Raw genomic sequence first — 43,778 nt, 5'->3', positions numbered from 1 at the left:
AGGATTTTCCTGATGGCCGTAGTGCTGTGGTCCCACCTGACTCCATACCGAACTCAGAAGTGAAACGCAGTAACGCCGATGGTAGTGTGGTGATTCGCCATGTGAGAGTAGGGCACCATCAGGGTATTATATAGAGAGAACCGCAAGTTAGAGATAGCTTGCGGTTTTTTGCATTTACAGGTAAATACTAGGTAATGGAGTATAACTACTATACATAATGACAGATAAAAATATTAACATTTTTGTAATAAATTATGATTAGCTATCTAGAACGCTTTACTTTCCCGTTTTAAATGCTAAATTAATCTCTTTTTTGTAAGGTTAATGGAATGAGAGAACTTTTTTTAGAACAGATTGATTTAACAGATCGTTCTTTTATTTCATTATCAGAAACTATTCGGCGTATTGATCAGCTTGATCAATTTCGAATCAAAAGGGCATTGAATAATTCAAATGATGCTTTTCAGCGTGTATTTACGTTTGTACCGCTTTTACTGCACTATAATCACCCTTCGCTTGCATCTTATACAGAAAATGCTCCTTGTGGCATTTATCAATTTGAACCAAATGAGACTCAATCGGCTTATTTAGCAGACATTCAACTATATAGTATTGAACACTTTGATTTTGATGGTTTATATGCAATGGGGAGCTTAGGCTCAATTACTCAAACAACCTTATCTGATTTAGATTTCTGGCTCTGCTATTCAAAACAATTTTCAGAAGATGAGCGTTATTATTTAGAAAAAAAATTACATAAAATCGAGCTATGGGCAAAAGAACAGGGCGTTGATGTCAATTTCTACCTAATGAACCCAGAAGAGTTCCGTTCACATAAATATGATAGTGAAGTAACTGCAGAGCACTGTGGTTCAGCACAGCATTACTTTTTATTAGATGAATTTTATCGTTCTGCGATTCGCTTAGGCGGGAAACGTGTCTTGTGGTTACATTTATCTGATGAATGTGAAGACTATCAAACGGTAGTAACTAATGCAGTTAGTAATAATTTAATTTGTTTAGATGAATGGCTTGATTTTGGTGATTTTTCTGAGTTACCTCTAGGGGAATATTTTGGAGCGAGTTTATGGCAACTTTATAAAGGTATTGATTATCCTTATAAATCAGCAATCAAAATTCTGTTGCTTGAGAGCTATTCTGAAACTTACCCTGAAACTTTTCTGATCTCTAAAAAATTTAAAGCGTTATTACATTCAAATAAAGCGTTGAATTACCATTTCGACCCTTATATCGCAATGCTTGAGCAAGTTACAGATTATTTAACTAAACGTCAAGAATTTACACGTTTAGAGTGTTTACGTTACTGTTTTTATATTAAATCAAGTGAAGGGCAGCTTGATGGTTGGAAAAAACAAGAACTCAATGCTTTAGCTACAACGTGGGGGTGGAGTGAGACAGAATTTCATCTGCTAGAAATGAAATCGCATTGGAAAGTGAAGCAAGCAATGCGTCACCAACAGATGCTAGTCGAACAATTTTTACAGAGCTATCGACATTTAATCAATTTCGCTCGTAAATTTCAGATCGATCCAAGCATAATGCCACAAGATACTGATTTGTTAATGCGTAAGCTCTATTCTGTATTTGAAGTACTACCTGGTAAAATTACCCTTATTAATGAAAAGATTGCAAGCAATCTATCTGAAAATGAGGTCACTTTTGTTGAAGTGACAGAACATTGTTCTGCGAAAACAGGCTGGTATATGATCAATCACGCCCCTCTTAGTGCTTATGATTCAACTAAGCGTTATGTGCAATATCATAAGAGCCTAAATAAACTTGTAGCTTGGGCATATTTTAATGGTATTGTAACCGTCAATACCCAGCTACATTTAGTTAGTCAAACTATTAGCCTAACTAAATTACGTCAATTTATTGCAGATTTACGTCTTTCTTTCCCAGCGAAATCCCCGATTGTTAAAGAGAGTGATCTTTATCACCCAAATGAAATTCGTAATTTAATTGTTGCCGTCAATCTTACTAAAGATCCAACTCGTGAAATGAGTAATCGTCCCGATCTTTCTCAACTTAGTCTATTTAATCTAGGTTCATCAGAAGAAGGAATTATCGGTAGTATCAGTATTATTTATCGTAATATGTGGAATGAAATCATCACACAGCATATTGAAGGGCACGATTCTATCTTAAAAGCACTTAAACTAATTTCAAATAAAATTTACCGTAGTTCGGCTCCGCCACAATCAGTAAATGTATTTTGTTACAGTGTCCAACTGCGTAATGAATTACAGAAATTTGTGATGGGGCTGGTAAATCGTTGTATTACGGTGCAGACAGGGGGAATTTCGAGTAAGCAGGCAGATACATTTAATCTAGCAGGTAAAAAATGGCAATTAGTTTTTGGCAAACAGATTGAATTAAAAGAGCTGATTACAGAAAATGAACAATCTCTTACAGTTGAAGCACCAAAAGCGTTCACCGTACCGAAAGAGATTTATAGTTTTGCAAGTGAAGGTTTTTTACAGTTCTTCTTTGAAGATTTGCCAACAGGGGAATTTAATGTGTATGTGCTGGATAAAAAGAATAAAGTAGAAATTTACCCTGAATGTATAGGGGAAAAAGAAGCCAAAATCAGACAAATTAGCCGTTTATATGCAGAAGATGAATCTTTACAAAATAGTCATTGTTTAGAGAGCTTTAATTATCCTCAGTTCTATCAATTACTTGAGCAAGCAGAGGGCTTGATTATTGTTCCTTTCCAAAGTAAACAACATCGGGATTATCTCGAAAAATTGAAATTTACTAAGAATTAGTTTAGATCAAACAGCACGATAATCTCACTTTTTTTGTCCACCACAAGCGGTTAGAATAAACCGATTTTTTGTAAATTTATGGATAAATTATGATCCCTGAATTGGGTTATTTTTGTTTAATTTTATTAGTGGGAATATCAGCAACACAAGTCGTATTTTCAGTTTTTGGGGAAATTCGTCAGCAGCCAAAATGGTTTGCTTATAATGCTTTTCTAACCCTCACTCAATTGCTACTTGGCTGTATCTGTTTTTCTACGTTAGCTTATGCTTTTATTATTGATGATTTTAGTGTGAGCTATATTGCTAGCCATTCTAATAGCCAATTACCGACTTTTTTTAAATTTTCAGCCAGTTGGGGTGGACACGAAGGTTCAATGTTATTTTGGCTGACAGCCCTTTGTTTGTGGAGTGGGATTTTTTACATTTTTTCACGTAAAATTGACCGCTTATTTGTAAATCGAACGCTTGCTGTTTTAGCCTTGATTATCTTTGGCTTTGCTCTGTTTATCTTATTGGTTTCAAACCCTTTTGAGCGTAGTTTTCCTCCCCCACCAGAAGGGCGAGATCTCAATCCTATGTTACAAGATATCGGATTGGTTTTTCACCCACCTTTACTTTACTTAGGTTATGTTGGTTTTGCGGTTTCTTTTGCAATGACAGTCGCAATGTTACTTGGTGGCGTGTTTGATTTTGCTATCGCTCGTTGGATCCGTCCTTGGACAATCATTGCTTGGGGATTTTTAACCGCAGGTATCGTACTAGGTGCTTGGTGGGCATACTACGAATTGGGCTGGGGTGGCTGGTGGTTTTGGGATCCTGTCGAAAATGCTTCACTAATGCCTTGGTTGCTTGGAACGGCGTTAATTCATAGCTTAATTGTCAGTGAACAACGCGGCATTTTTAGCTACTGGACTATTCTACTGGCGATTTTTGCTTTTGCCTTGAGCTTATTAGGCACTTTTATTGTCCGCTCAGGCGTGCTGACTTCCGTTCACGCCTTTGCTGTTGATGCTGATCGTGGTATTGCTATTTTAAGTCTATTTTTCAGTTTGAGTTTTATTGCATTGGCACTTTTTGCCTTCAAGGTCAATTTATGGCAAGGTAATGTAAGGTTCAAATGGTTATCAAAAGAAACTGCATTACTTATCTTAAATAGCCTGTTTGTATTAGCGACTTGTGTGGTGATATTAGGCACCTTTTATCCAATGATCTTTAGTGCAATGGGCTGGGGGGCTATCTCGGTCGGATCTCCCTATTTTAATAGTATTTTTACTCCATTAGCCTTATGTCTGCTTGTTATAATGGTATTTGCAACGATTTTACGTTGGAAACAATGTTCGGCTAAGCAGATTATCACCCAGCTGTCACTCATTCCTATTACGATAGCACTTGCTTTAGGACTAATTTATAGTGTATTAGCTCGCCACAACATTTTCCAAATTGATTGGCTTCCCCTTATTTTTATCAGTTTAGCGATCTGGGTTATCCTAACCCATTTACCTTATCGGCAATTTATGTGGCAAATCCGACCGCTTGCAATGCGGCTTGCGCATATTGGGTTTGCAATTTGTGTGATTGGGGCAATGATGAATAGCCACTATGGTGATGAAATCGGTGTTCGAATGAAGCCTACAGAACGAACAGAATTGGCTGGCTTTTGGTTTGAATATGCTCAACATTCCAATGAACTTGGACAAAATTATACAGCAGAGCAATCAATATTTCGTGTATATGATGGAGAGAAATATCTTGCTACGACAATAGCAGAACGCCGTTATTATGATATTCGCACAATGACAATGGCTGAAGTAGGGCTTATTCATTATGGATTAGATGATATTTACATTGTAATGGGCGATAAGTTTGGCAACAAAGAGTACGCCTTTCGCTTACACTATAAGCCTTATGTTCGTGCCTTATGGTTAGGAGGTGTATTGATGGTTATTGCTTCACTATTAGCTGTATTTGGATTAAGAGAGAAAAAGATAAAATGAAAAAAATACTACTTTTCTTACCGCTTGTCTTATTGTTGGTTGTTGTACTTTTCCTCGTTATGCAATTAAAGAGTAGCGATAATATTCCGCCCAGTGAAAATTGGCAAGGTAAACCATTTCCTGAATTTACGGCGAGAAGTCTGCTTGATGCGAATGCAACTTTACATAAAGAGAGTTTACCGAAAGAACCTTTTATTTTGAATGTTTGGGCAAGTTGGTGTACTTGGTGTATTAAAGAGTTTCCAGTACTGCTTTCAATGCAACAGCAAGGAGTAAAAATTGTCGGCTTAACTTATGTTGATCGCCCTGATGATGCTAAACAAGCCTTACAACGTTGGGGAAACCCATTTTTGTTTGTTATTGATGATTTTCAGCATAATGTGCTGAATCAAACCTTAAATATTTCATCAGCACCAACAAGCTATCTCATTGATAAAAATGGAGTTATTCGTTATCAACAAAAAGGTTATAACCCGAATTTTGAACAAGATTTTATACCACGTTTAAATCAATTAAAGGCGGAACAATAGTGAAACAGTATTTCATCATTTTTTTGATTATCTTTAGTTGGAATACTCCATCTTGGGCGGAAATGATCGATACCTTTCAGTTTCAATCAGAACAACAACGTGTAAGAGCGATTGCTTTAGCAAAATCACTCCGTTGCCCACAATGCCAAAATCAAAACCTACTTGAATCCAATGCAACACAAGCCTACAAATTGCGAATTGAAGTTTATGAAATGGTAAACCAAGGGAAAAGCGATCAAGAAATTATCCATATTATGACTAATCGTTTTGGCGATTTTGTCAATTACAATCCCCCAATAAAGCCACAAACTTGGTTATTGTGGGCAACGCCTTTTGCGATTTTATTTGTAATGGCAGTAGGGATTATTTGGCGAGTAAAGAGAAAAAACGATGACAAAGCGTGAACAACTCAATGCAGATTATTATCAACAAGCGGTAAGATTTGCTGAACATTTTGCAACAGAAAAAGATAGAGAAGATTATTTACAAGAAATTGCTGATCGCAAAGCGTTTGAGCAGAATGCTCTTGCTCAATCTTGCTTGCAAAGAAATAGCTCAAAGTTACCGCTTACTTGGCAAAAAATTGTGCTGTTAGGAATATGGGGAATAATCGCAGGAGGATTTTATGGACAAACTGGGCGTTATCAGCAGGTAGTTGAAGGCGAGCAAGCATTTACCCAGTTTCAGCAACAAAAATCTGATGAAGATAGCCAACAACGTAATCATCACTATATTGTGAATTTGCAAAATCAACTGCGTGAGAACAGAAATAATGGGGATTTATGGTTTGAACTAGGGCAAGCCTATTCATTAAATAACGATTTTGAAGCTGCATTAGTCTGTTTTCATAATGCGTCTGGTATTCTAGGAAAGAAAGCCAGCCTGCTAGGGGCAATGGCAACAGCAGATTATTATTTACATAAACAAAAGATTACCGAACAAGCACAAGAGTGGATTGAGCAAGCACTCGCAATTGACGCACAAGAGAGTGCCAGCTTGTTATTATTGGCTTCAGATGCTTTTTTACATAATAATCCCCAACAAGCAATTACTTATTGGGAAAGAGCCTTAGATAGTGAAAATCAATCGCTTGATCGCCGAGAAATTATTAAAAGCATTAAATTGGCAGAGCAGATGAGCAAATTTGGTAAATAATTTTTGAAATCTCACCGCTTATTGATCTTGTTGGTATCTATTATTGTGCCATCTGCTCTACAACTTTCATAAAGCCATCTGCAGAAGCATAAACTTCTTCTTTGCCCTGCGCGTTTAAAATCATATCAGAAAGTTCTCGAAAGGCTGAATGCCCCCCTTTACGCGTTAAAACAAGATCGGCTTGTTGCTTGATATAATCAAAGGCATCACCAACAGCCACAGCCAATCCGCAAACTTCAAAAGCTGGAAGATCTAATGTATCATCGCCTAAAAATGCAGTTTCTTCTGCACAAACCCCCGCTTGCTGCATTAGTTCCAAGCAGGCTTGTTTTTTAGACATCTTACCTAATTGAAAAAGTGGAATACCTAGATCCTTAATTCTTCTACGCAAAATGGGCGTATCACCACCTGAAAGTACCGCAACTTGAATACCACAAGCAAGTAACATTTTAATCCCTAAACCATCTTTGACATTAAAATATTTGAGAGCCTCGCCATTTTCACTGTAATACAAACTACCGTCAGTTAATACGCCATCAACATCAGTAATGACCAATTTTATTTTTGTAAGCTGTTCCATAAGGTTTCCTTGATTTTAAACAGGGGGAGTTTTATTATTCCACATTATAGCTTTTTGGAGGTACGAATGTCGATTTCTCAAAATTTAGCGACAATTTCTAAGCAAATTCAACAATTTACTCAACAAGCACAACGCCCAGAAAATAGCGTGAAATTACTTGCAGTGAGTAAAACTAAGCCAATTTCTGCCATTGAACAAGCGATTAGTGCAGGGCAGCGAGCATTTGGTGAAAACTATGTTCAAGAAGGGGTTGAAAAGGTGCAGTATTTTGCTAATCAATCGGATTTGGAGTGGCATTTCATCGGTGCATTGCAGTCGAATAAAACGCGTCTAGTAGCAGAGCATTTTGATTGGGTACAGACGATAGATCGCCTAAAAATAGCTCAACGTTTAAGTGAGCAACGCCCAGTCGGTAAACCAGCTCTAAATGTATTACTACAAATTAACATTAGCGATGAAGATTCCAAATCAGGTATTGCTCCCACAGAAATGCTTGCATTAGCGACCGAGATTAGCCAATTACCGAATTTAAAACTGCGTGGCTTAATGGCAATACCAAAACCGGAATCAGAGCCAGAACAACAGCGTGTTGCGTTAGTACAAATGCAAACGTTATTTGAACAGCTAAAATGTCATTTTAAGGATATTGATACCTTATCAATGGGAATGTCAGATGATATGCAAACAGCGATTGAATGTGGCTCTACAATGGTGCGTATTGGTACTGCGATTTTTGGTGCGAGAAATTATTAAATTTGTTTATATAAGCGGTAACAAAAGCGGGATTTTTTGCAAATTCCGCTTTTTTATTAGGTAAAGAAAGGGGTAGAATTTCGCTTATGTGTTGGAGTTGGGAATGTTCAATGACTTTCTTGATAAACTGCAATATACTTATACAAAATTATTTTAAAAACGATCTGAGGAAATATTATGCAACCTAAAGCTAAATTTAGAAAAGATTATCGCCAACCAGATTTTACTATCACCGATATTTATCTTGATTTTCAACTTGACCCTGAAGAAACATTAGTTACATCACGTTTAAGCGTACAACGTAAAAATCCAGAAGTAACGAGTTTACGTTTAGATGGGCACAGTTTTCAGTTAGTTTCCGTTAAACTAAATGGCGAAATATTTTCAAACTACCAGCAAGATAATGAATCTTTAACCTTAGCTTTAGAGAATTTCCCATCAGATCAGTTTGAATTAGAAATTAAAACATTATTACAACCGTCTAAAAATACGTCTTTACAAGGGCTGTATCAATCAGGTGATGGTATTTGTACCCAGTGTGAAGCGGAAGGTTTCCGTCAAATTACCTATATGTTAGATCGTCCAGATGTACTTGCAAAATATCGTACGAAACTAACCGCTTGTAAGAGCAAATATCCATACTTGCTTTCAAACGGTAATCGTATTGCACAGGGTGATTTAGATGATGGTCGTCATTGGGTTGAATGGGAAGATCCATTCTTAAAACCAAGCTATTTATTTGCGGTGGTTGCAGGTGATTTTGATCTGTTACAAGATAAATTTACCACAATGAGCGGGCGTGAAGTTGATTTAGAAATTTACGTTGATCGTGGCAATTTAGATCGTGCAAGTTGGGCAATGGCAAGTTTAAAACGCTCGATGAAATGGGACGAAGAACGTTTTGGCTTAGAGTACGATTTAGATATTTATATGATCGTAGCGGTGGACTTCTTCAATATGGGCGCGATGGAAAACAAAGGTTTAAACATTTTTAACTCTAAGTTTGTTTTAGCTAACCCACAAACAGCAACCGATGAAGATTATATGAATGTGGAGAGCGTGATTGCTCACGAATATTTCCACAACTGGACGGGTAACCGCATTACTTGTCGTGATTGGTTTCAACTAAGCTTAAAAGAAGGTTTAACCGTATTCCGCGATCAAGAATTTACATCGGACTTATGGTCTCGCTCTGCAAAGCGTATTGAAGATGTCCGTTTCTTGCGTGCTTTCCAGTTTGCCGAAGATGCAAGCCCGATGGCTCACCCAATTCGCCCTGAAAAAGTGATTGAAATGAATAACTTCTATACAGTAACCGTCTATGAAAAAGGGGCGGAAGTCATTCGCATGATTCACACTTTACTAGGCGAAGAGAAATTCCAAAAAGGAATGAAACTTTATGTGGCAGAAAACGATGGTAAAGCCGCAACCTGCGAAGATTTTGTTTCAGCAATGGAGCGTGCATCTGGCATTGATTTACAGCAGTTCCGCCGTTGGTACAGCCAATCAGGTACGCCAGAACTGACAGTCGCAGATGAATATGACGAGAAACGCCAAACCTATCGTTTACACGTTGCACAAATGACACCTGCCACAGCAGATCAAGTAGAAAAAGTGAATTTGCATATTCCATTGAAAATTGCACTCTACGGACAAAATGGCGAAAAACTGAAATTACAGCACGAGCTATTAACAGTAAGTGATGTGTTAGATGTGATTCACGATAATCAAACTTTTGAGTTTCATAATGTACCGCAACGCCCAGTACCTGCATTACTCTGTGATTTCTCTGCCCCTGTGCGTATTGATTATAACTACACCACAGAGCAACTTAGCACACTGTTAAAATATGCTGAGAATGATTTTGTTCGTTGGGACGCGGCTCAAACACTGTTTATCAATGAATTAAAAGCGAACTTAACTCGCCATCAACAAGGTCTAGCGATGAGTTTCTCGCCTGAATTATTAGATGGCTTAACTTTAGTACTCGAAAATGCAAATCAAGATCCTGAATTAGCCGCACTTACGCTAACATTACCTAAAGAAACCGAATTTGCAGAATCCTTTAAAGTGATTGACCCTGCGGGTATTGCGGTTGTACGCGATTTTATGCAACGCCAAATTGCAGAAGCGTTAAAAGATCGCTTCTTAGTAACTTATAACCAAAATAAATTAACAGGTTATCGTGTTGAAGCGGAAGATATGGCAAAACGTGCATTACGCAATGTATGCTTATCTTATCTAGCCTTTACTGATGTTGGAAATACGTTGGTGCATAAACATTATCACCAAGCGGACAATATGACCGACACACTAGCGGCACTTTCGGCTGCGACAAAAGCACAGTTGCCTTGTCGTGATCAGCTATTGGCTGATTTTGAAGAGAAATGGTATCACGATGGATTAGTAATGGATAAATGGTTTGCATTACAGGCTACTCGTCCTGATGACAATGTATTAGAGCTAGTACAAGAGCTATTAAGCCACCGTAGCTTTAACTTAAAGAACCCTAACCGCCTGCGTGCTTTAATTGGTAGCTTTGCTTCGCAAAACCCAAGAGCTTTCCACGCCATTGATGGTTCTGGCTACCGCTTCTTAGTGGATATGTTAATTAAACTGAATGAAACAAATCCGCAAGTTGCCGCTCGCTTAATTGAGCCATTGATTAAACTCTCACGTTATGATGCACAACGTCAAACCTTAATGCGTCGTGGCTTAGAACGCTTGAAAGGTTTAGATAATTTGGCTCGTGATCTCTTTGAGAAAATTGAAAAGGCATTGCAGTAATGCGTTGGTACACTGCGTTATTTTCATTCCAAGGTCGTCTTAACCGTAAAGGATTTTGGATCGGCTTTGGAATTAACTTCGCCTTTTTGTTTATATTTGCAAATTTTATCTTAAATCCAACCGCTTTTAGTTGGATTAGCATACTGCCATTGCTCTTATCCGCATATAGTTTGGCGGCAGTAATCACCAAACGCTTACACGACAGAAATCGTTCTGGAAAAGCGTTATTGATGGTTCTCGTCCCTATCTTATGCTACTTCTGTTCATTGGGAACAGATGGCACAATGGCGTGGTTACTCGGTATTTTTATGCCCGTATTCATTGGCACAATGTTGTTATTAGAATGGGGGGTATTTGCGGGTAATTCTGAAGCAAATCAATACGGTGACAAAGGCTTGTCTGTTCGTTTTAAATAAAGGAACAGACTAATTTTATAGAAAAACAATGACAGACATTAAACTTAACTATCATAAAACCCATTTTTTAACTTCAGCACCTGACATTCGTCACTTACCTGAAGATAACGGCGTAGAAATTGCTTTCGCAGGGCGTTCTAATGCAGGAAAATCAACTGCATTAAATGCACTCACTAACCAAAAAAGCCTTGCAAGAACATCAAAAACACCAGGGCGAACTCAGCTTATCAACCTATTTCAAGTTGAACCAAACTGTAAGCTCGTTGATTTACCTGGTTATGGATATGCGGCAGTGCCAGAGCAGATGAAACGCCAGTGGCAAAATGCACTGGGCGAGTATTTACAAAAGCGTGATTGTTTGCGTGGTGTGGTAATTTTGATGGATATTCGCCACCCACTCAAAGATCTCGATCAGCAGATGATTGAATGGGCGGTGGCATCTGATCTTCCCGTTTTATTGCTTTTAACCAAAGCGGATAAATTAAGCCAAAGTGCGAGAAGTAAACAAGTCAAAATGGTTCGAGAAGCGATTTTACCTTTCCAAGGCGATATTCAAGTAGAAGCCTATTCTGCCCTAAACCGTATTGGAATTGATAAATTAGCCAATAAACTCGACACTTGGTTTGCAGAAGTATTTGCAACAACAGAGAAGGAATAAACAATGTACGATTTAACCGAATTACGCCAAACCACCGATGAAATTATCGAAAACTTACTCGCTGATGGCTCAGACCCCGAAGCCCTTTATATTATTGAACATCACGTTGCCCACCACGATTTTGATAAATTAGAAAAATTAGTGGTTGATGCCTACAAACTCGGCTACGAAATTTCTGAAGCGGAAGAAATTGAAGAAGAAAACGGTAAAATCATCTTCGTGTGCGATATTGTCAGCGAAATTGAATTAAACGCCGACTTGATCACCGCACAGCAAAAAGAGCTACTACCACTGATTGAAAAAGCAGGGGCAGAGTACGAAGGTTGGGGAACTTATTTTGAAGATCCAAACAGCGATGAAGATGAATATGGTGAAGACGGTGAATTCTTCGATGACGAAGATGACGACTTTGACGATGAACGCCGTTAATTAACAAGCGGTCGGATTGGCAAAAAATTTTGCAGATCCGACCGCTTAAATCGAGCTCAATTTCTCATTGATAATCAAAAACCCCGATAATTTTTATAATTATCACAACCTTTTTGATCGCCTAATTGACAGGCTTTTTCATAGAGCTGTCTGACGCTAAAAAGGGATTGGGAGTCAATGTAAATAGAGCCAACAGGATAACCATTTGCTTTAAGCACACCTAAATTATTTAATGCCCCAGCGTGTTCTTGTTTAGCAGCTTTGCTGTACCATTCAATAGCGTTGGCGTGATTTTGTGCTACGCCATTACCGTTGGCATAACGTAATCCTAAATCAAATTGAGCATCTTTATCGCCAGCATTAGCCGCTTTTTCTAACCATTTAAGTCCTTCGTCCTGTTTTTTCTTGCCAAGTTTGCCATCGAAATAAAGATCAGCAAGGTTTCTCATTGCTCGCATATTGCCTTGTTCGGCAGATTTTTCATACCATTTAGCCGCTTGCTGATAATCTTGCTTAACCCCTTGCCCAGTTTCGTACATAAAGCCCAAATTAACTTGTCCTGTTGCATTGCCTTTATTCGCAGCTTTTTGGTAGAGATCAACGGCTTTTGCTTTATCTTGTTTTACGCCTTCTCCCACTTCATACATTAAGCCTAATTCAACCTGCCCTCTATCATCACTTTGATCTGCTGCTTTTTGATACCATCTCACCGCTTCTTCTGCATCTTTGCTTGTGCCAATTCCCCCACGATACATATTACCCACTATTAATTGAGCATCAATGTCTCCTTGCTCTGCTGCCTGTGTATACCAATAAAGGGCTTCTTTTTCATTTTTAACCAAAGTACTTCCAATTCGATAAAGATTAGCAAGGTTAAATTGTGCTGCACTCTCGCCATTTTTTGCGGATTTTAAATACCATTTAACCGCTTTTTGTTCATCTTTTTTAACACCCTTTCCTTCGTGATAAGCATAAGCTACCCAAAAATAGGCTCTTTCATCACCCTCTTCAGCGGCTTTTTCATACCATCTAATTGCCTGAGTAAGATTTTTCTCTGTTCCCTGTCCGTTATAATAAAGCTTCGCTAAGTAGTAACTTGCTTCTTTTGGTGGGGATTTTGAATTAGCTGCTTTTTCTAACCACTTAAAAGCTTCTTTATAATCAAAACGGTCATAAGCCTCTTTGCCTAACGCATATTGTGCCTCCTCGCTTCCTAACTCAGCGGCTTTAAGACGATATTGCTTGCCTTTAATTTCATCTTTTTTAACGCCATTGCCAGTTAAATAAAGTTGTGATAATTTCCAGTAAGAGTGGTCGTGATCTAATTTGGCAGCCTTTTCCCAATAATCGATAGCTTTGCGTTTGTTAACCTCAGTGCCTTCTCCGTTAAAATACATATCAGCAGAAGAAGATAGTGCATATAGTGCAGCTGCATGATCTTTTTTAGCTACTCTTTCGTACCAATAAAGTGCTTGTTTTTCATCTTTTTCAAAAGCAGAAATTCCAAAATCTTTAAGACCCAATTGGTACTCAATCCCGAGCATTACTTCAGCTTCAGTAAAACCTTGCTCTGCAGATTTTTTTAGCCAATAAACCGCCAAATCTAAATCTTTTCCAGTCCCTTGCCCTAAGCTATACATAGAATATAGTTGAAATTGTGCTTCCGCATTGCCCTGCTCAGCTAAGGATCTATAAGCTTTAAAAGCTCCAGTATAATTTTCAGCGTTATATTCATTTTTCGCTTCTAATAAAGCTAATTCAATTTGGTCATTTTTTTGTTTTTGGTCTTGATAGTAATAATAACCGCCGCCTGCTGTGCTTAAGCCTAAAATAAGTGCGGTAATAATGAGTGTTTTCTTATTCATTGGTAATTCCCTAATTAATGAAAATTCTTAATGTGTTCTGTTTATCAACTAAAATAGGATTATGTTGAATAAAGTCAAATACAACAGGTGCGTGGGGGTGATGATAACTCGCATCAGGATCAGCACAAAAAATACTGATATAAGGCTTTAACTGGTTTGCTAAACCTTTTTGCCAATTATATTTAGAACCGTGATGAGCAACTTGAAAACAAGCTATTCGGTCAATCCGTTTTTTTCCTAAAACAGAAAAAAGATCATTTAATTGATATTTAGCGTCTAAAAAAGCATCGCCACTATATAATAGTGCATCTTGATACATTTGATTGCCTACAGTGCCATTCCAAATACTATTAGCAAATAGAAATTTACTTTGGTTTAAATCTTGATAAATAATTTTCCTATCCTTTTTCTCATCCAAAAATGAGACATAAAGGAATAGTGAAATAAGATTTCTTGGGCGAGATTTGTTTTTTGCACTTGTGGTAAAATATTGATCGTAAAGTTGTTTTATTTTATTAATATTGAATGTTTGATTATTTATAAGGTTTGTAACCATTTGTTGGAATTGCTGTTTATTTTTAGGTCTAATCTTTAATTTATGAAATGGAATGTTATAAGGTACAAATTCAACCTGATCAAAAATCAACCTTGTTTTGGGGTCTAACCATTTTACTTTTTTTGAATAAGGGCGGTTCTTAAATTCATTATTTTGTGGGTCAATAGTATTAAAAATTAGCTCTTTACTATTGGGATCAATAGGTTCTTCAGGAATATATTGATCGTTGCTCGGTAATAATAAAATAGTTTCTATTTGATGAAATTGATCATCAATAAATTTTACGGGATTAATAAAAAAGTTGAAATTCGGGCTATCACTAGTAACACCTAGATATTTTGCAATAATTAATCTTTGCCATAATGGATAGTAAGGTAACAAGATATATTTAACTTTTTGATATTTAGAAAGTAATTTACTGATACCATTAATATGATCTTGATCGAAATGTGAAACCGCTAGCAAATCCAGTTCGTTATATTGATTTTGCATTTGCTGTATAGCTAAATCTAATTCTTTTGTTTGTTTCGTTTTCTTATCTGGGGTTGAACCACAATCATAAACCCAGCTAAAAGCGGTGTTACCACCGCTTAAAACTTTACCACTGGAAAATAAGCCTTGCCCAACAGCCCAAAATTCGCACTGTAATGCAATACTCATCTTATTTCCCCTCATTTAATTCACGATACCAATCACAACCTTTTTGTGAGCCATTATCACAAGCTCGACCCAACCACATTTTAGCTTTTGTCCTATCTTGTGGAATGCCCTGCCCCAAAGCATAGATACCTCCAAGAATAGTTTGAGCTTTTGCATTCCCTTGTTCAGCGGCTTTTTGATACCATTTCACCGCTTGATGGTAATCTTGTTTTACTCCCTGTCCGTTGTAATACATCCTCCCTAAATTAAATTGAGCAGCTACCTCCCCTTGTTCTGCGGCTTGTTGATACCATTTCGCCGCTTGATGATAATCTTGTTTTACGCCTTGTCCTTCGTCATACATCAACCCTAAATTATATTGAGTAGCTGCATTCCCTTGTTCTGCTAAGGGTTGCCAGAGTCGAAAAGCGGTTTGATAATCTTGTTTTTTTGCAGCCTCAAGCCCTTGTTGAAACTGTTGTTCAGGGGTGTTGGCGTAGCTAATAGTAGCGAATGCCAAAAGGGTGGCGGTGAGTAATGTTTTACTGAATTTCATCTTATTTTACCTCATTTAATGTACGATAAAAATCACAAGCTTCTTGCAAGCCATTATCACAAGCTAGACCGATCCACATTTTGGCTTTTGATATATCTTCCTGAACTCCCCACCCGAAAAGATATAACCCTCCAAGCATTACTTGAGCCTTTGCATCCCCTTGTTCTGCTAAGGGTTGCCAGAGTCGAAAAGCGGTTTGATAATCTTGTTTTTCATAAGCGACAAACCCTTGTTGGAACTGTTGTTCAGGAGTATTGGCGTAGCTAATAGTAGAGAATGCCAAAAGGGTGGCGGTAAGTAATGTTTTGACGTTTTTCATTGGAATTTTTCCTTTTTATTGAGATAAATTAAATTGAACAAAATCTAATTATATATTGTTTTTTTTTTGTGCAATTTGCTATGCTTTAGTAAACTCAAGATTAGGAAAATTTGTAGGGGGAGTTTTATCCTATTATATTAAAATCAATAGGTTATGGCGTGATGAGCTAAAGTTTATCCTACGAAAAATAGGCTTGTTCATAGTTGGATTATGCTGTTTGGTGGTGAGGATATGGGGGGCTGAAATTTACAGGCTAAACCCTGTACAATGTGGTGTTCAGCCCTTAGAATAATGCTTTAGCTTTCAGTAGAGTGCCTACAACCCTTTTTTAATCCAGTACTGATAAGGCACAGATGCAGTTTGGCTTTGTAGCAGTTGATGATCCATAAATTGACAAAAACTCGGAATATCGCGAGTGGTGGCAGGATCGTCAGCAACGATAAATAGCACTTCCCCATCAGCCATATTACGAATCGTTTTACGGGTAAGCATTACAGGCTCAGGGCAACGTAGCCCGATAGTATCTAAAGTTTGATGAATAGTTATTTCGTTCATTATTTTTGATCACTTAACATAAGGAAATAAGATGAAAACATTATTTTCGCAACATATTGTACGATTACAGCAGATTGTCCAAAAAGCGTTAGAATTAGCTCGCTTAGATGGCTTGTGGATTTATGCAGGGGCAATGAAATATCATTTTTTAGATGACCAAACAGCACCCTTTAAAATCAATCCACATTTTAATTATTTCTTTCCAGACCCAACTGCCGAACAAAGCTGGATTTTTGTTGATGGAAAAAATAAACCGAAAGTTTATTTTTATGCTCCACAAGATTACTGGCACGTTGTGCCTAATCCGCCCGTTTCCGCATTTTTTGCCGATGAATTTGACTGGCAAATGCTAACTGAGCCGAGCCAAATTAAGCAATATATTACGCAACCGCAACATTGTGCTTTTATCGGAGATGATGTTGCATTGGCAGAAAGTTTAGGCTTTGAGCATATCAATCCGAAAAAGGTGCTAAATGTACTGCATTTTGAACGTTCGATCAAAACAGAATTTGAAATTGAATGTATTGCTCAAGCACAATTTAGTGCAATTAAGGGGCATTTAGCGGCGAAAGATGCCTTTTTTGCAGGGAAAAGTGAGTTTGAAATCAATCTCGCTTATCTGCAAGCCACAGAGCAGTCGGATAATAATGTGCCTTATGGCAACATTGTCGCGATTAACCAAAACAGTGCAGTGTTGCATTACACTCGTTTAGATACTCAACTACCAAAAGCTCGCCACAGTTTCTTGCTTGATGCAGGTGCAACTTGTTGTGGCTATGCGTCAGATATTACCCGTAGCTATGCCAACGATCCACAAAGTGAATTTGCTCAATTAGTGGCAGAAATGGAAAAATTCAAATTGGCGATTATTGATGAGTTGCAAGTGGGAATTAACTATTTAAGCTATCACACCCAAATGCACCAGTGGATTTCGCAGATGTTGCGTGAATTTGATTTTGTCAAATTGCCTACTGATCAGATTTTTGAAGAAGGGATTAGCCGTATTTTCTTCCCCCACGGCTTAGGGCATCAGCTTGGCTTGCAAGTTCACGATGTGGCGGGTTTTCAACAAAATCAGCGTGGAACGCATAAAGCTCCACCAGATATTTATCCAAGTTTGCGTTGTACTCGTGATCTTGCCGAAGGAATGGTACTCACAATTGAGCCTGGGTTCTATTTTATTGAGATGTTGCTAAATCCTTGGCGAAACGCACCGCTTGCAAGGTTCTTTAATTGGGAGAAAATTGATTACTTTAAGCAATTTGGTGGTATTCGTACTGAAGATAATGTTGTTATTCGCACAAATGGAGCGGTAAACTTAACGGCACTTGCAGAAAAACAATTATAAAATAATTATTGAATTTAATTGCATATTTATGCAATAATCGGCACTATTATGAAGCGGTGCGATCCGCTTTTTTATTTACAAAAGGAAGAAATGAGTATGGCACTTTGGGGTGGGCGTTTTACACAAGCCGCAGATCAACAATTCAAATATTTTAACGATTCATTACGTTTCGATTATCGCCTTGCTTTGCAAGATATTGATGGTTCAATGGGGTGGGCAAAAGCTATTCACTCTGTCGGTATTATCAATGCAGAAGAATTAACACAATTATTAGCAGCACTAAAACAGTTGCGTGCCGAAGTTGCACCGAATTTAGCAATTGTGCTACAAGAAGATGCGGAAGATATTCATAGCTGGGTTGAATTGCAACTGATTAAAAAAGTTGGTGATCTTGGTAAAAAATTACATACGGGGCGAAGTCGTAATGACCAAGTTGCTGTGGATATGAAACTGTGGTGTAAAGCACAAGTCCTTTCTTTGCAGGAGTCTGTTCGTGCTTTACAAGAAAAATTAGTTGAAACTGCAGATGCAAATCAGCTTTCTGTAATGCCTGGTTATACCCATTTACAACGTGCCCAGCCTATTACGTTTGCTCACTGGTGTATGGCATATTATGAAATGTTAGAACGTGATTATAGCCGTTTAACTGATGCCTATAAGCGAATGAATACTTGCCCGTTGGGATCTGGGGCTTTAGCTGGAACTGCCTATGGAATCGATCGTGATCAACTAGCACAAGATCTCGGTTTTGAAACGGCAACACGCAATAGTTTAGATAGTGTCTCAGATCGTGATCACGTTCTTGAATTATTGGCAGCGGCTTCGATTAGTATGATGCACCTTTCACGTTTTGCAGAAGATCTGATTATTTTTAACAGCGGAGAGTGTCATTTTGTTGAGCTTTCTGATCGTGTTACATCGGGTTCATCATTGATGCCACAAAAGAAAAACCCAGATGCTTGTGAGCTTGTTCGTGGCAAAACTGGACGAGTATTCGGGGCATTAACAGGTTTATTAACCACCTTAAAAGGCTTACCGCTTGCTTACAATAAAGATATGCAAGAAGACAAAGAGGGGATTTTTGATGCCCTTGAAACGTGGCAGGCTTGTATCAACATTTCAGCGTTAGTCCTTGAAGATATTAAAGTCGATACTGAAAGCACCAAAGAAGCTGCACGTCAAGGCTATTCAAATGCCACAGAATTAGCTGACTACTTAGTTGCAAAAGGTATTCCATTCCGCGAGGCACATCATATTGTGGGCGAAGCGGTGGTATATGCCATTGCACAAAGTAAAGCGTTGGAAGAATTAAGTCTTACAGAATTTAATCAGTTCCATTCTTCAATTGCCGAAGATGTTTATCCTATTCTCTCCCTTGATTCTTGTTTGGCAAAACGTTGCGCTAAAGGTGGTGTTAATTTAGATCGTGTTGCTGAAGCAATCCAAGCGGCAAAAATTAATTTAGGATTGTAACAATTTATTGTTTTTACAAACGAATATTTGAAGAGTGTCTCTTCCTAAAAAAGTTTCCTCTCTTTAGTAAAGAGAGGATTAGGGGAGATTTGAAAAATATTTTTGCAAAAAAAGAGCAATATCTCACCGCTTAAGGAGAAAACAATGAGCCAATCATTTCCGCCTGAAATCAATGTTGTAACCTATAATCAAATTCCCGTTGTTGAAGTAAATCACCCTAAATGTCGAGCGAAAATTTCGCTACAAGGGGCACAGCTATTTAGCTGGCAGCCCGAACATTGTAAACAAGATGTATTATGGCTCAGTGATATTGAACCTTTTGTGGAAGGTAATGCAATTCGTGGTGGTATTCCGATTTGTTACCCTTGGTTTGGTGGAGTGAAACAACCTGCTCACGGTACGGCACGTTTGCGTCTTTGGGAATTGAGCCAATATCAAATCACAGATGATGGTGTTGAGTTACTTTTCAAGTTAGATAATGATGCTGAAATTAAGATGCTATTAAATGAAACTTGTACTCTAACTTTTACCCATTTCAGTAATGAACCAGCTCAACTTGCACTACATAGTTATTTTAATGTGGCAGATATTGAGCAGGTGGCGGTGTTTAATTTGCCTGCTGATTGCTTTAATTCTTTGACACAGCAACAACAAGCGGTCAGTTCGCCACGAAAAATTACTGAAAATGTTGATGAAATCTATTCAGCCGAAAAATCCCCGAGTGTCATTGCAGATCAAGATAATCATCGTGAAATCAGTGTTGAGCATATCAACGCTTCACAAATTGTTGTATGGAATCCTTGGCATAAAGCAACTAGTTCAATGAGTGAACAAGGTTATCGAACAATGTTATGTGTTGAAACAGCCCGAATTAGTTCACTTTTAGCCAAAAACGAGCAAGTTAGCGTGAAGATCAGCGTAAAACCAAACTAATTTATGCTATTATCTGCCCCATTTGCCAAATGGGGCATTTAATTTTTGAGAGAAAGCTATGACAGAATTAAAAAATGATCGTTATTTAAGAGCATTATTGCGTGAACCCGTAGATATGACACCCGTCTGGATGATGCGTCAAGCTGGGCGTTATCTTCCAGAATATAAAGCAACTCGTGCCCAAGCTGGGGATTTTATGTCGCTCTGCCGTAATGCTGATTTAGCTTGCGAAGTGACGCTACAACCTTTACGCCGATATGATCTTGATGCGGCTATTCTGTTTTCTGATATTTTAACCATTCCTGATGCAATGGGCTTAGGGCTAAGTTTTGGTGCGGGTGAAGGGCCGAAATTTGCTCGCCCTATCCAAACTAAAGCTGATGTAGATAACCTGCCAATTCCTGATCCTGAAGGTGAATTACAATATGTAATGAACGCAGTACGAACCATTCGCCGAGAGTTAAAAGGTGAAGTACCATTGATTGGTTTTTCAGGTAGCCCTTGGACACTGGCAACTTATATGGTTGAAGGTGGATCGTCAAAGGCCTTCACTAAAATTAAAAAAATGCTATATAGCGAACCAAAGGTTTTACACGCTTTACTAAATAAATTAGCCGATAGCGTAACGCTTTACCTGAATGCTCAAATTAAGGCAGGGGCTCAATCTGTAATGATTTTTGATACTTGGGGAGGCGTATTGGCTCATCGTGAGTATCCACAATTCTCATTGCAATATATGCACAAAATTGTCGATGGGTTAATTCGTGAGAATGAAGGACGAAAAGTACCTGTTACTCTCTTTACTAAAGGTGGTGGACTATGGTTAGAAGTGATTGCGGATACTGGTTGTGATGCTGTTGGTTTAGATTGGACGGTTGATATTGCTGATGCTAGAGCAAGAGTAGGACATAAAGTTGCTTTACAAGGTAATATGGATCCGAGTGTGCTATATGCCCCAGCAGAGCGTATTGAACAAGAAGTTAGTGATATTTTAGCAGGTTTTGGTAATGGTTCAGGACATATCTTTAATCTTGGACACGGTATCCACCAAGATGTACCAGAAGAAAGCCCGAAAATATTTGTTGATGCGATCCACCGTTTATCTCAGCCTTATCACCAACAAGGTAATGAGTAAGCCCAACAACTAGCAAATAATTTAAGGAATATAACGATGCGAAATCCTATTCATAAACGTATGGAACGCTTTGAAACTTGGCAACACTTAACTTTTATGGCGTGTCTATGTGAGCGAATGTTGCCGAATTTTGAGCTTTTTTGTGATGTTAGCAAGCGGTCAGATCAGGCTAAAATTTTCCAAAATATTCTTAATTTAGTTTGGGAACACCTTACTGTTAAAGGGGCGAAGATTAACTTTGAAAATCAATTAGAGAAACTTGAAGAGATTATTCCTGATGTTAATCAATTTGATTTTTATGGTGTGTTGCCCGCAGAAGATGCTTGCGAAGGTTTATCCGAGTTGCTACACGCTATCATCGCAGGGGAAACATTAGAACAAGCGATTAAATTGAGCCAGCTCTCATTATCTACTGTTGCGACTTATGTAGAAATGCAACAAGAGCGAGAATTAAATGAGCAAGAGCTAAAAAATACCCCTGAAATCCAAGAAGAATTAGACGTACAGTGGCAAATTTATCGTTTGTTAAATGAATGTGAAGAACGAGATGTTGAGCTAATTTTAGCCCTTAAAAATGAGATACGAACGAGCGGAATTAGCAATATTGGGTTAAAATTTAATCAATAAATGTGATAAAGCTAACAATTTGAAGATTATTTGCTTTGAGAATAATTAACTTTAGATTAAGCTATTACCGCATTCACGCAATTTTATTAAACGAAATCTTTTAGAGGATAATCATTATGAACAAAACTGAGTTAATCGATGCAATCGCAGCAGGTGCAGAGTTAAGCAAGAAAGATGCAAAAGCAGCACTAGAAGCAACACTAAATGCGATTTCTGACAGCCTTAAAAAAGGTGATGCAGTACAACTTATCGGTTTCGGTACTTTCAAAGTAAATCACCGTAAAGCTCGTACAGGTCGTAACCCAAAAACTAACGAAGCGATTGAAATCCCAGCAGCTAATGTACCAGCGTTCGTTGCAGGTAAAGGATTAAAAGATTTAGTAAAATAATTTCACTGAATTAAATTTGAGAATAAGCCTAGAGAATATCTAGGCTTTTTGCGTTTATTAGACTTGATTTTTCCGCTACAATATCGCCAATTTTTACCATTCAACGAAATAAGACAAAAATAAGACAATGAAACCATCTATTATCAGTAAATTAGAAAGCCTTAGCGAACGCCACGAAGAGTTACAAGCCTTGTTAGGTGACCCTTCTGTTATCAATGATCAAGAAAAATTTCGAGCTTATTCTAAAGAGTATTCACAACTAGAAGAAGTTGTTGGCACATTTAATCGTTGGAACAAATTACACAGCGATATTGAAGAAGCCCAAATTCTACTTGATGATCCAGATATGAAAGAGATGGCTCAAGAAGAGATTGCAGAAAACAAGGCTGAAATTGAACAACTAGAACAGCAATTACAAATTTTACTTCTACCAAAAGATCCGAATGATGAATATAACGCATTCCTTGAAATTCGTGCAGGAACAGGCGGTGATGAAGCGGGGATTTTTGCAGGTGATTTATATCGTATGTACAGCCGTTATTGTGAAGGCAAACGTTGGCGTATTGAAGAACTTTCTGCTAACGAAAGCGAACAAGGGGGCTATAAAGAGATTATCGTCAAAATTAGCGGTGAAGGCGTTTATGGACAGCTTAAATTTGAATCGGGTGGACATCGAGTTCAACGTGTACCAAAGACAGAATCACAAGGGCGTATTCATACTTCAGCCTGTACGGTTGCAGTAATGCCAGAATTGCCAGAATCGGAGCTACCCGAAATCAACCCAGCAGATTTGCGTATAGATACTTATCGCTCATCGGGTGCAGGTGGTCAGCACGTTAATACAACCGATTCAGCGGTGCGAATTACCCATATTCCAACTGGGATTGTCGTAGAATGTCAAGACGAGCGTTCTCAACATAAAAATAAAGCAAAAGCTTTAGCAGTATTAGCTTCTCGTATTGTACAGGTTGAAAAAGAGAAACAAGCACAGGAGCAAGCGGATACTCGCCGTAACTTGCTTGGCTCAGGCGACCGTTCGGATAAAATCCGTACCTATAACTATCCGCAAGGACGTGTAACGGATCACCGTATCAACTTGACGGTGTACCGTTTAGATGAAGTGATGAACGGTAAAATTGATGAGTTAATTCAGCCAATTATTACTGAATACCAAGCAGATCAGTTAGCAGCATTGTCGGAGCAGCCTTAATAACTAAAATGAATTACCAACAATGGCTCAAATTCGCTGAACAAACCCTACTTGAAAATGCGGATCAAGATCCCTTTCTCAATGCAAAGGTTGATGCAAATTTACTGTTACAAGCGGTAACAAAACGTTCTAAATCTGCAATTTTTGCGTTTTCGGAAACCATTTTAACTGATACAGAATTAAAACAATTAGCAGAATTGTTAGCTCGCCGAGCTAAAGGTGAGCCAATGGCATATATTTTAGGCGAAAAAGAGTTTTGGTCATTACCGCTAAAAGTATCAACAGCGACTTTAATTCCCCGCCCAGATACCGAGCGATTGGTTGAAATTGCGTTAGAGCAGGCTCACAAGCGGGCAGATTTACATAAAAATCTGCAAATTTTGGATTTAGGCACAGGCACAGGAGCAATTGCTTTAGCACTAGCCAATGAGCTGCCGAATGCGAACGTGATTGGGGTGGATAAAGAGTCTGAAGCCGTTGCATTAGCGGAAAAAAATCGCCAACAGTTAGCTTTATCTAACGCTACCTTTTTAGAGAGCGATTGGTTTGAAGCCTTGCAAAATCAGAAATTCGATCTTATTGTGAGTAATCCCCCTTATATTGACGCTAACGATGAAAATTTAATGAAAGGGGACGTGCGGTTTGAACCGTTATCCGCATTAGTAGCAGAGCAAAATGGTTTAGCGGATTTGCAAAAAATTATCGAAAACGCACCGCTTTATTTGCACAAAAATGGGGTGCTAGTACTAGAACACGGTTGGCAACAAGCTAGTGCAGTACAAGCACTATTTAAACAATATCAATGGGATAATCCACAAACCGCGCAAGATTATGGCGGTAATGATAGAGTAACTTGGGCAGTATGGACGAAATAATTAACACTTCAACTTTTACCAAAAAGCAACGTACTGAATTACAACGTTTTTTATATCGTGAGCTAATTCGATTAAGTACGCTGGTAGATGATAATCTGACTGAACCACAAATTTATGGTTTGATGTCTGCATTAGTCAAAAAAGCAAAATATCAAGTCAATGCAGAAGGTGATCTTCCACGCATTCAGCAATTACTTGATTTTATGTATGGCGAGCAAGGTTTTCATTGCCATCATCAAGAATATTTCTATACCGATAATTTACAGATAGACAAAGTGCTACGCCGTAAACGTGGAATGCCAGTATCATTAGGGGCTGTATTATTGCACCTAGCATCTGTATTGGATTTACCACTCTATCCTGTTAATTTCCCAACACAATTAGTTGTACGAGCAGAAATTACTACTGAAACAGGGCGTAAAGAAACTCATTTTATTAACCCTTGGGACGGCTCTTTTTTAACTCGAGAAAAAATGGAAAAATGGTTAGAAGGAGAAATGGGATTTGGCACAGAACTAAGCCGAGATTTTTTACGCATTGCAGAGCCTGATGAAATGTTAGAGCGGTTAGAAACGGTCTTTAAAATGGCACTAAGCCGAGAAGGTCGCTATGAAGATACTTTGCGTATTATTGAGTACCGCTTAATGTTTCAACCTGAAGATCCTTATGAAATTCGGGATCGTGGAATGGTCTTGGCGAGTATGGATTGTTATCAAGCAGCTTATGATGATCTTAGCTATTTTATCGATCAATGCCCCGATGATCCTTCAGCGATGATGTTAAAACTAGAAATTGCAGGGCTAGAAAAACAGAGTAAAGCCAGTATGGTGCATTAAATAAATTTTTATAAGGATAATAGGAAATGAATAAAACAATCTCTCTTGGCAATGTACAGATTGCAAATGATAAACCCTTTGTACTTTTTGGGGGAATGAACGTATTAGAAAGTCGTGATATGGCGATGCAAGTTTGCGAAAAATACGTTGAAGTTACCCAGAAATTAGGTGTGCCTTATGTATTTAAAGCCTCTTTTGATAAGGCAAATCGCTCATCTATTCACTCTTATCGTGGTCCAGGAATGGAACAAGGCTTAAAGATTTTCCAAGAGTTGAAAGAAACATTTGGCGTAAAAATTATTACAGACGTACACGAAATTTATCAATGTCAGCCCGTTGCTGAAGTTGTTGATATTATTCAGCTCCCTGCATTTCTGGCTCGTCAAACTGACTTAGTTGAAGCAATGGCTCGCACTGGTGCGGTTATCAATGTGAAAAAACCACAATTTTTAAGCCCAGGGCAGATGGGAAATATTGTTGAGAAAATTGAAGAGTGTGGCAATGATAAAGTCATTTTATGTGATCGCGGGACAAATTTTGGCTACGATAATTTAGTCGTTGATATGCTCGGTTTTAGTATTATGAAAAAAGTATCAAAAGGTTGCCCTGTGATCTTTGATGTAACGCACTCTTTGCAATGTCGAGATCCTTTTGGTGCAGCATCGGGCGGTCGCCGTTCACAAGTTACTGAGCTTGCTCGTTCAGGATTAGCGGTGGGATTAGCAGGATTATTCTTAGAAGCACACCCAAACCCAAATCAAGCAAAATGTGATGGCCCATCAGCACTACCACTTTCAGCTTTAGAAGGTTTTGTTAGTCAAATGAAAGCGGTAGATGATTTAGTGAAATCTTTCCCTGAATTAGATACATCAAATTAAATGATAGAGGGAGGGTAGCGAATAGCAGAGGTTATATTCCCTCCGTTTACTTTTGTAGCACCGTTGCAGTTACAATTACTGCAATAAAAATTGCCAACCAAATAAGATGTATTTTGACGCTTTGGCGATTGATCTCTTGGTTTTCTAGGCGGCATTGTTCAAGTTTTTGCTTATAAATTTCTAAATCTGCTTCTTTGAACGAGAAACCACAATGAATACAATGTTCCACACTATCACTAATCTTTTTATGACATTCAGGGCAACGACGTAAAGCCATATTATTTCCTTTCGATAAAAGCTAATAAATTTTTCACAAAGAGAGCTGGGGACTGCTGATGTGCATTATGTCCTGCATTTGAAATCAGTTGATAAGGTAAATGATGTTCTTCGACCATTTGCCGAAATTTTTGATCTCTTTCTCCAATAAAAAAGGTCAGTTCATTTCTCATTTGGCAATCAAAAAAAGGCTGTTTGGCAAGGCTAGTCGCTTCAAGCATTTGTGCAATTTTCTGCCCGTTATTATTTTGCCTTTTTTGGATAAAATCCGCCCGCTTTTGAGTATCTAAATCTGCAAAAACAGCTTGTTGATACCAATCTTCTAGCACATTGCGAAGTGGCTCGGTACGAAATCGTTTAGCCCAATGTTGATCATTTTGCCAACGAATTTGGCGTTCTTGTTCACTTTGTAGCCCTATGTTAGTACCTTCTAACACCACACCCAGCAAGTTAGCCTGCTCTTGATGATGTAGATAATCTAATGCAATACGTCCACCTAATGAGTAACCAACTAAGTAAAATGGCTCTTGGATAAGCATATTTAATGTGGAATGAAGTTGCTGACGAATATCGCTGAAATTGTGGCAATCAATATGTTGGCTCTGATTATGGCAGGGAAGATCAAGCGTAAGCGGGCGAATTTGTGGATTTTTTTGCAACAGCCAAATAACTTGTTGCCAATCTTGTTGAGAGCCGAGCAATCCGTGTAGGAAAACCACAGGAATGCCCGAATGACGATGCCATTGATACGCTAACATTAGTCGATAGAGGCTCGTGAGATTTGCTCAAGTAGGGACTTATATAATGAGCTACCTTCTTGATCATTTACTTTGATTTCAACAATCGTTACACCTTTGCGGGCGTATGCTTGTTTGAGTTTTGTTGCGAGATCTGCCCAAGTGTAAGGACGTAGATATTCTAAGCCGAACATTGTTGCAATTTGTGAGAATTCTAAATTATGCGATAAACGGTAGTATTTCTCTTTCGCTTGAGCATCAACAGGCAACATATCAAAAATTGCTCCACCGTTATTGTTAATTATAAATAATAGTGTTGGTTGCGTAATGTTGCGTAGCAGTGCGATAGAGTTTAGATCGTGTAGGCAAGAAATATCGCCAATAACCCCAACAGTTGGAGCATTGCTACCTTTCGCAATACCTGCAATGGTCGCAATTAAGCCATCAATGCCACTTGCTCCACGATTAGTGTAAACAGGATAGCCTTCAGGCAATTTACACAGTGCATCAACTAATCGCACAAATAAACTATTTCCTAAGAATAGGTTGCCATTTGGTGGCATTACTCGTTCAATATGATGTGCTAATGAAGCTTCATTTAAATTACCGCCCACTTGTTGCTCAATAAAACCAGCACAGAATTGCGACAATGCCAACGGCTCAAGTAACCAAGGTTTTTGGCGAAGTGGTGGATGCACTCGGGTAAAATGATGAGCTTTTGCAACAAAACGGGTTTGTTGATGTGCATAAGGATTTAGATAATCTTGGGAGTTTTCAACTAACCAAAATTCGCCCTTGAATGTACTGAGAAATTGGTTTACTCGTTTACTTACAATTTGCGAACCAAATTGGATCACAATATCGGCTTGTAATAAACGCTGTTCGACAGTTTTATTTGATAGCCAAATATCGGCAAATGGCAGGCTTGCTTCAATACCTGATTGCACATCGCTGATTAAACACCAGCCTAGTGTTTCTGCCCAAAGTTTCAAGCCCATTCCTTGCTCTAAAGGTAATTTACCTACGACAACTACACCACGTTTGGTTCGCCAATAATCCCAATTTTCGTGCATTAACACATCTTGTTGAGTGGCTTGTTGATCGATCCATTTCGCCTGTGGTTGATTTAACCAGCGTTGAATAGGAGCTAACCAAGGATCTTGTCCTATCGCATTTTCATCTGCATCATATAAAGGCTCTGCAAAAGGTGCATTGATATGCACAACGCCACCTTTTTCTGCTTGTTGGGTACAAGCCTGCTCAATCGTTGCAATCAACCAGTTTGGGCTAAAATGAGAAGAAGGCTTTGGCAAATTCACACTTGCCACAGGGTATTGCCCGAAAATATGTTGCTGTTGAATTGCTTGATTTACGCCACAGCCAATCAATTCAGGCGGACGATCTGCTGATAACACAATCAATTTATGATGTGTCAAAGAAGCTTCAATCACTGCAGGGTAAAGGTTTGCCACAGCAGTACCAGAAGTTACAATAATCGCCACAGGTGCTTGGGTTGCTTTTGCCACACCCAATGCAAAAAAGCCTAAACCACGCTCATCAAAATGAGTATGGCATTCTGCTGTATTTTGTTGCTGTAATCTTACCGCTTCAAGTGTCAGCGGAGTAGAGCGAGAGCCGGGGGCAATACAAAAATGTTTTACGCCATAACGCAGTAGAGCATTAAGCACCACTCTAGCCCAAGAGCGATTAAAAGTACTGATGTTGATCGTCATTCTTCTTCTCTTTAATGATAAATAAGCGGTCGGATTGTAGCAAAATTTTGCAAGGTTATGTAGTGGCTCGTGAAAATGTAAGAATTATCTTTTCTAGCGGTAGGAAATTGTTATTTGGAATAAAAAGAACAGGGAGATTTTGCAAAAAACACTCAAGATCTCCCCGCTTGTATTGTTATTTCATCTCCGCAAAGGCTTGATCCGCCATTGCTAATGTGTGGGCGATGTCTTCATCGCTATGAGCAAGGGACATAAAGCCAGCTTCAAAAGCACTCGGGGCGAGATAAACGCCTTTTTCTAACATTTTGTGGAAGAAAGTATTGAAGGCTTTGACATCGCATTTCATCACGTCTTGATAGCTTTCGATAGCTTGTTGCTCCGTAAAGAACAAGCCGAACATTCCGCCGACATACTGGACTGTAAGTGGAATATTGTGCTTATCTGCAAGCGTTTTGAAACCTTCTGCAAGCGTTTTGGTTTTTTCGGCCAATTGGGCTTCATTGCCTGCTTTTGATAGCTCGGTTAAACAGGCTAAACCTGCTGACATTGCTATCGGGTTGCCTGAAAGCGTTCCTGCTTGGTACACAGGGCCTGTTGGGGCGATGTATTCCATAATTTCTTTTTTGCCACCAAATGCACCGACAGGCATACCGCCACCGATAATTTTACCTAAAGTTGTTAAGTCTGGCGTTACGCCATAGTGTGCTTGAGCACCACCTAGTGCCACACGAAACCCTGTCATTACTTCATCAATAATAAAAACAGTACCGTATTCAGTGCATAGCTCACGCAAACCTTGTAAAAAACCATCTTTTGGTGGAATGCAGTTCATATTACCAGCCACAGGCTCAATAATTAAACAGGCTATCTCATTTGGATATTGTTCAAAGGCTTGTTTGACGGAGTTTAAATTGTTGTATTCGCAAGTAATGGTATGTTTAGCGAAATCTTCAGGAACACCGGGAGAGCTTGGCTGACCAAGTGTTAATGCTCCAGAGCCAGCTTTTACTAATAGTGAGTCAGAATGACCGTGATAACAGCCTTCAAATTTAATAATTTTATCGCGTTTGGTATAACCACGAGCAAGGCGAATGGCAGACATTGTGGCTTCTGTACCAGAGCTAACCATTCTAACCATTTCAATAGATGGAACAAGTTTACATACTAATTCGGCTAATTCAATTTCAATGGCTGTTGGTGCACCAAAACTTAGCCCATTTGGAACGGCTTCGAGTACCGCCTTGATGATTGCTGGGTGATTGTGTCCTAGCACCATTGGACCCCAAGATCCCACATAATCAATGTAACGCTTACCTTCGCTATCGGTAATGTAAGCACCTTGTGCTTTTTCGATAAAAACAGGTGTGCCACCTACGCCTTTAAAGGCTCGAACAGGTGAGTTTACCCCACCAGGGATTACTTTTTGGGCTTTTTCAAAGAGAGAAAGAGATGAGGTCATTCGTGTTTCCTTTGTTATCGACTAAATATAGTGGGCATTGTACTGTAAAAAAGAGCGAAATCAGCGATTATTTAATGAAAAAAATTGAGAGTTTTAGCGATTATGCTATGCTGACGAGCAGTTTTATCAATAACTCTTAAGGTAAATTCGTCTATGTGGCAGACGTTTCTTGCGGTATTTTTCGTATCTTTCTTATCGTTGATTGTAATGCGACCTGTGGCAGAGAAAATAGGCTTGGTGGATAAACCAAACTTTCGTAAACGCCACCAAGGTGTTATCCCGTTAATTGGCGGTATTGCGTTATTTCTAGGGAATTTAACATTCTATTTGTTGGAATGGCAACAGATGAAATTCCCCGAGCTTTATTTAACCGCAGTAACTATTTTATTGATTATCGGTGTACTAGATGATCGCTTTGATATTAGCCCTTTTTTGCGAGCCGGTATTCAAGCTTGTTTAGCTGGGGCTATGATTTATAGTGGATTATCCATTGCAAGCCTAGGGCAGTTGATTGCTCCTTTTAGCTTAGAGCTTGGTGCTGTTGGGGTTGTATTAACGGTATTTATCACTATTGCGATTATCAATGCGTTTAATATGATTGATGGTATTGATGGACTATTAGCGGGGCTTTCTTCGGTAAGTTTTGCAGGTATTGGTATTCTTATGTGGCTTGATGAGCAATATACGTTAGCTTATTGGTGTTTTGGCTTGTTGTTAGTCCTTCTGCCTTATGCGATGTTTAACTTGAGTGTTTTTGGGGCGAAATGGAAAGTCTTTATGGGAGATTCAGGGAGTACCTTAATCGGCTTTACAATGATTTGGATTTTGCTCTTGAGTACACAAGGGCAAGGACACGCCATTAGCCCAATTACAGGCTTATGGTTAATTGCCGTACCGTTAATTGATATGGTTGCCATTATTTTCCGCCGTTTGCGTAAAGGTAAAAGTCCATTCCGTCCAGACCGCTTACATATTCACCATTTAATGATGCGAGCAGGGCTAACATCTCGTCAAGCCTTGGCGGTAATTACATTCGGTGCAGCACTTTGTACAACCTTTGGTGTATTAGGCGAGATTTACTACTGGAACCAGTGGGTAATGTTTATCTGCTTTATTGCCTTATTTTTCTTATATTCTTACTCTATTGTACACGCGTGGCGAATTACCCGTTTTGTTCGCCGTCATAAACGCCGACTGCGTAGAAAACAGAGTAACTAAAATTTATATCGGAGCAAAAACAAAATGGAACTCGAATTAGAAACAAAAAGACAGCCCACCCGATTTAATCGGCTAGGGCTACTTTCCCAAAGTCTATTTATCTTAATTTTATTGACGTTAATTGGGAGTGCTATTGGTTGGAAGTCGTCTGAATTTCAATCTGAACAATGGCAGGCAGAAGTTAAATTAGAAGAACCCGTAGTGCAAGATTTGGGAAATTATTACGCCCTCGCAACCACCTATGATTTTTTACAAGGCAAGAGTGAGAGACGCTTAACACATAGTGTCTATCAAGAATTTTTGCTTAATTTATCTTCTCAAAATGTATTAACGACTTTTTTAGCACAGCACGATATTGTTAAAAAATACGCTTCTGATCATAAACAGCTTGTTGAAGCAGTATTGCCACATTTTATTGAAGGATTTACATCTATCTTTTCAAAATATAGTGATAGAAGTAACGTTACTTTTACTTGGGAAAATGCAGAGCAGGCTAAGGTTTTATTGAATGATTATATTCAATTTGCAGGTGCAAAAGCACGAGAGAGCTTAAATGGCGAGTTGATTACCAAATGGAAAATTTTATTCCAACAGGTAAAATTTTCAGCAGAAAATCAACTTGGAGCAGTATTACAAGGTGAGCAAATTGCTCAACAAGATTGGAATGGAAAACTAAATCTAATGCGAGCTGTTCAGCCGTTAGATGATAAACTTGTCCCTTACCGAATTACCCAAAGTGTAACGGTTAAAAAGGCTCAAGCACAAAACCAAATATATTGGGCATTGTGTGGTGGTGTGATTGGCTTGTTGTTAGCACTATTTTTTATCGGTTTTTCTCGTGTAGGACGCCAGTCTGCATAATGTTAAAACGTCATATTTTGGTTGTAATAGGCACACGACCAGAAGCCATTAAAATGGCACCACTTGTTAAATTATTACAGCAAGACGGTGCTTTTTTCACGCAGGTTTGTGTTACAGGACAACACCGTCAAATGCTTGATTCTGTCTTGCGTTTATTTGACATAGTGCCTGATTTTGACCTTGATATAATGAAATCAGGGCAAGACTTAACGGATACTACCGTTGAAATTCTGACAGCACTAAAAGCCATTTTTAGCCAAGTTCAGCCTGATTTAGTGCTGGTTCACGGCGATACAACCACTACCTTTGCGGCATCATTAGCCTGTTATTATCAGCAAATTCCAGTAGGGCATATTGAAGCAGGCTTACGCACGAACAATCTCTTTTCTCCTTATCCTGAAGAAGCGAACCGAGCTTTAACTAGTGTTTTGGCTCAATATCACTTTGCCCCAACGGAAACCGCAAAGCAAAATTTATGTCGAGAAGGTAAAAATGCCAAGCATATTTGGGTAACAGGCAATACAGTGATTGATGCACTTTTTTTGGCATTGCAAAAAATTCAGCAAAACCCACCGCTTGTACAACTGCTTACACAGCAGTTTGCTTTTCTTGATAAGCAGAAAAAACTGATTTTAGTTACGCTTCATCGCCGAGAAAGTTTTGGGCAAGGTGTTGAACAAATTTGTCACGCATTAGCGGAGATTGCACATCAACATTCTGAGGTACAAATTGTCTATCCTATACATTTAAATCCAAATGTGAGTGAACCCGTAAAACAGCGATTGGCGAATATTCCAAATCTCTTTTTGCTCGAACCGCAAGATTACCTTTCATTTATCTATTTAATGGAAAAAGCCTATTTAGTTCTCACAGATTCTGGCGGTATTCAAGAAGAAGCTCCAGCATTAAATAAGCCAGTGTTGGTAATGAGAGAAATGACAGAACGCCCTGAAGCGATTGAAGCAGGCACAGCAAAATTAGTTGGTACCAATTCAGCTCAAATTATTGAGACAGTTCATCAGCTACTGACGAATAAAGATGCTTATAATGCAATGAGTCAAGCGAATAATCCTTATGGCGATGGGCGAGCTTGTGAGCGAATTGTTCAAATTTTGAAAGAATTGAAAGAGTAACATAATGGGAAATATTGAAACAGTCGCAGTAATTGGGCTAGGTTATATCGGCTTACCAACCGCAGTTGCTTTTGCTTTAGCAGGTAAAAAGGTGATTGGGGTTGATATTAACCCTGAGATTGTGAACGCCGTCAATCAATGTACGCCACATATTCAAGAACCACAATTAGCCGAAAGTTTGTCGCAAGCGGTCAGTTCTGGGCAATTTTTTGCAACGGAAAAAATTCCGCCAGCAGATGCTTTCATTATTGCAGTGCCTACACCTTTTAAAGCGGAATATCAGCCTGATTTGAGCTATATTCAACAAGCGGTACAAAATATTGCACCTGTTTTAACGAACGGGAATTTGGTTATTTTAGAATCCACATCACCTGTTGGGACTACCGAACAAATAGCACAATGGTTGAAAACCGCACGCCCAGATTTATCTTTTCCAACGGATAAGCAAGAACAAGCAGAACAGCCTGATATTGCGATTGCATATTGCCCAGAACGAGTGCTTCCTAGCCGAATTATGCAAGAACTGATTGAAAATGATCGCATTATTGGTGGGCTAGATGCTTATTCTGCCAAACAAGCGGTGGCTTTATATCAATCTTTTGCAAAAGGGGAATGTATTGCAACAGACGCTCGCACTGCAGAAATGTGTAAACTGACAGAAAATAGCTTTCGAGATGTCAATATTGCTTTTGCTAATGAGCTATCAATGATTTGTGATGAGCTTGATATTAACCTGTGGGAGCTTACTCGTTTGGCAAACCGCCACCCACGAGTGAACATCTTGCAAGCAGGGGCAGGTGTTGGCGGACATTGTATTGCGGTCGATCCTTGGTTTATCGTGGCACAAGCTCCAACGCAAGCAAGGTTGATCCGAATGGCTCGCCTTGTTAATGAGCAGAAACCGAACTGGGTAATTGAGAAAGTGAAAGCCACAGTGGCGGAGTGTGCAACAGCAAAAAATTGCAAGCCTAGCGAACTTACCATTGCTTGCTTTGGTTTGGCATTTAAAGCCGATGTGGGCGATCTTAGACAAAGTCCAGCACTGCAAATTACTCAAACCCTTGCGGACTGGCATCGTGGGAAAGTTTTGGTGGTTGAACCACATATTCAGGTTTTGCCAGAAAATCTCCAAAATAAAGCAGAGCTAGTTGATTACGTAATCGCATTACAGCAAGCAGATATTGTAGTTCTACTCGTAGATCATCAACCTTTTAAAATGCTTAAACCTACACAGACTTGGGTTGTGGATTGTAAAGGGATTTGGCAATGAGAATAGAACGAAATCAATGGGAAAGCGATTTTTTCGGGCGTGAAATTTATCAAATTTATCTTGATGAGTTGATCCCTACAAAAGATATAAATATTCCCCATTTTCATCAAGCAACGAGTGGGAATATTTTATACCAAGCTAACATTCCGAGTGGCGATCTCGCTAAAATAGATTTTCTACAAGCACAAGGTTTCCGCTTTGTACAAGGGGAGATGATCTTTCAATTAGATCTTGCAAAATATACGAAAGATCTCACCGCTTTTCCAAGTTGTCGATTGGCAACTGCACAAGATCTGCCAACGTTGAAATCGTTAGTGGCAACCGCTTTCCCAAATAGCCGATTTCGTCCGCCATATTTTACTCAAGCGGAAAATCAACGTTTTTATCAGCAATGGATCGAAAATGCGGTGAAAGGGGAATTTGACGATCTCTGTTTAGTCGCCGAGCAAAATGGCGAATTACAAGGGGCTGTTAGCCTTCGATATAATGGTGAACAAGCTAAAATTGGTTTACTTGCGGTTTCCCCTGAACATCAGCAACAAGGCGTTGGCAAGCGGTTACTTCATTCAGCTATTTTGCAAGCAAAAGCCCAAAATGCCACGATGCTTGAAATCACGACACAATTAAATAACCCCCAAGCGATAGGACTATATCAAACGCTGGGGGCAAAAATTGTGGCGGTTAATTGTTGGTTTTATTGTTTGTCTGTTTATTAGACTAAATACTTTAATTTTGTAGCATAAAAATACGATTGGTCAAACAGAATAGGGTAAAATTTTTTCTACTGTCAATGGATTGACAGCACCGTTTTTTATTTGTAAATTTATTAATAGCCCCTTTGAGATAATTTTTAAGGCGAGAACTCGGTAAATTATCTTGTAGGGGTATTTTTATTTCTGCAGGTGGTTTATCTTAATAGAAGGAATCACACAATGTCTCATTCAAAATCAGCATATTCCATTGATATCCCTAAAGAAAAGCTTCCTAGTGATATAATTTACTGGGGGCTTAGTCACATCTATATGGATACGATTTCAGCAGTGATTGCTGAAAAACAGCTATTTCAAACCGTAGATAGCTTTTTTGCCTTTGTGCGTAATCAACGGCTTTATGTTGTACGAGAATCTGAGGATCAATGTCTTAGTCTATTTTTGTTAGATATTGATTTACAAAGCGAAACATTGGTGGATGATTTATTTGAAATAGCTCATCGCATTTGTGATAAATACGAGAAACTCTATTTACGATCCCCTTTTTTTGACTATTTTTTCATTAGATTGGAACTTGGTACACACCGCATCAACGTACAATGTCTTGCGAAAGAAACGCTCGATGTTTTGGACTTTTTATTGAAATTGTGCCGATTTTTTTCTCGGCAAAAATATCCTAATATCATCTGAAAAATACCATCTTTTTTATTATTTTTGCTATATATCGTATGTGGTTTGTGGTGAGTGACTTTTATAAAGTAACAGGCTATGAACAAAGAACAACGTACGCTTATTTTAAAGCAACTAGGACTAGCGATTAAACTGGAACGCGTCCGTAATCGATTATCACAAGAAGAGCTTGCTGAAAAAGCTAATTTGCACCGTACCTATATTGGTATGGTGGAGCGTGCTGAACGCAATATTTCTGTGATTAACTTAGTTCAAATAGCACAGGCATTGAATGTGAGCTTGGATCAGTTGGTTTACGGAGAAAAAGTAAAGCCTAGCGGAAGCTAGGCTTTGATGCTATTTAAATTTCGGATTGCCAAATTTTTTCTCTGCCTCTCCCCGATCCAAGTCTCTACAAGTTACAAGTTCATTGTAAAAATCAATAGATGTGAATGGGAACTTACTATCGTTACCTACTACCCCGACTATCAGGTATAGTTTTTGATTGTTTTGTAGAGTCATCTCATAGAATGATTCATCATCGGATTCTGTGCATGAATATTTCATTTGAGTAATTTTTACTACATCGGAATTTAGGTTAAAAGCCTTATAAAAATTATTTCTAGTAAATAGAACTAATTCACCGAAAGACATTGAAAAATGATTTGGAACTTTCATCTCAAATCCCCAAGTTGTTTCCAGTGAATGATTGTCGAATATCTGTTCTTTGAAGTTTTTCTTAAAGAAACTTGCATTTTTTAAATTTCTAGGTAAGTTAAATTTATAGACTGTCATATCATTTCCTAGAAAAGTACCATTTGGTTTATCCTTTTTTAGAATTTCATGCAAGGGGTTCTGATTCCCTGATTTAGCAAATTCTTCATAAAATTCATAAGATGGCATAGACCAAGCATTTGCGGATAAAACTAGTAATAGTAGGATAAGTTTTTTCATATTTTACTCCATCAATAGTTAGTAAGGGGATTTAGGACAGCGGTAGTAAGTTTTACCATTAATTTGAATCGTATTTTTATTTAGTAATTTCACTGAAATATCTCGATAGGTTTCGGGCTCGTCCTCTTCAATGATTTCTTTAGCTTTTGCGGCAAATTCTGTTGGCGAATACGAATAGTATCCAAGTATTTCAAACATTTCAAAACCAACTACGAATATAAGGTTTTCATTAGGTTTGATAACCCAAATAGCGTGTTTGGGACTATCTGTTTGTGGATAACAGTAAGCGGTACTTGGTTTTTTCTTATCTGTCCAAGTGCCTGCAAATTGTTCTGGAATTTGTGCTGTTGGAAGTGGATATAGTGATTGTAATACAGAGCAAGATGTTAGTAATAAACAGCTTGATAGTAGTAATGTTTTGAGTTTGAGAAATTTCATAAAGTGTAACCAATTAAAATATAAAGAAATAGATAGTAACGATTTTTGGAAAATTGGGCATCGGTGCGATGCCCTCGTTATAGTTATTGGCAAAGTTCAGAATCACGACAACCTGCAATCGCAACACGACCATTAAATTCAGTTGTGTTGTTCCAATCTTGAGTTGGGCTATAAACTGCGTAATCTTTATCCTCTTTTAGAATTGTACCGATGACTTCTTCTGCATTTGGGCCTTTTAATTCCAGTAAATAAGTATTATTACCCGCTAAATCAGTCTTACCACGGAATCCGATAGGCGTGTTTGGATCTTTGTATTGTGCAGGAATTTCGGGAATATTTTTCTCTAAATTTGAGAGCTTAACATCTGTCAAAGCAGCTTCTTTTAGATGGATAGTATCTTTCGCAGTTTTATCGCCATAATTTAGTCCTGTGATTTGACCACTTCCGACTTTCTTACCAAAATCTACGGTATAGCTAAATTTAGCATCTTGATCCATAGTGAACGCTTTGCCTTTATAGGTGAAAACATTTCCTGCTTTCTCAAATGCTTCTATTGATTTTGGATCAGGATTGATTCCTGACATATTTTCTACCCAAGGTTGTCCTTTTCCCCAATTTCCACTATGTATAGTGATAGTATTAATTGAATAAGGTTGGTTGTAGATACGTTTTGTAAATCTTTCGTAATTGCCATTATAGGTAATTTTGTAATCAGCTAAACCTAATTCAAGATTCTCATCAACTAAAAACAGATTTTCAGCGAGCTTAGTGAAATCTTTGCCATTTACTTCAATGCGTCTAATAGCATCATTAGCATTGTTGACAAAACTATTTAATTTAAAAAATCCATATTTTGTATTTGCGGTGAGTTCTTTTTTCTCATCGGCAATATAAGAGAGTGAGGTTTTACCATCTCCCTTTTTGTAAACTGATTGTGATTTTTCGACTACAGGTTGTTCATTTTTAGGTGCTTCAGCTTCTTTATTCGACCCACTGCAAGCGGTGATACTTGCGACGGTGAAAAATGCAAGAGCGATCTTGGTTAGCTTCATAAAAACTCCTAGAGCATAAGGTGATAAAATGTGATAGAAATAAATGATACGAATAGTATGCATTTTATGGCATAAAAAATCTGCATAGTCAATCAAGATTTGGATATACAGCTCAAAATTATAGCGTTATCCAATCTACTAATGTTATTAGCCTTACTCAAAGAATTTCAGTCTTAATTCTGCTCTAAATTTAAATTATTGATTTCATTTTGCTATTGTTCGCTTAGAATAGGCGAAATTTAGTTATATAAAAGGAATATCCGATTATCCCCTTCAACAAACCGCCCGTTGTTGGCACAGAAATTGAATATCTTCAGCAGGCTATCACAAGTGGTAGGCTTTCGGGAGATGGACGTTTTACCCGTTTATGTGAGCAATGGCTTGAGCAGCGTTTTCAAGCAGAGCGTGTATTGCTTACGCCGTCTTGTACTGATGCCCTTGAGCTGTCGGCACTGTTATTGAATATTCAGCCTGACGATGAAGTCATTATGCCAAGTTATACCTTTGTTTCTACGGCAAATGCGTTTGCACTCAGGGGGGCGAAAATTATCTTTGTGGATATCCGCCCTGATACGATGAATATTGATGAAAGCAAAATTGAGCAAGCGATTACAGCAAAAACGAAAGCGATTGTTGTGGTGCATTATGCTGGCGTGGCTTGTGAAATGCAGAGAATTATGTCGATAGCAGAAAAACATCAGTTGTGGGTGGTGGAAGATGCAGCACAAGGCGTAATGGCGAGTTATCAAAATAAACCATTAGGCACAATTGGGCATATTGGCTGTTATAGTTTTCACGAAACCAAAAATTATACGGCAGGTGGCGAAGGTGGTGCGATTGTTATCAATGATGCGAAATTGATTGAACGTGCTGAGATTATTCGAGAAAAAGGTACAAATCGTAAGCAATTCTTTCAAAAGCAAGTGGATAAATATACTTGGCGAGAACTTGGCTCAAGTTTTTTAATGTCTGAATTACAAGCGGCTTATTTATATGCACAATTATTGTCAGCAGTTCAAATCAACCAACGCCGTTTAGCATTGTGGCAACGTTATTACACCGCATTGATACCGTTGGCGGAAAAAGGGTTGGTAAAATTACCCCATATTCCGACCGCTTGTCAGCCAAATGGTCATCTCTTTTATCTCAAATTGGCAGATAAGCAACAACGTTCAGCGTTGATTGAACATTTGAACAAAAAGGGGATATTAGCAGTCTTTCATTATGTGCCTTTACATTCAAGCCCAGCAGGGCAACATTGGGGTACTTTTGTTGGCGAAGATTGCTATACCACGCAAGAGAGCGAAAAACTCCTTCGTTTGCCACTCTTTTTTAACTTAACCGATAATGAAATTACCCAAGTGATTGATGCGGTGTTAGATTTTTTTATGAACCCAAATGAGTAACCTATTGCATATTTTAGGGGCGGATATTCCCCATCATAACCATAGTTTATTACGCTTTTTCAATGATGATTTATGGCTAAAATTAGCTGAAAAGAGTGAGCAAAACCAAAAGCACTCTTTTTATGTGGTAAGCCAAGAAGATCTTGCAACTAAATATTCCAATTTACCGATTAGTGTTTTTCCAAACAAAAAAGCATTAACCCAAGCGGTATTAGCATTCGCTAAATCGCAAGCAGATGCTTATTTTTTATTACACGGGCAATTTAATTGGGGAATATGGTTTGCCATTTTATGGGGGAAACTCCCCGCTTATCGTTGTATTTGGCACGTTTGGGGAGCAGATTTATATCAACAATCAACGGATTGGCGGTTTAAATTGCTTTATCCTTTACGCCGCCTAGCACAGCAAAAAATCGGGCGAATTTGGGCGACAAAAGGGGATTTAGATTATGCTCATCGGCAACTTAACCGTAGCTCAGAACAAGATCGCTTAGTCTATTTCCCGACTAAAATGCCCCAAGTGTTGCCATCATCAACAGCGAATCAAACAGAAAAGCCATTGACGATTTTAGTCGGAAATTCGGGTGATCGTGCTAATCAGCATTGTCTAGCACTACAATATATTCAGCAAACATTTGGAGCAAAGGTACAAATTATTTTACCGATGGGGTATCCTGCCAACAATCACGCCTATATTGAACAGGTGCGACAACAGGCTTTAGCGTTATTCCCTGAAAAAAACATTACGCTTTTAACTGAAAAATTGGACTATCACGCTTATTTAGCTTGGTTGAAAGATTGCGATATGGGCTGTTTCTTATTTGAACGGCAACAAGGGATAGGCACAATTTGCCTATTAACTGCAATGAATATTCCTGTGTTATTGCACCCTAATAATCCATTTAGGCTAGATATGCAACAAGAGAGCGTTCCTTTTATGGAAATGGGGAAATGTTCAGTAGAGAAAATCAAGGAAGTAGCAGATCAGTTGGGGGATTGTGATAAACAGCGGATTGCCTTTTTTCCTCCAAATTATCAGCGTTATTGGTTAGAGAATTTGCAAGAAATCACTCGTTTTGGGCGTTATAAGCGGTAATATTATGCTTATTTTTTGCAAATATAGCTAAGTTGGCAGAAATGACGGAATATATGTTATTAACAATTTTTTATGTGGTTGCCACAAGTGGTATATTCACTGTTATTTATCGGAGCTATGTACAGCAAGGATTTTCGTTTCATTCTCTTTTTAGTTTAATCTATGTAGTTACATTTTTTGCAGGCTACCCGATTTCATTATTGCTTAAAGTCTATTTTAATGCCGATATTACACCACCTGAACAACTGTTTATGGCATTGCTTTGGGCAAGTTTGGGGTATGGGATTTACTGGGGCGGTTACCACTACGTCTTTAATAAGCAAAATGTAAAAGTGAAACATTCGGTTAAGGTTTCTACATTTGCAAAAAAACACGCTAATCTTACCGCTTATTTGTTGGCAACAGTTGCTGTGATAAGCCTTGGTTATTTTATTTATTTGAACGGGTTACTGTTATTTCGTTTGGAAAAGTATAGCCAAATATTTTCATCATTAGTAAGTGGCGTAGCGCTCAAACGCTTTTTCTATTTTTTATTACCTGCTTTGCTGATTTTCTATTTTTTGAAACCAAATAAAACGCGTTGGTGGTTGTTATTATTTTGTGGCGTAAGTTTCGGTCTGCTCACTTATTTTGCAGTAGGGGGGACTCGAGCCAATATCGCTTTAGCTGTAATGCTATTTATATTGGTTGGGTTGTATCAAGGCTACCTTAGATTATCTTCCCTATTCTTTACCGCAATTGGTGGTGTGGTGGTAATGTTTTTTCTTGCGTTAATGCGGTATGGCTTAGATGTGAATGGTAAAGAAGCGTGGTTTACTTTTCTCTATTTAACGCGTGATACTTTTTCGCCTTGGGAAAATTGGGCACGCATATTATCCAGTGAGATTGAATATCAAGGCTTAATGCCAATTATTCGGGACTTTTATGTCTATATTCCTCAAAGTTTATGGCAAGATCGCCCTGATATTGTGTGGAATAGTGCTAATTACTTCACCAAAGTGATATTGGGGAATCAGTCAGGACTTGCAATTTCCCCTACATTACTTGGTTCATTTTATATTATGGGGGGATACCCTTTGATCGTTATTGGAATGAGTAGCATTGGGTGTTTAATTAAATTATTCGATAGGCTATTTCAAACATTTCCATCTGCACTTATTCAAGCCTACTGCTTGGGGAATATCTTTAATTTAATTGTGCTAGTGCGTGAGGGGGGGGATGCTTTTGTTTCACGCTTTTGTTTCTTTAGTTTTGTTTTTGGCATAGTTAGTGGGGGAGCTTATCTCTTCGTGAAAATGGGGATAAGGGATAAACATAGTGGATAAAGTGAATATTCGGGGTATTGAAATTTTAGCTGTACCAACACAAACGGCATTGGTGGAGTACCTATTCTCAAAGAACGAGATAAGAACAGGGCGTTTGGTGGCGATAAATGCTGAAAAAATAGTATTAAGTGAAGAAGATAGACGATTACGTCAGTTAATTCAAGCCTCTGAATATAATTATGCTGATGGGATTAGCATAGTGAAATCTATCCATAAAAAATATCCGCAGTATCGGCATATTGAACGAATTGCAGGAGCTGATTTGTGGTTGGCACTAATGCGAAAGTCTGCTGAAATGGCTGTACCTGTTTTTTTAATTGGCAGTGAAGCGGTAACTTTAGCTGAAACTTCTGCAAGATTGAGTGCAATAGGTGTAAATATTGTCGGGCAGCAAGATGGCTATTTTTCATCTACCGAAGAAAGAGAGTTGATTGAGCGTGTTCAGCGAAGTGGTGCGAAGCTGATTACTGTGGCGTTAGGCTCACCTAAACAAGAGTTATTGATACAAAAGATGCAAAGCGAGTACCCAAATGCACTCTATATGGGAGTGGGGGGAAGTTATGATGTCTTTATTGGCAAGGTAAAACGAGCTCCACTTATTTGGCAAAAAATGGGCTTGGAGTGGCTATATCGATTATTGCACCAACCAACTCGTTGGAAAAGGCAAATAAGATTATTTAAGTATGCTTATTATTATGTGGTAAATAAGCTATAAAATCGTCAATTTTGATAATTAGTAAACATTTTGAATAAATTAAAAGCATATAAAAAAATATTTTCAAAAAGTGCTAGACAAGAAAGTCTGAAATCTCTAATATACGCCTCCGTTGCGACGCACTACACTAAATAACGCGTTCGTAGCTCAGTTGGATAGAGCGTTGGCCTCCGGAGCCAAAGGTCGCAAGTTCGAATCTTGTCGAGCGCGCCAGAGCAAATGCAATATTCAAAACGACGGTGGCTATAGCTCAGTTGGTAGAGCCCTGGATTGTGATTCCAGTTGTCGTGGGTTCGAATCCCATTAGCCACCCCATTTAATATACGAAAGTATAATTGACGGCGAGTAGCGCAGCTTGGTAGCGCAACTGGTTTGGGACCAGTGGGTCGTAGGTTCAAATCCTATCTCGCCGACCACTTTAATTTGTTCTTTAAAAAT

Annotated in this window: 44 protein-coding genes, 3 tRNA genes and 1 rRNA gene; 35 read left to right on the top strand and 13 right to left on the bottom strand. The window is 38.5% G+C overall.

Going from position 1 to position 43,778, the window contains the following annotated elements:
• Positions 1–8: 8 nt before the first annotated feature.
• The 6 genes from rrf to ACWIW0_RS07740 all read left to right on the top strand — a co-directional run bounded on the left by rrf (position 9) and on the right by ACWIW0_RS07740 (position 6,471).
• A 5S ribosomal RNA gene (rrf, locus tag ACWIW0_RS07765) occupies positions 9–124 on the top strand.
• A 205-nt stretch (positions 125–329) separates the two neighbouring features.
• Positions 330–2,792: a class I adenylate cyclase gene (locus ACWIW0_RS07760; RefSeq protein WP_454452853.1), complete on the top strand. Its 2,463-nt coding sequence runs from the start codon at positions 330–332 to the stop codon at positions 2,790–2,792.
• 89 nt (positions 2,793–2,881) lie between these two features.
• Positions 2,882–4,786 (top strand): heme lyase NrfEFG subunit NrfE, encoded by a 1,905-nt coding sequence (gene nrfE, locus ACWIW0_RS07755; RefSeq protein WP_454452852.1) that lies wholly within the window; start codon positions 2,882–2,884, stop codon positions 4,784–4,786.
• The gene (locus ACWIW0_RS07750) at positions 4,783–5,316 is read left to right on the top strand and encodes a redoxin family protein (RefSeq protein ID WP_454452851.1); all 534 of its coding nucleotides are present in this window, start codon (positions 4,783–4,785) and stop codon (positions 5,314–5,316) included. Before nrfE ends, ACWIW0_RS07750 begins: the two co-directional genes overlap by 4 nt.
• Positions 5,317–5,378: 62 nt before the next feature.
• A complete protein-coding gene (gene nrfF / locus ACWIW0_RS07745) occupies positions 5,379–5,720 on the top strand; it encodes a heme lyase NrfEFG subunit NrfF (protein WP_454452858.1) in 342 nt (113 codons plus the stop codon).
• Positions 5,707–6,471 carry a TPR domain-containing protein gene (locus ACWIW0_RS07740; RefSeq protein WP_454452850.1) on the top strand — a complete coding sequence of 255 codons (765 nt, stop codon included), beginning with the start codon at positions 5,707–5,709 and terminating at the stop codon, positions 6,469–6,471. Before nrfF ends, ACWIW0_RS07740 begins: the two co-directional genes overlap by 14 nt.
• Positions 6,472–6,511: 40 nt before the next feature.
• On the opposite strand, the gene ACWIW0_RS07735 is transcribed toward ACWIW0_RS07740, so the two are convergent.
• Positions 6,512–7,051, bottom strand: coding sequence for a KdsC family phosphatase (locus tag ACWIW0_RS07735; protein WP_454447321.1), 540 nt, complete (start codon positions 7,049–7,051; stop codon positions 6,512–6,514).
• 66 nt (positions 7,052–7,117) lie between these two features.
• Here ACWIW0_RS07735 and ACWIW0_RS07730 point away from each other — a divergent pair, with 66 nt between their 5' ends.
• The 5 genes from ACWIW0_RS07730 to rraB all read left to right on the top strand — a co-directional run bounded on the left by ACWIW0_RS07730 (position 7,118) and on the right by rraB (position 12,094).
• The gene (locus ACWIW0_RS07730) at positions 7,118–7,804 is read left to right on the top strand and encodes a YggS family pyridoxal phosphate-dependent enzyme (protein WP_454452849.1); all 687 of its coding nucleotides are present in this window, start codon (positions 7,118–7,120) and stop codon (positions 7,802–7,804) included.
• A 177-nt stretch (positions 7,805–7,981) separates the two neighbouring features.
• Positions 7,982–10,591, top strand: coding sequence for an aminopeptidase N (pepN, locus tag ACWIW0_RS07725; protein ID WP_454452848.1), 2,610 nt, complete (start codon positions 7,982–7,984; stop codon positions 10,589–10,591).
• Entirely contained in the window at positions 10,591–11,007 is a 417-nt protein-coding gene (locus ACWIW0_RS07720) for a DUF805 domain-containing protein (RefSeq protein ID WP_454452847.1), read from the top strand. The genes pepN and ACWIW0_RS07720 overlap by 1 nt, the downstream gene beginning before the upstream one ends.
• 28 nt (positions 11,008–11,035) lie before the next feature.
• Positions 11,036–11,665, top strand: a complete 630-nt coding sequence (gene yihA, locus ACWIW0_RS07715) for a ribosome biogenesis GTP-binding protein YihA/YsxC (RefSeq protein ID WP_454446908.1) — start codon at positions 11,036–11,038, stop codon at positions 11,663–11,665.
• Positions 11,666–11,668: 3 nt separating this feature from the next.
• Entirely contained in the window at positions 11,669–12,094 is a 426-nt protein-coding gene (gene rraB / locus ACWIW0_RS07710; protein ID WP_454452846.1) for a ribonuclease E inhibitor RraB, read from the top strand.
• A 74-nt stretch (positions 12,095–12,168) separates the two neighbouring features.
• On the opposite strand, the gene ACWIW0_RS07705 is transcribed toward rraB, so the two are convergent.
• The 5 genes from ACWIW0_RS07705 to tusA all read right to left on the bottom strand — a co-directional run bounded on the left by ACWIW0_RS07705 (position 12,169) and on the right by tusA (position 16,584).
• Complete coding sequence (locus tag ACWIW0_RS07705; RefSeq protein ID WP_454452845.1) at positions 12,169–13,959, bottom strand: tetratricopeptide repeat protein; 1,791 nt, start codon at positions 13,957–13,959, stop codon at positions 12,169–12,171.
• 10 nt (positions 13,960–13,969) lie between these two features.
• Positions 13,970–15,175, bottom strand: coding sequence for an MBL fold metallo-hydrolase (locus tag ACWIW0_RS07700; protein WP_454452844.1), 1,206 nt, complete (start codon positions 15,173–15,175; stop codon positions 13,970–13,972).
• 1 nt (position 15,176) lies between these two features.
• Positions 15,177–15,710 carry a tetratricopeptide repeat protein gene (locus tag ACWIW0_RS07695; RefSeq protein ID WP_454452843.1) on the bottom strand — a complete coding sequence of 178 codons (534 nt, stop codon included), beginning with the start codon at positions 15,708–15,710 and terminating at the stop codon, positions 15,177–15,179.
• Position 15,711: 1 nt separating this feature from the next.
• Positions 15,712–16,029, bottom strand: coding sequence for a tetratricopeptide repeat protein (locus tag ACWIW0_RS07690; RefSeq protein WP_454452842.1), 318 nt, complete (start codon positions 16,027–16,029; stop codon positions 15,712–15,714).
• Positions 16,030–16,344: 315 nt separating this feature from the next.
• Entirely contained in the window at positions 16,345–16,584 is a 240-nt protein-coding gene (tusA, locus tag ACWIW0_RS07685; protein ID WP_454452841.1) for a sulfurtransferase TusA, read from the bottom strand.
• A gap of 31 nt (positions 16,585–16,615) precedes the next feature.
• Here tusA and pepQ point away from each other — a divergent pair, with 31 nt between their 5' ends.
• The 10 genes from pepQ (at position 16,616) to kdsA (ending at position 26,288) form a co-directional block, all read left to right on the top strand.
• Positions 16,616–17,932 (top strand): Xaa-Pro dipeptidase, encoded by a 1,317-nt coding sequence (gene pepQ, locus ACWIW0_RS07680; protein WP_454452840.1) that lies wholly within the window; start codon positions 16,616–16,618, stop codon positions 17,930–17,932.
• A gap of 96 nt (positions 17,933–18,028) precedes the next feature.
• Entirely contained in the window at positions 18,029–19,405 is a 1,377-nt protein-coding gene (gene argH, locus ACWIW0_RS07675; protein WP_454452857.1) for an argininosuccinate lyase, read from the top strand.
• Between the two features lie 144 nt (positions 19,406–19,549).
• Positions 19,550–20,338: a D-hexose-6-phosphate mutarotase gene (locus ACWIW0_RS07670; protein WP_454452839.1), complete on the top strand. Its 789-nt coding sequence runs from the start codon at positions 19,550–19,552 to the stop codon at positions 20,336–20,338.
• Between the two features lie 58 nt (positions 20,339–20,396).
• Positions 20,397–21,473 carry a uroporphyrinogen decarboxylase gene (gene hemE, locus ACWIW0_RS07665; protein WP_454452838.1) on the top strand — a complete coding sequence of 359 codons (1,077 nt, stop codon included), beginning with the start codon at positions 20,397–20,399 and terminating at the stop codon, positions 21,471–21,473.
• Between the two features lie 36 nt (positions 21,474–21,509).
• Positions 21,510–22,100, top strand: coding sequence for a YjaG family protein (locus ACWIW0_RS07660; protein WP_157393985.1), 591 nt, complete (start codon positions 21,510–21,512; stop codon positions 22,098–22,100).
• Between the two features lie 116 nt (positions 22,101–22,216).
• Entirely contained in the window at positions 22,217–22,489 is a 273-nt protein-coding gene (locus ACWIW0_RS07655) for an HU family DNA-binding protein (protein WP_157393984.1), read from the top strand.
• A gap of 127 nt (positions 22,490–22,616) precedes the next feature.
• Complete coding sequence (prfA, locus tag ACWIW0_RS07650; protein ID WP_157402231.1) at positions 22,617–23,699, top strand: peptide chain release factor 1; 1,083 nt, start codon at positions 22,617–22,619, stop codon at positions 23,697–23,699.
• 8 nt (positions 23,700–23,707) lie between these two features.
• Entirely contained in the window at positions 23,708–24,574 is an 867-nt protein-coding gene (prmC, locus tag ACWIW0_RS07645) for a peptide chain release factor N(5)-glutamine methyltransferase (RefSeq protein ID WP_454452837.1), read from the top strand.
• On the top strand, positions 24,562–25,410 hold the full coding sequence (locus ACWIW0_RS07640; RefSeq protein WP_454452836.1) for a SirB1 family protein: 849 nt from the start codon (positions 24,562–24,564) through the stop codon (positions 25,408–25,410). The genes prmC and ACWIW0_RS07640 overlap by 13 nt, the downstream gene beginning before the upstream one ends.
• Before the next feature lie 26 nt (positions 25,411–25,436).
• On the top strand, positions 25,437–26,288 hold the full coding sequence (kdsA, locus tag ACWIW0_RS07635) for a 3-deoxy-8-phosphooctulonate synthase (RefSeq protein ID WP_454452835.1): 852 nt from the start codon (positions 25,437–25,439) through the stop codon (positions 26,286–26,288).
• 46 nt (positions 26,289–26,334) lie between these two features.
• On the opposite strand, the gene ACWIW0_RS07630 is transcribed toward kdsA, so the two are convergent.
• The 4 genes from ACWIW0_RS07630 to hemL all read right to left on the bottom strand — a co-directional run bounded on the left by ACWIW0_RS07630 (position 26,335) and on the right by hemL (position 30,493).
• The gene (locus ACWIW0_RS07630; protein WP_454452834.1) at positions 26,335–26,565 is read right to left on the bottom strand and encodes a hypothetical protein; all 231 of its coding nucleotides are present in this window, start codon (positions 26,563–26,565) and stop codon (positions 26,335–26,337) included.
• 1 nt (position 26,566) lies between these two features.
• A complete protein-coding gene (gene menH, locus ACWIW0_RS07625; RefSeq protein WP_454452833.1) occupies positions 26,567–27,322 on the bottom strand; it encodes a 2-succinyl-6-hydroxy-2,4-cyclohexadiene-1-carboxylate synthase in 756 nt (251 codons plus the stop codon).
• Positions 27,322–29,028, bottom strand: coding sequence for a 2-succinyl-5-enolpyruvyl-6-hydroxy-3-cyclohexene-1-carboxylic-acid synthase (gene menD / locus ACWIW0_RS07620; protein ID WP_454452856.1), 1,707 nt, complete (start codon positions 29,026–29,028; stop codon positions 27,322–27,324). Before menD ends, menH begins: the two co-directional genes overlap by 1 nt.
• Before the next feature lie 181 nt (positions 29,029–29,209).
• Positions 29,210–30,493, bottom strand: coding sequence for a glutamate-1-semialdehyde 2,1-aminomutase (gene hemL / locus ACWIW0_RS07615; protein WP_454452832.1), 1,284 nt, complete (start codon positions 30,491–30,493; stop codon positions 29,210–29,212).
• A 153-nt stretch (positions 30,494–30,646) separates the two neighbouring features.
• Between hemL and wecA the strand changes: the two genes are divergently transcribed.
• From wecA to ACWIW0_RS07580, 7 genes are all read left to right on the top strand, one after another.
• On the top strand, positions 30,647–31,711 hold the full coding sequence (gene wecA, locus ACWIW0_RS07610) for a UDP-N-acetylglucosamine--undecaprenyl-phosphate N-acetylglucosaminephosphotransferase (RefSeq protein WP_454452831.1): 1,065 nt from the start codon (positions 30,647–30,649) through the stop codon (positions 31,709–31,711).
• 24 nt (positions 31,712–31,735) lie between these two features.
• A complete protein-coding gene (locus tag ACWIW0_RS07605; RefSeq protein ID WP_454452830.1) occupies positions 31,736–32,572 on the top strand; it encodes a hypothetical protein in 837 nt (278 codons plus the stop codon).
• A complete protein-coding gene (wecB, locus tag ACWIW0_RS07600) occupies positions 32,572–33,705 on the top strand; it encodes a non-hydrolyzing UDP-N-acetylglucosamine 2-epimerase (RefSeq protein ID WP_454452829.1) in 1,134 nt (377 codons plus the stop codon). The genes ACWIW0_RS07605 and wecB overlap by 1 nt, the downstream gene beginning before the upstream one ends.
• A gap of 4 nt (positions 33,706–33,709) precedes the next feature.
• The gene (wecC, locus tag ACWIW0_RS07595) at positions 33,710–34,975 is read left to right on the top strand and encodes a UDP-N-acetyl-D-mannosamine dehydrogenase (protein ID WP_454452828.1); all 1,266 of its coding nucleotides are present in this window, start codon (positions 33,710–33,712) and stop codon (positions 34,973–34,975) included.
• The gene (rffC, locus tag ACWIW0_RS07590; protein WP_454452827.1) at positions 34,972–35,691 is read left to right on the top strand and encodes a dTDP-4-amino-4,6-dideoxy-D-galactose acyltransferase; all 720 of its coding nucleotides are present in this window, start codon (positions 34,972–34,974) and stop codon (positions 35,689–35,691) included. The genes wecC and rffC overlap by 4 nt, the downstream gene beginning before the upstream one ends.
• 216 nt (positions 35,692–35,907) lie before the next feature.
• Complete coding sequence (locus tag ACWIW0_RS07585; protein ID WP_157403582.1) at positions 35,908–36,375, top strand: hypothetical protein; 468 nt, start codon at positions 35,908–35,910, stop codon at positions 36,373–36,375.
• A gap of 78 nt (positions 36,376–36,453) precedes the next feature.
• The gene (locus tag ACWIW0_RS07580) at positions 36,454–36,702 is read left to right on the top strand and encodes a helix-turn-helix domain-containing protein (RefSeq protein ID WP_157403583.1); all 249 of its coding nucleotides are present in this window, start codon (positions 36,454–36,456) and stop codon (positions 36,700–36,702) included.
• A gap of 9 nt (positions 36,703–36,711) precedes the next feature.
• On the opposite strand, the gene ACWIW0_RS07575 is transcribed toward ACWIW0_RS07580, so the two are convergent.
• The 3 genes from ACWIW0_RS07575 to ACWIW0_RS07565 all read right to left on the bottom strand — a co-directional run bounded on the left by ACWIW0_RS07575 (position 36,712) and on the right by ACWIW0_RS07565 (position 38,798).
• Entirely contained in the window at positions 36,712–37,308 is a 597-nt protein-coding gene (locus ACWIW0_RS07575; RefSeq protein ID WP_454452826.1) for a hypothetical protein, read from the bottom strand.
• A gap of 18 nt (positions 37,309–37,326) precedes the next feature.
• Entirely contained in the window at positions 37,327–37,746 is a 420-nt protein-coding gene (locus tag ACWIW0_RS07570) for a hypothetical protein (protein WP_454452825.1), read from the bottom strand.
• 83 nt (positions 37,747–37,829) lie between these two features.
• Positions 37,830–38,798 carry a factor H binding protein domain-containing protein gene (locus ACWIW0_RS07565; protein WP_454452824.1) on the bottom strand — a complete coding sequence of 323 codons (969 nt, stop codon included), beginning with the start codon at positions 38,796–38,798 and terminating at the stop codon, positions 37,830–37,832.
• A gap of 263 nt (positions 38,799–39,061) precedes the next feature.
• Here ACWIW0_RS07565 and rffA point away from each other — a divergent pair, with 263 nt between their 5' ends.
• From rffA to ACWIW0_RS07530, 7 genes are all read left to right on the top strand, one after another.
• A complete protein-coding gene (gene rffA / locus ACWIW0_RS07560; RefSeq protein WP_454452855.1) occupies positions 39,062–40,204 on the top strand; it encodes a dTDP-4-amino-4,6-dideoxygalactose transaminase in 1,143 nt (380 codons plus the stop codon).
• Positions 40,197–41,300, top strand: coding sequence for a TDP-N-acetylfucosamine:lipid II N-acetylfucosaminyltransferase (locus ACWIW0_RS07555; protein ID WP_454452823.1), 1,104 nt, complete (start codon positions 40,197–40,199; stop codon positions 41,298–41,300). The genes rffA and ACWIW0_RS07555 overlap by 8 nt, the downstream gene beginning before the upstream one ends.
• 53 nt (positions 41,301–41,353) lie before the next feature.
• Positions 41,354–42,625 carry an ECA oligosaccharide polymerase gene (gene wzyE, locus ACWIW0_RS07550; protein ID WP_454452822.1) on the top strand — a complete coding sequence of 424 codons (1,272 nt, stop codon included), beginning with the start codon at positions 41,354–41,356 and terminating at the stop codon, positions 42,623–42,625.
• Positions 42,615–43,340 (top strand): lipopolysaccharide N-acetylmannosaminouronosyltransferase, encoded by a 726-nt coding sequence (gene wecG, locus ACWIW0_RS07545; protein ID WP_454452854.1) that lies wholly within the window; start codon positions 42,615–42,617, stop codon positions 43,338–43,340. Before wzyE ends, wecG begins: the two co-directional genes overlap by 11 nt.
• Before the next feature lie 136 nt (positions 43,341–43,476).
• Positions 43,477–43,553: transfer RNA gene (locus ACWIW0_RS07540), tRNA-Arg, on the top strand.
• Positions 43,554–43,579: 26 nt separating this feature from the next.
• Positions 43,580–43,655: transfer RNA gene (locus ACWIW0_RS07535), tRNA-His, on the top strand.
• 24 nt (positions 43,656–43,679) lie between these two features.
• Positions 43,680–43,756 (top strand) — tRNA-Pro (locus tag ACWIW0_RS07530).
• Positions 43,757–43,778: the final 22 nt, after the last annotated feature.

This window comes from Ursidibacter sp. B-7004-1 (assembly GCF_053654055.1).
Note: the sequence above shows the minus strand (reverse complement) of the source record. Positions and strands in the feature narration are given on the sequence as shown.

Bases quoted from the DNA above. Each gene is read 5' to 3' on its own strand.
- ACWIW0_RS07760 (WP_454452853.1), top strand. From the start codon at position 330: ATGAGAGAACTTTTTTTAGAACAGATTGATTTAACAGATCGTTCTTTT.
- nrfE (WP_454452852.1), top strand. From the start codon at position 2,882: ATGATCCCTGAATTGGGTTATTTTTGTTTAATTTTATTAGTGGGAATA.
- ACWIW0_RS07750 (WP_454452851.1), top strand. From the start codon at position 4,783: ATGAAAAAAATACTACTTTTCTTACCGCTTGTCTTATTGTTGGTTGTT.
- nrfF (WP_454452858.1), top strand. From the start codon at position 5,379: ATGATCGATACCTTTCAGTTTCAATCAGAACAACAACGTGTAAGAGCG.
- ACWIW0_RS07740 (WP_454452850.1), top strand. From the start codon at position 5,707: ATGACAAAGCGTGAACAACTCAATGCAGATTATTATCAACAAGCGGTA.
- ACWIW0_RS07735 (WP_454447321.1), bottom strand. From the start codon at position 7,051: ATGGAACAGCTTACAAAAATAAAATTGGTCATTACTGATGTTGATGGC.
- ACWIW0_RS07730 (WP_454452849.1), top strand. From the start codon at position 7,118: ATGTCGATTTCTCAAAATTTAGCGACAATTTCTAAGCAAATTCAACAA.
- pepN (WP_454452848.1), top strand. From the start codon at position 7,982: ATGCAACCTAAAGCTAAATTTAGAAAAGATTATCGCCAACCAGATTTT.
- ACWIW0_RS07720 (WP_454452847.1), top strand. From the start codon at position 10,591: ATGCGTTGGTACACTGCGTTATTTTCATTCCAAGGTCGTCTTAACCGT.
- yihA (WP_454446908.1), top strand. From the start codon at position 11,036: ATGACAGACATTAAACTTAACTATCATAAAACCCATTTTTTAACTTCA.
- rraB (WP_454452846.1), top strand. From the start codon at position 11,669: ATGTACGATTTAACCGAATTACGCCAAACCACCGATGAAATTATCGAA.
- ACWIW0_RS07705 (WP_454452845.1), bottom strand. From the start codon at position 13,959: ATGAATAAGAAAACACTCATTATTACCGCACTTATTTTAGGCTTAAGC.
- ACWIW0_RS07700 (WP_454452844.1), bottom strand. From the start codon at position 15,175: ATGAGTATTGCATTACAGTGCGAATTTTGGGCTGTTGGGCAAGGCTTA.
- ACWIW0_RS07695 (WP_454452843.1), bottom strand. From the start codon at position 15,710: ATGAAATTCAGTAAAACATTACTCACCGCCACCCTTTTGGCATTCGCT.
- ACWIW0_RS07690 (WP_454452842.1), bottom strand. From the start codon at position 16,029: ATGAAAAACGTCAAAACATTACTTACCGCCACCCTTTTGGCATTCTCT.
- tusA (WP_454452841.1), bottom strand. From the start codon at position 16,584: ATGAACGAAATAACTATTCATCAAACTTTAGATACTATCGGGCTACGT.
- pepQ (WP_454452840.1), top strand. From the start codon at position 16,616: ATGAAAACATTATTTTCGCAACATATTGTACGATTACAGCAGATTGTC.
- argH (WP_454452857.1), top strand. From the start codon at position 18,029: ATGGCACTTTGGGGTGGGCGTTTTACACAAGCCGCAGATCAACAATTC.
- ACWIW0_RS07670 (WP_454452839.1), top strand. From the start codon at position 19,550: ATGAGCCAATCATTTCCGCCTGAAATCAATGTTGTAACCTATAATCAA.
- hemE (WP_454452838.1), top strand. From the start codon at position 20,397: ATGACAGAATTAAAAAATGATCGTTATTTAAGAGCATTATTGCGTGAA.
- ACWIW0_RS07660 (WP_157393985.1), top strand. From the start codon at position 21,510: ATGCGAAATCCTATTCATAAACGTATGGAACGCTTTGAAACTTGGCAA.
- ACWIW0_RS07655 (WP_157393984.1), top strand. From the start codon at position 22,217: ATGAACAAAACTGAGTTAATCGATGCAATCGCAGCAGGTGCAGAGTTA.
- prfA (WP_157402231.1), top strand. From the start codon at position 22,617: ATGAAACCATCTATTATCAGTAAATTAGAAAGCCTTAGCGAACGCCAC.
- prmC (WP_454452837.1), top strand. From the start codon at position 23,708: ATGAATTACCAACAATGGCTCAAATTCGCTGAACAAACCCTACTTGAA.
- ACWIW0_RS07640 (WP_454452836.1), top strand. From the start codon at position 24,562: ATGGACGAAATAATTAACACTTCAACTTTTACCAAAAAGCAACGTACT.
- kdsA (WP_454452835.1), top strand. From the start codon at position 25,437: ATGAATAAAACAATCTCTCTTGGCAATGTACAGATTGCAAATGATAAA.
- ACWIW0_RS07630 (WP_454452834.1), bottom strand. From the start codon at position 26,565: ATGGCTTTACGTCGTTGCCCTGAATGTCATAAAAAGATTAGTGATAGT.
- menH (WP_454452833.1), bottom strand. From the start codon at position 27,322: ATGTTAGCGTATCAATGGCATCGTCATTCGGGCATTCCTGTGGTTTTC.
- hemL (WP_454452832.1), bottom strand. From the start codon at position 30,493: ATGACCTCATCTCTTTCTCTCTTTGAAAAAGCCCAAAAAGTAATCCCT.
- wecA (WP_454452831.1), top strand. From the start codon at position 30,647: ATGTGGCAGACGTTTCTTGCGGTATTTTTCGTATCTTTCTTATCGTTG.
- ACWIW0_RS07605 (WP_454452830.1), top strand. From the start codon at position 31,736: ATGGAACTCGAATTAGAAACAAAAAGACAGCCCACCCGATTTAATCGG.
- wecB (WP_454452829.1), top strand. From the start codon at position 32,572: ATGTTAAAACGTCATATTTTGGTTGTAATAGGCACACGACCAGAAGCC.
- wecC (WP_454452828.1), top strand. From the start codon at position 33,710: ATGGGAAATATTGAAACAGTCGCAGTAATTGGGCTAGGTTATATCGGC.
- rffC (WP_454452827.1), top strand. From the start codon at position 34,972: ATGAGAATAGAACGAAATCAATGGGAAAGCGATTTTTTCGGGCGTGAA.
- ACWIW0_RS07585 (WP_157403582.1), top strand. From the start codon at position 35,908: ATGTCTCATTCAAAATCAGCATATTCCATTGATATCCCTAAAGAAAAG.
- ACWIW0_RS07580 (WP_157403583.1), top strand. From the start codon at position 36,454: ATGAACAAAGAACAACGTACGCTTATTTTAAAGCAACTAGGACTAGCG.
- ACWIW0_RS07575 (WP_454452826.1), bottom strand. From the start codon at position 37,308: ATGAAAAAACTTATCCTACTATTACTAGTTTTATCCGCAAATGCTTGG.
- ACWIW0_RS07570 (WP_454452825.1), bottom strand. From the start codon at position 37,746: ATGAAATTTCTCAAACTCAAAACATTACTACTATCAAGCTGTTTATTA.
- ACWIW0_RS07565 (WP_454452824.1), bottom strand. From the start codon at position 38,798: ATGAAGCTAACCAAGATCGCTCTTGCATTTTTCACCGTCGCAAGTATC.
- ACWIW0_RS07555 (WP_454452823.1), top strand. From the start codon at position 40,197: ATGAGTAACCTATTGCATATTTTAGGGGCGGATATTCCCCATCATAAC.
- wzyE (WP_454452822.1), top strand. From the start codon at position 41,354: ATGTTATTAACAATTTTTTATGTGGTTGCCACAAGTGGTATATTCACT.